Consider the following 56308-nt stretch of genomic DNA (forward strand, 5'->3'; position numbering starts at 1 on the left):
GCGTTCCTGCCCTTCCCGCTGATGCCGGCGTACGGGGCGTCGAAGGCCGGCGTGCACGCGTGGACCGAGGCGCTGCGTCCCCAGCTCGCCGGGACCGGCGTGACCGTCACCGAGCTCGTTCCGCCGGCGGTCGCGACGGCCGGGCAGGAGCGGGTGAACCCGCGGGCGCTGCCGCTGGACGCGTTCCTCGACGAGGTCCTCGCGATCCTGGCCACCGAGCCGACCCCGCAGGAGGTCGTCGTCGAGGCCGCGCAGTACCTGCGGTGGGCCGAGCGGGACGGGACCTACGCGGACCTGCTCCGGGTGCGGTCCGAGCCGCTGTCCCAGCTGCCGGGGCGGTGAGCCCGGGGGGGGGGGGGGCGACGGGCCCTTGGGCGCTGAGCCCGGGGCGCTGGGCCCGGGTGCGCTGGGCCCGGGGCGCGCTGCCGGTGGCGTCAGCCCGCCTGCGTCCGGAGCAGTGCGGCGGCCTCGCGGACGGCCGTCGGCGCACCGGCCAGGTGCCAGTCGTGCCCGTGCGCCCGGACGACCTCGGCCGTCCCGCCGACGCCCTCGACGAGTGCCCGCCCGGGCAGCCAGTCCCACGCGGCGCAGTCGACCTGCACCCACAGGCCGATGCGTCCCGCGGCGACGTCGGCGAGGTCGCACGAGCCGGAGCCGCTCACGCGCAGGGTCGCCGCCGCGGCGAGCAGCGCGAACAGGGGAGCCGTGGCGTCGTCGCGCAGATGTGCGGCGTTGAGGAACGTCGCCACGCTCGCCCGGGCCAGCGGGAGGTCGGCGATGTCGGGCACGACCTGCCCGTCGCACTCGGTCCGGCCGTCGAGCGCGACCCAGGTCTCGTCGGGCAGGTGCCGACGGACGGCACCGGCGGTCAGCACCCCGTCCGTCTCGAGCGCGACGGCGCTGCACCACGCGGGCAGCCCGGCGACGTAGTTCCACGTGCCGTCGATCGGGTCGACGTGCCACCGGCGACCAGAGGTGCCGTCGGCGTGCGCGCCCTCCTCGCCGGTGACGCCGTCGTCCGGACGGTGGTCGGCGAGCATGCGACGCACCAGGTCCTCGGCGGCGCGGTCGGCCGCGGTGACGAGGTCGGCGGCGGACGTCTTCTGCGTCGTCTCCGTCCCCCCGCGGCGCATGGTGGCCGCGAGGTCCGCGGCGTCGGTCACGAGGGCGGTGGCGAGGGTGCGGTCGTCCATCCGGTCACGGTAGCGGGCGTCGGACCGGGCCGGGACCAGCGCTCCGGCGGCGTGTCAGGGCGCGGTCGCCGCGATCGACCGCGCCGCGCGGTCCCGTTCCGGGGCGCTCTCCATCGGCACGTCACGGCAGCACGGGCCCGGGCTGTGTCGGCGTCGGTCGCTACGGTTGTCCGGTGATCATCCGCACCGAGGGTTCCGGCCGTCCGCTCGTCGCGCTGCACGGCTTCGGGCTCGACCACCGCGTGATGCTGCCGCTCGAGCACATGGTGGGCGACGCTCCGTGGCGGCGGGTCTACGTCGACCTGCCGTGGACCGCGGCCGCCCGGCGCGCGGCAGCGGACTCCGGCTCCGCGCGGGTCCCGACCAGCACCCTCGAGGTCGCTCGGGGCGTCGTCGCCGAGCTCCGCGACGCGCTCGGCGACGAGCCGTTCGCGGTGGTCGGCAACTCGTTCGGCGGCATGGTCGCCCGGTACGTCGCGCACGAGCTCCGGGACCAGGTGCTCGGCCTCGCCACCCTCGCCGGCGTCGTCGAGGCCGTGCACGCTGCCCGGACCGTCCCGGAGCGCACCGTCCTGCGCGTCGATCCGTCCGTGCTCGACCGCGCCGGTGACGCCCGCGACGACTTCGTCGCGAACAGCGTCGTGCAGGACGCAGCCACCTTCGACGCCTTCGTCGCGGGGGTGCTGCCCGGCCTCCGGGGTGCCGACCAGGCCGTGCTCGACGCCGTCGCGGAGGACTACGCGCTCCCGGTGGAGCCCGAGGCTGCCCACCCGGAGCCGTTCACCGCGCCGACGCTGCACCTGTTCGGTCGGCAGGACGAGGTCGTCGGGTACGAGGACGGGCTCGCCCTCCGGGACCACTACCCGCGCGGGTCGTTCGTGGTCCTCGACACGGCCGGACACAACGTGCACCTGGAGCAGCCCACGGTCACCGCAGCGCTCGTGCGCGACTGGCTCGCGCGGATGGACGCGACCGCCTGACGGACGGGAGGCACGGTGCGGGCCCGCCACGCGCCTCCCGTCCGACCGTGGTCGGGTGTCGAGCCGGGCGGGACCCGGACTGCGCTCGCCCGCGGTCGGTCAGCTGCCGAGACCGGCCACCAGGTTGATGACGCTCGCGATGACCACCGTGCCGAAGAAGAACGACAGCAGCGCGTGCCGCAGCGTCGCGACGCGGATCGCACTCGACGTGATCGACGTGTCGGACACCTGGTACGTCATGCCGACGGTCACCGCGAAGTAGGCGAAGTCGGAGTAGCGCGGCGGCTCCTGCTGGTTGAAGTCGATCCCGCCGGGCGCGCCGCTGTAGTACAGCTCGGCGTAGCGCAGCGTGAACAGGGTCTGCACGAGCAGCCACGACAGGAAGACGCTCACGACGCCGAGGGCGGCCGCGGCGTCCTGCGCGCTGCCGTGCAGGTCCCGGGCGGTGCTCAGCACGACGAGGATCGCCACGACGCTCGCTGCGGAGGCACCGACGAGCAGCAGGTCCGACACGGTGCGGCGCGGGTCCTCGCGGGCGGCGTGCTGCGCGGTGCGCTCGGCGTCGTCGTCGAGGAGCGGGAACGCCGTCACGACGTAGACCGCGCACGCCGCCGCCCACCCGACCGAGGCCGACCAGCGGGGGCCGACCACGAGGGCGGTGACGACGGCCGCGACCAGGCCGACGACGACCATGAGGACGAGGCGTGTGCGGTACCGCCGGGAGCGGCCGACGTGCGGGGTCGGCATCGGGACCGGAGCCGGCGGGTTCGGGGACGGGGACACGGCTCCACCCTGGCCGCGTCCGCCGTCACGGCACCGTGCAGCGTGCGCCTGCTGCTGAGGGTGCGCCCAGGTCCGGCCCGCGCTGCACGTGGCGCGTGGGCCTGCCGTTCGCCGCTCGCCGTCTGGGGCGTGCCGCCGTGCGCCTGGGCTGGGGAGGGCATGCCGGTGCGTACGGGGGCCGTTCGGATCCCGTCAGGACGCCGGGTCGTGGCCGTCACCGCGGGTACGATCGCACGGGCCGTCCGACGGCCACGCACCGGCACCCGACCGAGGAGGACCGCGATGGCCCTGATCGACAACGGCATCTACGTGGACGGCGTCCGCACCCAGTCCCCGACCGACCTGCGACGGACGTACGACGCCCTCGACGCTGCCGGCGGCGGTGCGATGGCGTGGATCGGGCTCTTCCGGCCGACCGACGCCGAGCTGACCTCGGTGGCCGACGAGTTCGGGCTCCACCCGCTCGCGGTCGAGGACGCCAGCAAGGGGCACCAGCGCGCGAAGCTCGAACGGTACGGCGACACGCTCTTCGTCGTGCTCCGGCCCGCCTGGTACGACCACGACGCCGAGACCGTCGAGTTCGGCGAGGTGCACCTGTTCACCGGCGACGGCTTCGTCGTGACCGTCCGGCACGCCGCGCGACCGAACCTCGCCGACGTGCGGAAGCGGCTCGAGACGGACCCGGAGTGGCTCGGTCGGGGATCCGAGGCCGTGCTGTGCGCCGTGCTCGACGAGGTCGTGGACGGCTACGCCCCGGTCGTCGCCGGGCTGCAGGACGACGTCGACGAGATCGAGGACGACCTGTTCGACGGCGACGTCGACCCGGACTCCTCGAAGCGCATCTACCAGCTGCTCAGCGAGGTGATCGGGTTCCAGCGGGCGATCAGTCCGCTGCCGGGCATGGCCCGCTCGCTCCTGCTCGGGGCCGAGAAGTACGGCACCGACCCCGAGGTGCAGAACCAGCTGCGGAACGTCCTCGACCACGCCATCCGGATCACCGAGCGCGCCGACACGTTCCGCGCCCTGCTCGAGAACGCCCTGACGTTGCACGCGACCCTCGTCACGCAGGAACAGAACGACGCGATGCGCCGGATGACGAGTGCGTCGCTCGCCCAGGGCGAGGAGAGCCGTCGGCTCGCGCAGGCGTCGATGCGGCAGGGCGAGGAGGTCAAGAAGATCTCCTCGTGGGCGGCGATCCTGTTCGCGCCGACCCTGGTCGCGTCGATCTACGGCATGAACTTCGACCACATGCCCGAGCTGCACTGGACGTTCGGGTACCCGTTCGCGATCGTGCTCATGCTCGTGATGGCCGTGGTGCTCTGGGTCGTCTTCAAACGGCGCGGCTGGCTGTGACCCCGCGCCTCCCGTCCGCCGTCCGCGCCGTCAGGCGCGACCGCTGGTCGCGGCCTCCGCCACGGACGCGACCCGGTCGGCCGCGTCGGGGATACCGAAGGACGTGAGCAGGGGGACCCAGAGGGCGCGCAGGCGGTCGACGAGGTCCTCGGTCGTCGTCGGCACCGACGAGGTGACGAGGCCGAACGTCGCCTCGAGGAGCAGCTCCTCGGCGCGGTCCGGCAGTGGTGGGGCGTCCTCGGAGCGAGCGGCGTCGAGCTGCTCGCGGATGAAGTCCACCCACACGAAGCCGCGGGGGACCTCGACGTCGGTGTGCAGGAGCTCGCGGAGCAGTCGGACGGCGCCGCCGGCACCGGGCCGCTCGCGGGTCTCGAGCGCCGTGTCGAGCAGCACCCGGGTCAGACGCTCGACCCCGGCGGGTTCGTCCGAGGCCTCGGCGACCGTGGCGGTCCAGCGGACCTGCTGCTCCTCGATCACGGCGACGGCGAGCGCGTGCTTCGAGGGGAACAGGTGGTACCCGATCGCGGACTTCGGTCGGCCCATCGCCTCGGCGATGCGGGCGAAGCTCGTCGCCTCGTAGCCGTAGCGGGCGAACTGGGCCCCGGCCGCGGCGATGATCGCGTCGCGGGAGGCGGCCATCGCTGCCTGTCGTCGGTTCACGGTGCTCCTGGTCGGTCCCGGGTCGTCGGGTCGACCCGGGACCACTCTAGGAGGCAGTGGACCGTCGGCGTCAGGCGCGGCAGAAGCTCGACCACGCGACGTGCAGGCCCTTGCGCTGCAGGGACCCGAGCCCCGGTTCGACCCGCTGCCGCTCGGTGACGACGGCGTGGGCGCAGCGCGGCTCGGACGCGACGGGCGTCACCGCCGCGAGCCGGTCGACCAGGTCGTCGTCGATCTGCGTGATCTGCGTGCGCACCGCCGTCAGGTCCGGAGCCGTCGTCGGGGCGGACGACGGGTCGTGGGTCCACCGCGTGAACAGGCCGCGCTGCACGAGCTTGCTCGCCGCGATCTGGTCGCGGAGGACCCGCTCCACGAGGTCCGGGTCGACCCCCTCCGCGCGGGCCCGGGCGACGCCGGCGTCGATGACGGCCTGCTCCCGCGTCGGATCGGCGATCGGCTTCCCGCTGAGCCACTTGCTCTCGGCGACGGGCTCGGCGAGCGCCAGTCGGCTGACGACGAGGTCGCCGACGGGCCGAAGCCGATCGGCGTCGGCCTGCGACGTGGTCGCCCCCGCCCGGTTCGCGGTCGCCGTCTGGGTTGCCGGGTCGGCGACGCTCGGCCGGGTCGCGGTCGCGGCGACGGCCGGCGCTGCCGCGGTGAGACCCGAGCCGACCACCGCGGCCACGAGGCCCAGCAGCACGGCGGTGGTCATCGTGGCTCGTCGTCGAGCAGTCGTGGTTCCGTGGTCCATGGGTGTCCTGTCTCCTCCTGGTCGAGGAAGCGGATCGACACCTCGGTGCTCCGGCGTCGGAGCGCCCGACGGAGGGGCTCCACGACGAGTTCCGACCACACGGGGTAGACCTCGACGTGGTCCACCGCGGACGGGCACGAACACGACTCGACCACGGGCACGTCGAGGCCGGGGTAGACCGTGGTGACGCGGTGCAGCACCATGCCGCCGCTCCTTCCTGTCGCCAGACGATCGTCTGACGACAGGAAGGTACAACGCGGGTCGCGCCCGGCGCGATGAGGGTGCGCTCAGCCCTCGGCTACCGCGCTGGGGCGGGCGGCGCGTGGTGCGAGGTGCTCCCGCACAAGCGGAAGCAGCTCGCGCCACGGCGAACCGTGGTGCGAGCTGCTTTCCGTTGTGCGAACCGCGCCGCGACCGCAGCGCGACCGCGACCGCGCGCGACCCCACTCGCGCCCCTACAGCACAGCCTTCGGCACCCGGTGCAGCGTCACGGCCCCGACGGCCGCGAACGGGTGCAGCGGGTCCGGGTCGCCCGAGCCGGTCGGGCCGCCGAGCTTCGAGTCGCCCACGGCGCTCAGCACGGCGTAGGCGTCCTCGGCGGTCCAGCCGTGCTCGTCGACCAGGAACGCGAACGCGTCCTCGTAGCCGCGCCGGACGCTCTCCTGCACCGGGTCGCCGAGTCCGACGAACAGCCACTCCTCGGGGGTCTCGATCCGGGGTGCGCGGAGGGCCGGGCCACCCTTGACCAGGTCGACCGAGACGATCGCGGTGCCCTGGGCCTCGATCGCGACGAAGGACGACTCGCCCTCGGCCATCAGCGCGTGCACGTCGCCGATGGACAGCAGCGCCCCGGGCACCCGGACGGGCAGGTACACGGTGGAGCCGGGCCGGGCCTCGGTGACGTCCATGTTCCCGCCCTCGGCGTACGCGGGCATGATCGTCGAGTTCGTCCCCTCGGCCGGGGCGACCCCGATGCAGCCGATCATCGGCCGGACCGGGAACGCGTGCCGGTCGGTGACCCGCACGACGCCGTCCTCGATCGGGCAGCGGCGGGCGAAGACGCCCTCGGGCATGACGTGCTGGAGCGCGCCGGACCCGGGCAGCGAGACCGACCAGCCGTGCGTGGTGAGCTCGATGTCGTGGATGTGCACCGCGAGGGTGTCGCCGGGTTCAGCACCCTCGACGTGGACTGGGCCGGTCACCGGGTTGATCGGTGCCTGCAGCTGTCCGAGGTCGTGGTGCCGGTCGAGCTCGGCGTACACGGCGTCGGTCGTCTCGAAGCCGATCGTCTCGCCCGTGCCGGGACGGACCCGCAGCACGGGGTCCCGGTCGGCGGCGAAGCCCGGGACGCCCAGGGTGTTCGGCAGGAAGTGGTCGGGGGTCATGCGTGGTCCTTCCCGGTGGTGGTCGATGCGGCGTCCGTGCCGGCGCCGCCCTCGCCGAGCGTCCCCGGCTCCTCCGTGCCGACCTCGGTCGAACGGCCCGTCGCGCGGTAGTACAGGAACACGCCCGCGCCGACGACCAGCCAGACGATGCCGCCGACCTTCGCCTCGACCGCGGCGTTGAGCAGCACGTAGCCGATGACCAGGAAGCCGATCAGCGGTACGACCAGGTGCAGGAGCCAGTTGCGGGACTTCCCCTTCACGACGTGGTGCACGACCACTGACACGTGCAGGAGCATGAAGCCGAACAGTGCACCGAAGTTCACCAGGGACGAGATCGTGTCGATCTGCCCGACGAAGAACAGCACGAGGATCGCGGACAGCACCGAGACCACGATGATCGCGTTCTGCGGGACCTGCCGGCCGTTCAGCTTGTGCAGGAACGCCGGGAGCTGCCGGTCGCGGCTCATCGAGAACAGCAGGCGGCTCGTGGCGGCCTGCGCGGCCATGGCGTTCGCGATGCCCACGGCGAGGACGTTCACGGCGAAGAACGCCGTCGCCCAGCCGCTCGACGACGCCTGCTCGACGATCGTGAAGAAGGCGTTGCCGGCCTCGCTGTCCGAGAACGCGTCGCGTCCCGCGGCGAGCGCCGACGCGAGCCACGTCTGCAGGACGAACAGGAACGCGACGATGACGAGCGCGAGGATCATCGCGAGTCCGGCACCGCCGCGGCGGCCGGTGGACTCCTCGGACAGGGTGGAGATGCCGTCGAAGCCCAGGAAGCTCAGCACCGCGATGGACAGGGCGCTGGCGATGAGCGGGGCGGACACCTTCGACGGGTCCCACACCTGGTCGGTCGAGAACGAGGCGCCGGGCACGGTCCCGCCGGTGAGGGCGACGATCGCGATGACGACGAAGATCGCGACGAACACGAGCTCGATGAGCAGGAAGACGCGGTTCGCCAGCTTGAGCGACGACACCCCGAGCAGGTTGATCACCGTGTTGATCGCGACGAACAGCAGCGCCCAGAGCCAGCGGGGCGTCCCGGGGAAGATCCCGACCATGCTCTCCGCGGCGAACACGTAGAGCAGCGTCGGGACGAGCAGGTAGTCGAGCAGGATCGCCCAGCCGGCGAAGAACCCGGCGGTGGGGTGGATGCCGCGGCCGACGTACGAGAACACGCTGCCGGCGAGGGGGATCGACTTCGCCATCTGCGCGTAGGCCAGGGCGGTGAAGATCATCGCGACGAGGCCGACCAGGTAGACGAGCGGCACCATGCCGCTCGACGCGTTGTAGACGGTGCCGAAGATCGCCCACGGGGCGATCGGCACCATGAAGACCAGCCCGTACACGAGCAGGTCGGTGGTGGACACGGAGCGCTTGAGCTCCTGCTCGTAGCCGTAGGCCTCGAGCTGCTGCTGTGCGGACAGCTCGCTGTGCTGCTGCGACATGGGGTTCCGTTCGGGGAGACGGTGCGTGGTGAGGGGGGAGACGGACGGGAGGCGCGTGGCGGGGTGGTGCCGCACCGCACGTCCGGTGGACCGACGGTCGGGAGGCGCTTGGCGGGGTCGTGCCGCGCCTCCCGTCCGGCGGGTGGTCGCGACCTACCTGGTGGGCTGGTCGTCGTGGGTCGCCGCGAACGCGGCGACGACGCGGCGGAACTCCTCGGGCTGCTCGAGGTGCGTGCAGTGGCTCGCGCCCGGGAAGACGTGCTGGCGGACGTCGGCGATGCGCTCGACGAAGGGCTGCCAGGTGGCAGGGGTGGCCTCGTCGTGCTCACCGGCGACGACGAGGGTGGGCACGGTGATGCGGTCGAGCCGGTCGACGATGGTCCAGTCGCGCATGGTGCCGATGACGTGGAACTCGTTCGGGCCGTTCATGGTGTGGTAGACCGTCGGCTCCTGTTCCATCTGGGTCTCGGAGTCGACGAAGTCCTGCGGCATCGGCACGACACGGCAGACGTGCCGCTCGTAGAAGACCTGGGTCGCGGCGAGGTACTCGGGGTCGTCGACCGTGCCGGCCTGTTCGTGCCGGGTCAGGGCGTCCTGCACGTCCTCCGGCAGCTGCGCGCGGAGCTCGGCGGCCCCGTCGACCCAGAGCTGCATCGACGCAGGGGAGTTGCAGATCATGAGCGACCGGAGGCCGACCGGCCGTCGGACGGCGATCTCGGCGCCGAGCATCCCGCCCCACGACTGCCCGAGGACGTGGTGGTCGCCGAGGCCGAGGTGCTCGACGAGTGCGGCGTACTCGTCGACGAAGAGCTGCGGGACCCACGTGTCGACGGGGGCGTCCGGGCGGTGGGAGCTCCGACCGCAGCCGAACTGGTCGTGGTGGACGACGGTCCGACCGGTCTCGTCGGCCAGGGCCGCGAGGTTCCGGAGGTAGTCGTGTGCCATCCCGGGGCCGCCGTGCAGGACGACGAGGGGCAGCGCTCCCGGCGTGGGGCGGTCGGGCTCGGTGACGCGGTACCACGTGTGGCCGTCCTGGAACGGCATCGTGCCTTCGGTGATGCGGGACATGGAGTGCAGCATGGCCCGGTCAATGGTCCCGTGCAAGACCTTTCCGCGTCCTTTAACGTGGACGAAACGCGAGGAGGAGCCAGTGGTCGCGGAACGCGCTCCGGAGAGCCGGGTCGACGAGGTCGAGGACCGACTGGTCACGGCCGTGGCCGTCGGCGAGTACCTGCCCGGTGCCCGGCTCCCCGCGGAACGTGAGCTCACCGTGCTGCTCGGGGTGGGGCGGGTGACGGTCCGGTCGGCCCTCGCCCGGCTGGTCGACCGCGGGCTGCTCGAGACCCGGCGGGGTCGTGGCGGCGGCACCTTCGTCCGCACCCAGTGGCCGGACTCGTCCTCCGACGCCGTCGGCCGCACCCTGATCGCACGGTGGGCGGGCATCCGCGAGACCACCGACGCGGTCGCGCTCCTGCACGGGGCGCTCGCGACCGCGGCGGCCGAGCGGGTCACCCCGACGACGGCCGAGCGGATCCGGGACCGGCTCGAGGCGTTCCGGACCGCGGCCACCGGGTTCGAGAAGCAGCAGGCCGACGCCGTCCTGCACCGGACGATCATCGACGCGGCGGGCAACGCCGTCCTCGCCGGGACGCTCGCGGGGCTCGAGTCGCAGGTGTCCATCGCGGCACCGGCGCACCTGTGGGGGACGGCCGAGGGCATGGCGGAGATGGAGGACCGGGCGCTCCGCGAGCACGAGGCGCTCGTCGATGCGGTCTGCGCGGGACGTGCGGTCGAGGCGGGGGAGGTCGCCCGGCGGCACGTCGGGATCGACCTCGAGCTGCTCGAGCGGGCGATGCGTCGGACCGGGCAGGTGCCGGCGCACTAGGGTCCCGGCCGGTCGACGTCGCCCGTGCGGTGCCTCCGGGGCGGTTCCGGGCCGGTCGGGGTCAGGGCAGGTCCAGTCTCCCGGGCCGGTCGGGGCCAGGCCGGTCAGGGCGGGGTCGACCCCTCGAGCCGTGCCTCCTCGGCGTCGTAGCCGGCGCGGACCTGGCGGAGCACGAGGTCGTCGATCTCGTCGGCGTCCCGCAGCCGCAGCAACGTGGCCGCCTTGTGCTGCACGAGGGCCAGCTCGAGCGCGACCGCGGAGTCGTGCCGCTGCAGCGCCGGGTGGTCCTCGTCCTCCTCCTCGCGGGCCTGGATCACGTCGAGGTGTGCCTCGTAGTCCTTGCGGATCCGGTCGACGGTGGCGCGGTCGGCCCCGGCCGCGCGGGCGAGCCGGGGGAGTGCCGCGAGGGCCTCCTCGATCGCGGTGCGCTCGGCCAGTCGCCGTTCCTCGCCGACCGACTCGTCCTCCGGCAGGGCGGCACGGCGCAGGACCGCGGGCAGTACGAGCGCCTGACCGACGATCGTGACGACGACGACGCCCGCGGTGACGAACACGATGAGGTTCCGCTCGGGGAACGCGCCGCCGGACTCGAGCGTGCGCGGGACGGCGACCGCCATCGCGAGCGACACGGCACCGCGGAACCCGGCGAACCCGCTGACGAGGCGGTCGCGGCGGCCCTCGCGGGGCTCACCGCCGAACCGCCGCGTCACGAGCCAGACCGTGCCGCCGATCGACCCCTCGAAGGCGAACCGGACGAGCACCAGGACGACCGAGACGGCGAGGACGATGCCGATCCCGCAGAGGACCTCGCCGGCGTCGAGCTCGCGGGCGGCGATCATGGCCTCGATCCCGACGAGCACGAACAGCGCCCCGTTGAGCAGGTAGGTGAGGAAGGACCAGAACGCGCGCACCTGCTGCCGGGTCTCGGCGCGGTCGAGCTTCGGGGCGACCTGGCTCACGACGATGCCGGCCGCCACCACCGCGAGCACCCCGGAGGCACCGATCGCCTCGGCAGCGAGGAACGCGGCGAACGGGACGAGCAGCGTGACCAGGTTCTCGAGCACCACGGTGTCCACACGGCGCAGCACGAGGGTGCCGAGCCAGGCAGCGAGCAGTCCGGCCGCGACGCCGCCGACGTAGGACAGCACGAGCATCCCGGACACGTTCCAGAACGTCAGCTCCTGCGTGCCGACCGTCACCGCGACCGCGATGCCGTACACCACCAGGGTGGTGCCGTCGTTGACGAGGCTCTCGGCCCGGAGCACCGTGACGTTCCGGCGGGGCAGCATCTTGGTCAGCACACCGACCGCGGTGGCGTCGGTCGGGGCGACCGCGGCGCCGAGCACCCACGCGGGTCCCCACGGCAGCCCGAGCAGGTGCAGCAGCGTGGCGACGACCCCGGCCGTCACGACGACCAGCACCGTGCCCATGAGCACGATGCCACGGAGGTTCTTGCGGATCTCGCGCAGCGACGTGGTCAGGCTCTCCCAGTACAGGAGCGCCGGCAGGAAGAGCAGCAGCACGGCCTCGGCGGGGAGCTCGACCCGCGCGAAGGTCGGTACGAACGCGAGCAACGCGCCGATCACGAGCAGCAGCACGGGCGGTGCGACGCGGATGCGGTCGGCCACCGCAGCCGTCACGGCGATCGCCAGGCCGAGGACGACCACCAGTTCAGGACCGAGCACGTGTCTCCTCACGCTGTCGGACGGTGGACCCGTCCGCCGGGCCAGTCAACGCGTGGGACCCTGCGTTCCCTTCCCGATCGGTGCCGGGCGTCCGCTCGACGCGGCGCCGGGTCCGCCCGACCACTCCCGCAGGACCCTGACGAGGGCGGTCCCTCGCAGCGGCGGACCGCTGTGGGGAACCGCCCTCGTCAGGCGTGCCGGGGTGTCGGGCTCAGTCGTGGAACGTCTCGATGGACGCACCGAGCGAGTTGAGGCGCTCCTGCAGCTGCTCGTACCCGCGGGCGATGATTCCGACGTTGCGCAGGACGCTCTCGCCCTTCGCCGCGAGCATCGCCAGCAGGATGACCACCGCGGGGCGCAGGGCCGGCGGGCAGCTCACCTCGGCGCCCGAGAAGTGCGTCGGACCGGTGACGTCGAGCCGGTGCGGGTCACGGAGCGTGACGGTCGCACCGAGGCGGGTCAGGTCGAGCAGGTGGATCGCTCGGCCCTCGTACACCCAGTCGTGCACGAGCGTCGTGCCCTCGGCCATCGCGGCGATGACGACGAAGAACGGCAGGTTGTCGATGTTCAGCCCCGGGAACGGCATCGCGTGGATCTTGTCGATCGGCGCGTGCAGCTCGGACGGGTGCACCGTGATGTCGACGAGGCGGGTGCGGCCGTTGGCGGCGGCGTACTCCTCGCTGACGTCGAAGCGCAGGCCCATCTCGGCGAGGGTCGCGAGCTCGATCTCGAGGAACTCGATCGGCGCACGGGTCACCGTGAGCGTCGAGGACGTCACGATGCCGGCGGTCAGGAGGCTCATCGCCTCGACCGGGTCCTCGCTCGGCCAGTAGTCCACGACCTCGTCGATCCGGCTGCGACCGGTGATCTTCAGCGTGGTGGTCCCGATGCCCTCGACCTGCACCCCGAGCAGCTCGAGGAAGAAGCAGAGGTCCTGCACCATGTAGTTGGGGCTGGCGTTGCGGATCGTCGTCACGCCGTCGCGGGCGGCCGCGGCGAGGATCGCGTTCTCGGTCACGGTGTCGCCACGCTCGGTGAGGACGACCGACGAGGTCGGCACGGCCTGGTTCGCGACGCCGACCTCGTACCAGCCGGATGTCGCCTCGACGTCCACGCCGAACGGCCGGAGCGCGATGAGGTGCGGTTCGACGGTCCGGGTGCCGAGGTCGCAGCCGCCGGCGTAGGGCAGGCGGAACTCGGGGTACCGGCCGCTGAGCGGGCCGAGGAACATGAGGACGCTGCGGGTGCGGCGTGCCGCGTCGGCGTCGATGGCGTCGAGCCGCAGGTCGTCGGGGGCCACGATCTCGAGCACCTCGCCGTCCTCGGACCACGTCACGGTGGCACCGAGGCTGCGGAGCACGTCGATGATGCGGTCGACCTCGACGATCCGGGCGACCCGGTGCAGGCGGGTCACGCCACGGTTCAGGAGCGACGCGCACAGCAGCGCGACGGCGGCGTTCTTGCTCGAGTTCACGGCGATCGAGCCGCTGAGCTTCCGCCCGCCCTGCACGCGCAGGTGCGAGCGCTGCGGGGCGCCGCCGATCGAGACGATCTGCTGGTCGAGCGCCTCGCTGATGCGCGTGAGCATCTCGAGGGACAGGTTCTGGCCGCCCTGCTCGATCCGGTTGATCGCGCTCTGGCTGGTGCCGACGCGTTCGGCGAGCTGGGTCTGGGTCATCGAACGGCCCTTGCGGGCGCCGCGGATGAGGGCGCCGACCTCGCGGAGGGGGGCCGAGGGGGTCGCCGGGGCAGCAGCCTGGTCGGCGGGCGTGACGACGGTGGAGGTGTCGGACATGCGCGCCACGCTAACACGCTCATGAGATAAAGCAGGGCTGCACACGCATCGGACTCGCAGGTTCGGATCGGGAATATCTCGTCCATGAGAAGTTCCACGACGGGTGTCGATCGCCGCCCGGCTGATCGCTAACGTGCCCGGCCGTCCCGCCGATAGGCCTCGGTGCAGCACCACGGACGGAGCTGCATCCCGCCCCACGGACGGCGGCGGGACGATCGAGAACCAGGACGGGCCATGATCGTCGTCACACGACTCAACGGCAGCGCATTCGCTGTCAACCCCGACCTCGTCGAGCGCATCCAGGAGACGCCGGACACGACGCTCATCATGGTCGACGGGGCGAAGTACATCGTCCGCGAGTCCATGGCCGCGGTCATCGACCTCGTCGCCGCGTACCGCGCCCGGATCGTCGGCATGGCCTCCGGTGCCGCCGATCCCGCGCTCCGCGCCACCGACCCCGGGCTCCGCACCGTGACCGGTCCGCAGCCCGTCCTCGCCCCCGTCGCCGCGCTGCCCACCCCGGCCCGCTCGCTGGACGGGGCCCGCTGATGGACATCGCGACCATCGTCGGCATCCTGCTCGCCTTCGGCGCCCTGTTCGGCATGGCGCAGATGGAGCACGTCGAGATGGCGGGGCTCTTCCTCCCCGCCCCGATGCTCCTCGTGTTCGTCGCCACGATCGGCTGCGGCGTCGCGAGCACCACGATGAAGGACGCCATCGCCGCGTTCAAAGCTGTCCCGAAGGCGTTCACCGGCAAGGTCACACCGCCGCAGTCCGTGATCGAGGACGTCGTCGCGCTGGCCGAGACCGCCCGCGCGAACGGTCTGCTCGCGCTCGAGCAGGAGGCCGAGAAGCACGACGACCCGTTCATGAAGAAGGCGCTGCAGAACATCGCGGACGGCACCGACGGCGACGAGCTGCGGATCCTGCTCGAGGACGAGATCGAGTCGAACGCCGCACCGATGCGGAGCGCGAGCGCGTTCTTCATGGGGCTCGGCGGGTTCGCGCCGACCGTCGGCATCATCGGCACCGTCGTCTCGCTCACCCACGTGCTCGCCAACCTCGGCAAGCCGGACGAGCTCGGCCCGCTCATCGCGAGCGCCTTCGTGGCGACGCTCTGGGGCCTCCTCACCGCGAACTTCCTGTGGCTGCCCTTCGGCGGCAAGCTCCGCAAGCTCGCGCAGCTCGAGACCGACCGGCAGACGCTGCTCATGGAGGGGCTCCTCGCCGTGCAGGCCGGCAGCCAGCCCCGCCTGCTCGGCGAGCGCCTGAAGGCCATGGTCCCGCCCGCGGCCCGCCAGGAGCCGACCGGCAAGAACGGCGGGAAGAGCACCGCCGACGTCGACGACCAGCAGCTGGCGGCCTGACGTGAGCGCCAACCCGCGTGGTCGGGGCCGAGGCCGCAAGCGCGGTGGACACGACGAGGCCGAGCACCCCGACGAGCGCTGGATGGCCTCGTACATGGACATGATCACGGTCCTGATGTGCATGTTCCTGGTGCTGTTCGCGATGTCCTCGGTCGACCAGGACAAGTACATCGCCCTGAAGAACTCGCTCGCGACCGGCTTCGGCGAGGTCAAGAGCGGCAAGGTGGACACCGCCTCGGGCACCGTCGTCACGAAGTCCGAGGTGACGAAGGACGGCAAGGGCTACGCGACCGACAAGTCGGACGCCGACCACTCGACCGCGGCGTCGGGGGCGAAGGACACGAACGTCGACCCGGCGTCGACCGCCGTGCCGCCGGTCGCGTCGAAGGCGGACCTCGCGGCCGCACAGCACGAGCTCGACGACCTCAAGGCGATCCAGGCCGCGATCCAGGCGAACCTGCAGCAGTCCGGGCAGACCGCGAACGTGCAGTTCTCGGTCGACGCCCGCGGCCTGACCGTCCGGCTGATCGGCAGCGAGACGTACTTCGGGACGAACAGCGCCGACCTGTCCGACCAGGCCCGCCGCATCATGGACGCGATCGCGCCGGTCCTGTCGACCAGCCAGCACGACGTCAGCGTCGAGGGGCACGCCGACCAGCGGAACTCGACCGCCCCGTACGCGACGAACTGGGAGCTCAGCGCCGCCCGCGCGACCGGGGTGCTCCGGGACCTCGTCGAACGCGGGGGCATGTCGGCTGAGCACGTGCAGAGCGTCGGCTTCGGGTCGAGCCGCCCGCTGGCGAAGGGCGACACCGAGTCCGACCTCGCGCTGAACCGCCGCGTCGACATCGTCGTGCTGTCGAACCAGGACCAGGACGTCAGCGCCCTGATGCCCGCACTCGCCACGGCACAGGACGGAGCACGCCAGGGCTGATCCCGACGAGACACCCTCCGCCTCCCCAGTACGGGGTACAGCGCTACCGGCCGATCCCCAGCGGACCGATAGACGCCCTACGTGACCGAGACCCTGCCCGCGCCCGAGGTGTACGACTTCGCGCGCCCGTCGACGCTCGCCCGCGAGCACGCACGGGTCCTCGAGCTCGCCTTCGAGACCTTCGCGCGGCAGTGGGGCACGCAGTTGACCGCCAAGGTCCGCGCGGTGAGCCAGGTCACGTGCGGCCAGGTGCAGATCCGCACCTACGACGAGTACGCCTCGTCGCTGCCCGCGCTCACCGGCATGGTGCTGCTGCCGATCGCCGGTCTCGTGCCGAAGGGCGTCCTCCAGGTGCCGCTCGACGCCGCGCTGACCTGGGTGTCGCACGCGCTCGGCGCCTCGAAGCCGCTGCCGACCCCGGAGCGCACCTTCACGCCGATCGAGCAAGCCCTCGTCCGCAAGATCGTCGAGGACGCCCTCGACGACCTCCGGTACTCGTTCGGCGGCCTCCTCGCGCACGAGGTCACGACGGGCGGCTTCCAGTTCAACAGCCAGTTCGCCCAGGCCGCCCAGAAGGGCGACCTGATGATCGTCGCCTCGTTCGACATCCGCGTCGGCGACCGCATCGCCCCGGGCACGCTCGCGCTGCCCGCCGAGGCGGTGCTGCCGCAGCTCGGCGAGGACACCGCGAGCGTCACGGCCGCCGACGCGAAGGCCCTCCTCGACGCGCAGCTCGCGGCCGTCCCGGTCGGCGTCGGCCTGCGCTTCGCGCCCGCCACCGTCCTGCCCGCGCAGGTGCTCGGACTCGCCGTCGGCGACGTCCTGCCCCTGCCGCACCCGCAGCACCGTCCCCTCACCATCGCGGTCGACGGCGAACCCGTCGGCACCGCCGCCGTCGGCGCGAACGGCTCGCGACTCGCGGGCATCGTCGTCACGACCACCTCGGAGCAGCACGCATGAGCACGACCACCCTCCACACGACCGCCGCCGAGTCGCTCGCGGCGCAGCTCCCGACGGCGGCTCCCCTCACCGCGACGGCCCAGCCGGGAGGCGCGACCCCCGTCGTCCTCGGAGCGGCGGCCGACGCGGTGGTCGCCTCGTTCGTCGGCGGCCTGTCGGCCGACCTGGCCCTCGTGCTCACCGACCTCGACGCCGTCGTGGCCGCCGGCGGCACCGACGCCGGGATCGTCGACGTGACCGACGTCCTGCGCCCCTCGCTCGAGGCCGCCGCGGCGGTCCTCGGCGTCGGTGTCCTCGGCGACGCCCGCCGCGAGTCGGCCTCGTCGCTGTTCGCCGACCCGGACACGGTCGTGTTCGAGCTGTCGTCGGCCGGCGTCACCGGGGGCTGGTTCGGCATCCGGGTCCGCGAGAACGGCACGGTGTCGGCCCCCGCGGTCGCAGCCGCGACGCCCACCGGCAACCTCGGCCGGATCAACAACGTCGAGATGACCCTGACGGTCGAGATCGGCCGCACCCGGATGTCCGTGCGGGACGTGCTCGGCATGGAGCCCGGAGCGGTCGTGGAGCTCGACCGGAGCGCCGGTGCACCCGCCGACGTCCTGCTGAACGGCCGGCTCATCGCGCACGGCGAGGTCGTCGTCGTCGACCAGGACTACGCGGTGCGCATCACGAAGATCCTCGACGTCGCCGAGAGCGTCTGAGCCCGCCGGTGGACACCCTCGTCATCGTCCTCCGCGTCGCGCTGTCGCTCGGCATCGTGCTCGCCCTCATGTGGGTGCTGCACCGCCGCGTCGCGAAGGGACAGCTCGGCCGGACGAAGGCCCGCGGACGCCGTTCGGCGACCGTCGAGGTCGTCGGCCGCACCGGCATCGGCGGCAAGGCGAGCGTCGTCGTGGTCGACGTCGAGGGGGAGCGGCTCGTGCTCGGCGTCTCGGAGCACGGCGTCGCCCTGCTCACGAGCGGCCAGGCCCCCGCACCCGAGCTCGCGATCGTGACCGGCCCCGTGGTGCTCCCGACCGTGCCCCGCGCGGTCCCGTCCGCACCCGACGCGCCCGCCGCACGCTCCGTGGCCGAGCCGACCACCACCTCCGCCGACCGGTTCCGTGCGGAACTGGAGCAGCACGTCGACCCGGCCACGGTCCTCCCGACCGACGCGGCGGAGCCGCTGCCCATGCGTCCGCGCAACCGCCGTCCCCAGCGCACCGCGCTGCCGACCGCGCAGCAGCTGCAGGGCTCGATCCTGTCGGTGGACACCTGGCGGCAGGCGGCCGCCGCGCTCCGTGACCGGCGGGCCGGGTGACCGCCGCCCGCGCCGGGCGCACCCTCACCGTCGTCCTCCTCGGCACCGCGGTCGTCGCCGGTGTCGTCCTGCTCACCGCGACCGGCGCGCACGCCGCGGGGGTCGTCCAGCCGACCGCGCCCGCGACCCCGACGGCCCCGGCGACCGGCGACTTCAGCGTCAGCGTGAACGGCCCGGACGGTGCGCCGTCGTCGGCGGTCGTGACGCTGCTCGGCATCACGCTGCTCAGCGTCGCGCCGGCCCTGCTGCTCATGATGACGTCGTTCACGAAGATCTTCGTCGTCCTCGCGATGACCCGGAACGCCCTCGCGCTGCAGGGCATCCCGCCGAACCAGGTGCTCGCCGGGCTGGCGCTGTTCCTGTCGTTGTTCGTGATGGCGCCGGTCCTCGGGCACGTCAACGACGACGCCCTCCAGCCCTACCTGGCGGGGCACATCGACTTCGCGAAGGCCGTCGAGCTCGGCACGAAGCCGCTCCGGACGTTCATGCTGCACCAGACCCGCGAGGAGGACGTCGCCCTCATCACCCGCGCGGCCGGCCAGGCGAACCCGAAGGACATGGACGCGGTCCCGATGACCACCGTGATCCCGGCGTTCGTCATCTCCGAGCTGCGGAGCGCGTTCATCATCGGGTTCGTCATCTTCATCCCGTTCCTCGTCATCGACCTCGTCGTCTCCGCTGCGCTCATGTCGATGGGCATGATGATGCTCCCGCCGGTGATGATCTCGCTGCCGTTCAAGATCCTGCTGTTCGTGCTCGTCGACGGGTGGGGGCTCATCATCACGTCGCTCATCCAGAGCTACCAGGTGGTGCACTGATGAACCAGCAGGCCGTCATCGACCTCACGCTGCAGGCGCTCCTCGTCGCGGGCAAGCTCGCCGCACCCGTCCTCGTCACCTCGCTCGTGGTCGGGTTCGCGATCTCGCTGTTCCAGTCCGTGACCCAGATCCAGGAGGTCACGCTGTCGTTCGTGCCGAAGGCCGTCGCCGTCGCGATCGCCCTGGTCGTCTGCGGCAACTGGATGATCGCCGAGATGGTGTCCTTCACGCACGTCGCGTTCGACATGATCCCGAAGCTGCTCGGGACCGGCTGATGGACCTCGTCGTCGACGCGTCCCGGCTCGAGGCCACGATGCTCGCGGGCGTGCGGCTCGTCGCGTTCTTCGTGCTCGCGCCGCCGTTCGCGTACCGGGCCTTCCCCGCGATGGTGAAGGTGATCCTCGGCCTGGCGCTCGCGATCGGGGTGGCACCGCGGGTCGCCGCCGGGTACGTGTCCCTCGACACCGGGGGGTTCCTGCTCGCCCTGCTCACCCAGCTCGTCGTCGGGCTGGCCCTCGGCTTCCTCGTGTACCTCGTCTTCGCGGCGGTGCAGTCCGCCGGCGCGCTCATCGACCTGTTCGGCGGCTTCACCCTCGCGCAGGCGTTCGACCCGCAGTCGCAGGTGAACGGCGCGCAGTTCACCCGCCTGTTCCAGATGGCCTCGCTCGCGCTGCTGTTCGCCAGCGGCGGGTACCAGCTCATCGTCGGCGGGCTCGTGCGGTCGTTCGACGCGGTCCCGCTCGTCGGCGCGGACGGGGCACCGGGGACGCTCGCGCTCGGACCGCTCGCCGGGGTGCTCGTCGCCGCGCTGTCCCAGATGTTCCTCGCGGCGCTGCAGATCGCCGGTCCGCTCGTCGTCGTGCTGTTCCTCGCGGACGTCGGCCTCGGCCTGCTCACCCGGGTCGCACCCGCGCTGAACGCCTTCCAGATGGGCTTCCCGATCAAGATCGGCCTGACCGTCGTGTTCGCCGGCGCCCTGTTCATGGCCCTGCCCGCGGTCGTGTCGTCGCTCACCGGCGACGCGGTCGCGGCCATCACGGGACGGGGGTGAGGCCCGGTGTCCGACAGCGGGGAACGGTCCGAACAGGCCACCCAGAAGCGCATGCGGGAGGTGCACCGGAAGGGGCAGCTCGGCCGGTCGCAGGACCTCGGCGCGTGGACGGGCATCGCGATGGCGGCGCTCGTCATGCCCGCGACGATCGGCAACGCCGCGGCGGCCGGCGAGCAGCAGCTCCGCGCCGTGCAGCACGTCATCGCGGAACCGTCGCTCGCGGTCGCCCGGCAGGCGCTCACCGACGCGCTGGCGTCCCTCTCGGCCACCCTCGGGCCGATGCTCGCGGTCGTCGCGGTCGCGGTCCTCGCCGTCTCGGTCGTGCAGGGCGGCGTGCACGTCCGCCGACTCACCCCGCAGCCCGACCACTTCGACCCGGTCGCCGGGGTCAAGCGTGTGTTCGGCGTCCAGGCGCTCTGGAACGGCGTGAAGGCGCTCCTCAAGACCGCGGTCGTCGGACTCGTCCTGTGGTTCGCGGTGCAGTCGCTCGTCCCCGTGCTCATGTCGAGCGGGTCGCTGCCGCTGTCCTCGGTGCTCGATGCCGCCCGCGAGGGCACCGGCACGCTGCTCCGCGCCGCCGTCGCCGCCGGGCTCGTCCTGGCCGCGCTCGACGTGTTCGTCGTCGTGCGCCGCAACCGCAAGCGCACGATGATGACCAAGCGCGAGGTCAAGGACGAGTCGAAGCACAGCGAGGGCGACCCGCTCGTCAAGTCGCAGCGACGCTCCCGCCAACTCGCGATGAGCAGGAACCGGATGGTCGCCGCGATCGGCGACGCCGACGTCGTGATGACGAACCCGACGCACTACGCGGTCGCGCTCAAGTACGAGCCGGGCCGCTCCGCACCGCGGGTGACAGCCAAGGGCGCCGGGCCGGTCGCGCAGGTGATCCGCGAGCGCGCCGAGCAGGAACGGGTGCCGATCGTCCGCGACGTCCCGCTCACCCGTGCCCTGCACGCCGCGTGCGAGCTCGGGCAGGAGGTGCCCGTCGACCTCTACACGCCCGTCGCCCGGGTCCTGTCCTTCGTGATGGCCCTGAGGACCCGCGGGGCCGCGACCGGCACGCACCAGGCGCCGCGGCCGACCACCCCGGACGAGGTCGCGACCGTCCTCGACCCCACCACGCTCACCGGCGACCTGCGTCCGCGCCGAATCCGCCCGTCCCGTCCCACCGCCGACCCCTCGGCCGACCCGCAGGGAGCTCCCGCATGAACCGCAAGGACACCGTCAAGCTCGCCGTCCCGATCTTCATCGTCGGCATCGTCCTGCTGCTGATCCTGCCGGTGCCGTCGTTCCTGCTCGACGTGCTCATCATCTGCAACATCCTGCTCGCGCTGGTGATCCTGCTCACGACGCTGTTCGTGAAGAAGCCGCTCGACTTCTCGGTGTTCCCGTCCCTGCTGCTCGTCGCGACGCTGTTCCGGCTCGGGCTCAACGTCGCCTCGACGCGGCTCGTGCTCGGCCAAGGGTTCGCGGGCGACGTCATCCAGGCGTTCGGCCACGTCGCGGTGTCCGGGTCGGTCATCATCGGCGCGGTCGTTTTCCTCATCCTCGTCGTCATCCAGTTCGTCGTCGTCACGAAGGGCGCCGAGCGCGTCGCCGAGGTCGGGGCCCGCTTCACCCTCGACGCGATGCCGGGCAAGCAGATGGCGATCGACGCCGACCTCAACGCCGGGCTCGTCACCGACGCCGAGGCGAAGGAGCGCCGCGCGGCGGTCTCCGCCGAGGCGGACTTCTACGGCGCGATGGACGGTGCGTCGAAGTTCGTCAAGGGCGACGCGATCGCGGGCATCCTCATCATCGTCATCAACCTCGTCGGCGGCATCGCGATCGGCATGGTGCAGAACGGGCTGTCCGTCACCGACGCCCTGTCGAAGTACGGCATCCTGACGATCGGCGACGGCCTGGTCACGCAGATCCCGGCCCTGCTCATGGCGGTGTCCACGGGCATGATCGTGACCCGCTCCGGCGCCGAGACCGACATCGGCTCCTCGGCGGCGCAGCAGCTGTCGCAGTCCCGGAACGCGCTCATGATCGCCGGCGTCGCGGCGATCGCGATGGGGTTCATCCCCGGGATGCCGATCGTGCCGTTCCTGCTCATCGGCGCCGGGCTGCTGTTCGCCGGCTGGCGACTCGGGCAGCAGGCGAAGCGGCAGGAGGCCGAGGCCGCGCAGCAGCAGGCCCTCGCGGCCGCCGCACCGTCCGCCGACACCCCCGAGGACCTGCTCGAGCAGATGCGCGTGCACGCCCTCGAGATCCTGCTCGCCCCCGACCTGGTCGACATGGTGTCCGGGTCCTCCGACGACCTGCTCGGCCGGGTCCGCGCGCTCCGCCGCAAGATCGCGGTCGACATGGGCATCGTCGTCCCGCCGGTCCGGACCCGCGACAGCATCGAGCTCCCGCCGTCGACCTACGCCGTGCGCATCGCGGGCGTCGAGGCCGGCCGCGGCACCGCCCCCGCGCGGAGCGTCCTGGCTCTCGGTGACCAGCTCGACGGGCTGCCCGGCACGGTGACCGTCGAGCCGGTGTTCGGGCTCGCCGGCAAGTGGGTGCCGGCCGAGCTCCGCCACGCGGCCGAGATGACCGGCGCGACCGTGATCGACCGCGTCTCGGTGCTCGTCACCCACCTGCAGGCCGTGATCGGCGACAACGCCGCGCGACTGCTCACCCGCGAGGACGTGAAGGTCCTCACCGAGGGCGTCAAGCAGGTCAACCCCGCCGCCGTCGAGGAACTCGTGCCCGGGATGCTCTCGCTCGCCGAGCTCCAGCGTGTGCTGCAGGGCCTCCTCGCCGAGCGGGTCCCGATCAACGACCTCGGCCGCATCTGCGAGGCGCTCACCCTGCGCGCCAAGGTGTCCTCCGACCCGGAGGGGCTCGTCGAGGCCGCCCGCGCCGCTCTCGGGCCCGCCCTGCCGGCACGCCACGCCGAGGACGGCACGCTGCGGGTCATCATGATCGACCCGCTGCTGGAGCAGTCGATGCTCGAGGGGCTCCGGCCGTCCGAGCAGGGCACGCAGATCGTGCTCGACGCACACCGCATCGAGCAGGTCCTCGGGTCCCTCCGCGACGCCGTGCGCTCGGTCGAGGAGCAGGGCCTGTCCGCGGTCCTCGTCTGCGCGCCGCAGCTGCGCCCCGCCGTGCACCGGATGGTGTCGGCGCAGGCGAACGGCCTGCCCGTGCTGTCGTACCAGGAGGCCACCGCCGCGGGCTCCACCATCGAGACCGTGGGGGTGGTCCGTGCCGCCGACCCGATCGCTGCGTAGCGGTCCGACGCTCGAGGCCGTCCGCGACGCCGTCCGCGCCGAGTTCGGCCCGGGCGCCCGGATCGTCTCCGCCGAACGCGTCACCACCCCCGGCATCGGCGGGCTCTTCAAGCGTGCCCACGTCGAGGCCGTCGTCGAGGTGCCCGACCCCGGCACCCCCGTCACCGCCCGCGTCGCGATCGCCGACACCCCCGTCACCCGCGTCGGGATCGCCGCGCTCCTCGCCGAGGCCGACGAGACCGAGGCACGCATCGCCCGCGCCGACGGCACCGCGACGGCACGGGCCGACGCGTTCGCGTCGGTGCTCGACGGCTTCGTCGCGGACGGCATCGCGCCCCGCGCACCGCGCCCGACGGCGGACCCGCCGGAGGCGGGCCGGGTCGACGGGGCCGGGTCGCGCCTCCAGGACGGGTACGACTGGCGTGACGCAGCTGACCTCGCTGACGGACGTGACCGCGGTGACGGTGGTGACCGCCGCGACGGTCGCGACGGTCGGACGGGAGGCGCTGGTGCGGTGGCCGCGTCGGCTGCGGTCGACGGGGTGGTCGGTGCTGCGCTCGTGGGTGCGTCGCTGCCCGCCGTGCGGTCCGCGGACGGCGACCTCGTGCTCCTGGTCGGGCGCGCGGGGGACGTCGACGCGGCTGCCGGGGTCTTCGCGGCCCGGTACGCGCTGCGGGCCACGCCCGCTGCCGACCGACGGTCCGGGATCCTCGCCCGGGCCGACGGGGTGCGGCAGGGGCACGCCCTGCTCGGCGTCGCGGCGTGGGACGACGCGGCGACCGTCGCGGGGCTCGCCCCGGACCAGGTGTGGGTCGTCGTCGACGTGGGCCGCAAGCACGAGGACACCGTCGCGATGGTCGCAGCCGTCGCGTCGCGCACGCCGGTCGCCGGGATCGTCGCGATCGGGGCGGGGGAGACCGCCACGCCGGAGTCGGTGCACCGACTGGGCGTCCCCGTGCTGTCGCTAGGCTGACGGAGTGCTGGTACTCACGCGGAAGGTCGGCGAGCGGATCCTCGTCGGTGACGACGTCGTCATCACGGTCCTCGACAGCCGGGGCGACGGTGTGCGGATCGGCATCGACGCGCCGCGCGGGGTGAAGATCCAGCGCGAGGAGGTCGTCCGCGCCGTCATCGAGGCGAACGCCGAGGCCGCTGCGGCCGCGTCCGGAGCCGGTGCGCCGGGGACGTCGGCGGGTCCCGCGGGTCCGGCCGGTGGCGGGTCGGGTGCTGGTGCCGCTGGCGGGACGGCTGACGACGCCGAGGCGCGACTGCGACGTGCGCTCGGCGCGGATCGTCCCCGCGGCGAGGGCTGAACCCCGCGACGCCGACCTGACGCGTGTCGTCCGGCTGCGGTGCGGGTGCCCGCTGCGCGGTCGCGCCCGCGGTGTGGGTCCCCGCTGCGCGGTGTCGGTGCCCGCGGCGCGGTCGCGCCCGCGGTGTGGGGGCCCGCTCGGCGGCCCCGCACGCGCTCGCGATGCGCGCGGAGCCGGTCCGACGCGCTAGGGCCGGGGCTTCTTCTCCTGCTCGGGGAGTCGTCCCGCCGCCGCCTCGGCCGCGAACCACGCCGCCGCCTCGTCCTGTCGGGCGCGTTCCTCGCCGAGGGCGATCGGCGCGCGGACGTGCTCGGGCGCGTACCCGAACGACTCGATGAGCTGCGGGACGATCGGCACCACGCGGGCGATGAGCCGGTCGACGTAGGCCGAGACCGCCCGAGCGCGCTGGGCGCTCAGCCGACCGTGCACGAGGTACCAGTCGAGGTGCTGCTCGAGCAGGCCGAGCGCGAACAGGTCGCGGAGCCAGACGAGGACCGTCCGGGTGTCGCCGGGCGCCACGGACTCGATCGACTCGGTGAACGCGTCCCACTGCATGAGCTCGGCGTGGGCCTTGGCGGCCTCGATGAGCTCGTGCTGCGACCGGTTGAGCAGCCGCGCCGCCTTCGGCCGGTCCTTGCCCGCCGAGGCGAGTCGCATCCCGATCTCGGTCACCATCGTGTCGACCCGGCCGGCGAGCAGGGCGCGCTGCGTCGACGGGTCCTGCAGGTCGGCGACCGAGGCCGCCATCGAGCCGCGGTCGACCACGGTCTGCCCGAGCCGTCGGATGCCCGAGGCGTCGGCGAGCTTCGAGGCCGCCTGCGCCGCGACGAACTTCGCGGTCGAGGTCGGGTCCTTCGGCGCACGCGCGCGGAAGTCGGTCAGCAGGCGCTTGCCGACGAGCTGCAGCAGGATCGTGTTGTCGCCCTCGAACGTCACGTAGACGTCGAGGTCGGCGCGGAGCCCGGTGAGCCGGTTCTCGGCCAGGAACCCGGCACCACCGCAGGCCTCGCGTGCCTCCTGCAGGGTGTCGAGGGCCGACCACGTGGACATCGACTTGAACGCCGCGGCCTGGGTCTCCAGGTCCTCGCGTCGCTGGGGCGTGTCCTCGCGACCGCTGAACACGTCGTCGAAGGTACGGAGGAGCTTCTCGTGCGCGAAGGACTGCGCGAACACCGTCGCCAGGCGCGGGATGAGCCGGCGCTGGTGCCGACCGTAGTCGAGCAGCACGCCCTCCTCGCCGCCCCCGGTCGGGAACTGCCGGCGTTCGCGCGCGTACGTCAGCGCGATCTGCAGGGCGAGCTTCTGCGCGACGACCGCGGCGCCGTCGAGCGACACACGGCCCTGCACGAGGGTGCCGAGCATGGTGAAGAACCGGCGGCCGGGCGACGCGATCGGCGACGAGTACGTGCCGTCCTCGGCGACGTCGCCGTAGCGGTTCAGCAGGTTCGTGCGCGGGACCCGGACGTGGTCGAAGTGCAGCCGACCGTTGTCGATGCCGTTCAGGCCGCCCTTGACGCCGTCGTCCTCGCCGCCGACACCGGGCAGGAACGCGCCCTCGTCGTCGCGCAGCGGGACGTAGAACGCGTGCACGCCGTGGTCGACCCCGGCGGTGACGAGCTTCGCGAAGACGACCGCGGCCTTGCCGTGCAGTGCGGCGTTGCCGATGTAGTCCTTCCACGCACCCCGGAACGGCGTGTGGATGACGAACTCCTGCGTGTCGGGGTCGTAGACCGCCGTGGTCGCGATGCTCTGCACGTCGGAGCCGTGGCCGGTCTCCGTCATCGCGAAGCAGCCGGGGACGTCGAACCGGATGATCCCGGGCAGGAACTCGCGGTGGTTCCGTTCGGTGCCGAGGTGGTGCACGGCCGAGCCGAAGAGCCCCCACTGCACGCCGGCCTTGATCTGGAGCGACGGGTCGGCGGTGGTCAGCTCCTCGAACGCGGCGAGGTTGCCGCCGTGGTTCTCCTGGCCGCCGAACTCGAGCGGGTAGGGGCGCTGGATGGCCCCGGCGTCGACGAGGATCTGCAGCTGCTCGAGCGCGCGGGCGCGGTGCTCGGCGAGCGGCTGCCCCTCGATCTTGTGCAGCGCGGGGTCCTTCGACAGCCGGCGCGAGATGCGACGGTCCTCGGCCCAGCGCCCGAGCAGGAGCTCGCCGAGGAGCGTCGTGTCGATGCGGACGTCGGTGTCGGTGGCGCCGATCGGGGTGCCCGCTGCCGGGTCGCCCGTGGCGTCGGCGTTCGGGGCCTCGGTGCCGGGGCGTGCGGGTGCGGTGTCGACCATGGTGGGAGCCTTCCTGAACTGCTCTGTCCGTGTTGCAGAACCCACGCTAGGCACCTTCGTCGACAGTCGCCCGGACGCCGTGCCGGTGCACAACCGCGTCCCGCAGGAGCGGGTGGTCGTGGTGGGAACCCTCCAACACACACGGTCCGGGATTGATGAGCGGGCATCGTCGATTTCCGGGCAGGCCCGACCACGGGGGAGACTGAGCGGATGTCTGGAACCACCGCACCACCGAAGCCGAAGCAGGAACGCACGTTCTTCGGGCAGCCGTTCGAGCTGTCCACACCGTTCGCGGTCGAGCTGTGGGAGCGGTTCTCGTTCTACGGGATGCAGGGCATCGTCCTCATCTACATGTACTACTCGCTCACGAAGGGCGGGCTCGGCATCGACCGCGGGCTCGCGACCGGGATGATGGGCGCCTACGGCGGCTCGGTGTACCTGTTCACGATCATCGGGGCCTGGGTCGCCGACCGGTTGGCGGGCGCGGACCGGACACTGTTCGGCAGCGCGGTGATCGTCATGCTCGGCCACGTCGCGCTGGCCCTCGTCCCGGGCGTCGCGGGTGTCGGAGCCGGTCTCGTGCTCATCGCGCTCGGGTCGGGCGGGCTGAAGGCCACCGCGACGACGATCGTCGGCGGGCTCTACTCGCGGGACGACCCGCGGCGTGACGCCGGGTTCTCGCTGTACTACCTCGGCGTCAACCTCGGTGCGTTCGCCGGTCCGCTCCTGACCGGCCTGCTGCAGAGCACGCTCGGCTTCCACTGGGGCTTCGGGCTCGCAGCCGTCGGGATGGCCGCGGGCCTCGTGCAGTACGGCGTCCGGCGCCGCAAGCTGCCCGAGGTCGTCCGCCACGCCACGAACCCCGTCGACCGACGTCGGCTGCCGCTGGTCGCGGGCATCGCCGTCGTGGTGCTCGTCCTCGTCGTCGTGGCGGTGCTCACGGGCCTGCTCACCGTCAGCACCCTGCCGAGCATCGTGGTCGCCGTCGTGGTCGTGGCCACGATCACCTACTTCGTCGTCATCCTGACGAGCGGCATCACGGCCGAGGAACGGTCCCGGGTCCTCGGCTTCATCCCGCTCTTCGTCGCGAGCGCGGTGTTCTGGTCGCTGTACCAGCAGCAGTTCACGGTCGTGACGACCTACGCCGACGAGCGCCTCGACCGGTCGCTGGGGCACTGGACGATGCCCGTCGCGTGGGCGCAGTCGATCAACCCCGTCTTCATCATCCTGCTGTCCGGCGTGTTCGCCGCGGTGTGGACGAAGCTCGGTGACCGGCAGCCGTCCACCCCGGTGAAGTTCGCCCTCGGTACGGGCATCATGGGCCTCGCCTTCCTGCTCTTCCTGCCGTTCGCCGGCACGGGCGAGCACGGCACCCCGCTCGTCGCCCTGGTCGGCATCCTGCTCGTGTTCACGATCGCCGAGCTGTTCCTGTCGCCCGTCGGGCAGTCCATCGCGACGAAGCTCGCGCCGGCACGCTTCCAGACGCAGATGGTCGCGCTGTTCTTCCTGTCGGTGTCGCTCGGCACCGCGGTCACCGGTGTGCTCGCGAAGTACTACGACCCGACGAACGAGGCGCCGTACTTCACGGTACTCGGCCTCGCGGCGGTCGCCGTCGGGGTCGTGCTGCTCCTGTGCACGAAGCCGGTGCTGCGGCTCATGCGCGGCGTGCGGTGACCCTCCGAGCGGTCGCACGGCGCGCGGCGCACAGCGGACGCGACCGCCGTGCGTGGCGGCACGGACCGTGTGCCGCACCGACCCCCACTGCTGCCGTCCGGTAGCCTGGACGCAGTCACCCCGGCCGGTCAGGTGCCGGCCCCGGAACCGAGGAGTCCCCAATGCTCGAAGTCATCGCAGGCGTCATCATCGGCATCGGCGTCCTCGGCGGCGTGGGGATGTGCATGGCGGTCGCCGCCATGATGAAGAGCGGTTCCGAGGAGTACTGAGTCCTCGCGGGCACCGGGCCGAGCGTCCGGGTCCGAGCACGACGGCGCCCCCGTCCGACCACGTGTCGGCGGGGGCGCCGTGCTGTCCGGCGGCGGTGCCGCCCAGACCCGTCCCAGCCCGCCCCGTCCGCCCCGTCCCAGCCCGCCCCGTCCGCCCCGTTGCACCGTTGCCCGGCTGGCATCTCGCGAAAGCGACAGATCCGCGTGGACCATCCGCCACGATCTGTCGCTCTCACGGGTGCGACGGCTGCACGGCTCCGAGATGTGTCGCGTCCGCAGCACACACGACGACCGGTCGGTCAGCGGCCGACGGACCCGCCGTCGGCCGGCTGGGTCAGGGACTCCGCGACGAACGTCCGGGGTCCGGGGTCGGGCGTCGGGGGTCGGGGGTCGTGGGTCGGCCGTCAGGCGTCAGGCGTCAGGCGTGAGCGGCACGAGCTGCCGGGTCAGGACCGTCGCCCGCTCGTAGGGGCCGCGCCCGTCCTCGGTGTAGACCGGTTCGTCGAACGCGACGACCCACGCACGTTGGAGTCCGCCGATCTGGTTCCCGCCCGGTGCGACGACGACACCGACCGGGTCGCCCGCCCAACGCTCCCCGCCGCGGTCGCCGTTCACCACCTGCACGAGCGCGCCGATGCCGACACCGGGCTCGTCGGGACGGGAGGTGGGGGAGCGGCGGCCGAACACCCGCCCACCGTACCGCGGTCGGTACGGAGGCAGCGTCACGACCGTCGCGTCCACCTCCGGCGCGCCGGACAGCCCGACGTCGAGGTTCCGCGACGCGCCGTCGACGGATCGCCGAGGTGTCACGTGCCGGGGTGCGGGGGCGCCCAGGTTCCAGAATTCTGGAACCTGGGCGCCCCGGACGCCCACCTCGGGGCCCCCGGGCGCCCTACCCCCGCGCGATCTCCGTGATCGACGAGTGCCCGGTGTCCGGGTGCTTCCGCATGGACAGCAGTCGCTCCATCGAGGGCTCGAGCGCCGTCACCTTGTCGAGCGGCGCACTCACGACGAGCTGGAAGCCCAGCCGGAGCCAGGCCGTCACCGCACGCCCGGCGAACTCGGAGTCCGCCTTGATGAACGCCTCGTCGAGGAACACCGGGGCGAACCGCGGCCGGGGCCGGGTCTCGTCGCCGAGCTGGTAGCGCAGGGCGGCGCCGACGATGAACGCCACGAGCTCCTGCGTCTCGCCGCCGGACTTGTCGCCGAGCGACGAGTACACGCCCAGGTCGTTGCCGTCGGTGTCGTACCGGACCGCCGTGATCTCCATGTGCCGACGGACGTCGAGCACGGCGTCGCGCTGCGTCGTCCGACCGCGAGGGGCACCGGGCTCGGGGCGGATGACCGCCATGAAGCGCCGGAGTCGGCGGAAGCGGGTCTCGAGCACGTCGTCGGTCAGCTCGGTGTCGACCGAGGCGGACAGGGCACGGAGCTCCCGGCGGAACGCGGTGACGTCCTCGCGGGTGACCCGGCGGATCTGGATCTTCAGCCGGTCCCGGTTCGCACCGAACGGCAGCTCCCGCAGGATCTCGTTGACCGGCTCGAGCCGCTCCTCGATCTCGACGACGGCCCGGTCGAAGGCGCCCGCGAGCGGCACGAGGTCCTCGCCGCTCCACTGCGACAGCCGCCGACGCCACTCGGTGCGGCGGGCGTGCAGGCCGGTCGCGAGGATCTGGTCGAGGATCGCGTGGTAGTCCGGGTACGACGCGACCCCGGTGCCGAGGTTCGGGTCGGGCCAGGCGTCCTGGTACCGCTGGAAGGTCAGCGTGAGGGCGGTCGACGCGGCGGCCGCCCCGTCGAGCGCCTGGGACAGCCGCTCCTCGAGCCGTCGGCGCAGGCGTCGGGTGGCGTCGTCGAAGCCGTCGATGCCGTCGGGGGCGCCGACCTCGTCGAACGCCTCGGCGAGCAGCCGGTCCTGCTCCTCGTCGGGCACCTGCGTCGGGGCCTCCTCGAAGCGCTCGAGGATCTCGGCCGCGGCGTCCTGGCCGTCGACGAGCACGGCGTGGCGCTCGTCGAGCCGGGTCACGCTGAGCCGCGCGGCGGACCGACGGTCCGCGGCCTCGTCGAGCGAGCGACGCAGCCGGGCGACGGACTCGCGCAGCGTGCGGAGCCCGTCGTCGGCGGCGAGCAGCGCCTGGCGTTCGGCGTCGAGCCGCTCGAGCGACGCCTCGACCCCGGCGACGTCGATCGCGTCCCAGGTGGTGTCGACGAGGTGCTGGTGGGCGGCACGGAGCACGTCGAGCGAGGTGAGGTCCTGCGCGACGTCGGTGCGGCGGGCCTCGAGGGTCGCGAGGTCCTGCGCGATCGCCGTCAGCTCCTGCTCGACGGACGCCTTCCGCGCCTCGTTCGTGAAGCCGATGACGTTCGACTGCCGGCGGTCGCCGTGGGCACCGCGTCGGCCGTCGCGCAGCTGACCGGAGGGCGTGACCCGTCGTCCGCCGCCACCGAGCTCGGCGGCCGTGTCGACGCAGCGCGCGTCGATGCGGTCCGACTCGATCCGCTCCCGCACCCAGGTGCTGAAGGGGGAGTCCTTGATCGTGAGCTTGCCGGACACCATCGCGGGGTCGCCGTCGAGGTCGAGGTGCGGGCCGGTCGGGACGCCCTCGAACTGCACACGGACGGGCAGGCGGAGCGCGTCGATGGCCTCGCTGAAGTCGGAGAGCCGGTCCTGGTCGACGAGCAGGGTGCGGGCGAGCGGGGCCAGGACGGACTCGATCGCGGTGCGCCACTGCTCCTCACCGGGGAGCACGTCGAGCAGCTCGGCCACGAAGGGCAGCGACGCGGGGTCGATCCCGGCGGCGCGGGCCATCGCGAGCCGTGCCTCGTGCATCGGCAGCGGCATCGCACCCTGGCGGTGCTCGAGCGACTGCCGCTCCTGGCGGAGGGTCCGCTCGCGGTCGAGGAGCGGGTACTCCTCGCGGGTCAGGGCGTCCCGTCGGGCGTCGAGCTCGGCGCGCCGGTCCGCGACCGCCCCGAGGAACTCCCGGGACGAGCGCTGCGCCGCGGCGAACGCGGTCTCGTCGTCGAGTGTGAGTCCGAGCGGCGCGGTGCGCTCCTCGAAGGTCGTGCGGGTGCGGGCGACCGCGTCGCGTTCCCGGGTTCGCCGCTCGATGCGGTCCTCGAGCTGAGCGAGCGCGTTGCCGCCCTGGTCGCGCAGACGGCCCTCGGCCTCGCGGAGCTCGATCTCGACCGCACCGTGGCGGGCCTCGGTCGCGGCGACGTCGGCGCGCGCGGCGGTGGCCTCACGACGGTTGCGGGCGACCTCGGCGTCGAGCAGCGCGCGCTTCCGCGACGCCGTCCAGTGCGCGAAGGGTGAGACCTCGGCTCCCGTGGCGATCCCGTCGAGGGCACGGGCGGCGGTCGTCGCACGGTCGATCTCGTCGTGCAGCTCGACGATGGGCGCGAGGATGCGGACCTTGCGCTCCTCGGTGTCCATCGCCTCGTACGCCTCGTCGAGCGCCGAGAAGTGCGCGAGCGCACGGTCGGCCGCCTCGTACGTCCCGGGGGTCTCGAGCACGAGCGACTTGTACAGCGCGTCGACGGTCGGCAGGTGCTGGCCGGCCTGGATCCGCGCGAGCAGCCGCATCGCCCGGTTGCCACCACCCGAGTCGCCGATGCCCAGACGGGTCTGCAGCGTGTAGGCGAGCTCCTGGTAGGTGTCCCGCACGACGAGTCCCGGCACGCGGCCGGTCAGCTCGAGGTGGTGGAAGCGCGACGGCACGAACTCCTCGAGCCGCCGCAGGTCGAAGGTGTCGTCGACGGTCGCCATCGTCATCTGGATGTCGCCGACGCCACGCGCCCGCTTCGGCACCACGTACGCCCGCAGCACCGTGAAGCGCCGCTCGTCGTCGTTCCGGAACGTCACCGCGACCGCGCCCCACGTGGTCTGGTCGTCGCCGCGCAGGTTCACGTCGCGCAGCGCGCCGGTCTCGGGGTCGCGGCGGGTGTCGACCTTGCCGCGCAGGTACGTCAGCAGGTTGCGCTGGTCGGCACTGCGCGCCCGCCCCGTGGTCGCGTCGTTCGACGCGCCGTTGAACGGCACGTCGGACGGCATCATCACCGCGAGGTACGCGTCCATGAGCGTCGACTTGCCGGTCCCGGAGGCACCGGAGATGAGCGTCGCCGTGCCGGACAGCTCCACGTGGCGGTGGCCGTGGAAGCCGCCCCAGTTCACGACCTGCATCGACTCGGCGCGCCACTGCGCGACCGTGTCGAAGAGCGCGGGCGTCCCGAGGTCGAGGCCGGACAGGCCGGTGGCGGTGTCGGTCATGCGCTCGGCTCGCCTTCGTCGTCGGTGTCGGTCGGGTCGGCCGGGAGGCCCGGGTCGCCGCCGTCGGTCGGCGCACCACCGTCGGTGGTCGCGCCCTGCAGCCAGCGGTCGAGGTCGCGGAGCTGGTCGAGGGGGAGCAGGACCTCGACGACGCTCGCGACGCGGAAGCGGTCCGGGTCGGTGGTCTTCACCAGGATGCGCGAGGTCACGAGGCGGTCGATCGCCTTCGCGACGCGGGACTCGTCGCGGGTGCGGTCGGTGGTCGGCGGGAGGAAGCCGGCGACGTGCCCGAGGATCTCGGACCGGTCGACCACGACCTGGTCGAGGCCGGGGCGGGCGTCGGCGCGGAGCCGCATGCGCAGGTAGACGAGGACGATCGTCTCCTCGCGCGTGTACGGGACGTCGCGCAGCAGGGTCGGGAAGGTGCGGCGCTGGCTCTCCGAGCGGGCCTGGCGCTTCCACGCGACCTCGCGCACGCGGTCCACGTGCAGCTCGAGGAACAGGTCGTTGCACCGCGAGCGCAGCTGGTGCTCGCCGTCGGTGATCGCGCGCCACTCGTCGGCGTGCGTCCGGGCACTGACGTAGGTGTTGCGGAGCAGTGCCACGAGCGCGCGTCGCTGCGGTTCGTCGAGCCGGCCCTCGTCGCCCTCGAACAGGGCGAAGGTCGTCTGGTCGCGCTCCTCGTCGACGGTGTCGTCCGCGCTGGCCGGGTCGAGGCCGTCGGCGGGACCGGACCGGTCCGCCGGGTCGGCGGGGACCGCGTCGGGGACGTGCGCCGCGTCGCGGTGGTGGGTGTCGCCGTGGTCGGTGACCACCTGGTCGACGGGTGCCGGCGTCGTGTCGCTCACCGTGCCTCCTGGCCGTTGTCGTCGTGCGGGTCGTGGGCCGACGTGCCGGGGAGGGCCGCGGTCGGCATGTGGAAGGTGACCGTCTCGCCGTCGGGACGCACCGTGTGGTGGGCGACCACGTGCGCGGCGGACTCGAAGTCCTCGCGCCCGGTGAGCAGGTGGGCGAGACCGAAGAGCTCGACCGGGCGCCGTTGCTCGGGCGGCAGGGCGTGGAACGCGTCGGCGCTGTCCGGCGCGGCGGAGCGGAGCACGGCGCGCAGCTCGGTGAGGAGCGGACCGCCGTGGCGGCGGAGGCTCTCCACGTCGAGTTCCTCGAAGACGTCGTCGTCCGGTTCCTCGATGGGCGGCGGGACGGCGTCGTCGTCGGGGTCGTGGAAGCGCTCGCGGAGCGTGCCGACCTCGGCGGTCGCGGGCAGCAGGCGGAGGGGGACGCGGTCGCGGGCGGTCCCGCGCTCGATCCAGGCGGCGAGCCCGCGGTTCACCGAACGCAGGACGGCGTCGAGCTCGCGGTCGCGGACGACGTCGTGCGCCACGATCTGGTCGCGGAGCGTGGCGGTGAGCTGCCGGCGCTGGGCGAGGACGTCCTCGATGCCCTGGCGGAGGATCGCGACCGTGTTGCGGAAGGCGCGTCGCTCCCCGGCGCCGAGCGACTCGGCGAAGGGGTGGGCGAGGATCGTGCCGATGTCGTCGCGCAGCCGGAGGAGCAGGCCGTCGTCGCGGAGCAGTTCGAAGGCGCCCTCGAACGCGCGGCCCTCGGGGGTGGCCTGCATGAGGTTGTCGGTGCGCGCGAGGTAGTCGTCGAGGATCTCGCCGATCGGGCGGACCTCCTGCCGGAAGTCCTCGACGATCTCGCGGTGCATCGCCGCCACGGCCTCCTCGACGCGCTTGAAGTCGCTCGGGAGCTGGCGGATGAGGTCCGAGATGTTCGTGTAGCCGTCGCGCATCCGGTCGTCGTCGACCGTCGTGGCCTCCTCGCCGGACAGCAGGCGTTCCCGCTGCGCCTGCAGTTCGGCGATCTGGGCGTCGAGCCGGCGGACCTGTTCCTCGGGGTCCGGCTCGGCGCGGGCGGCCCAGCGGTGCACGGCGTCGACGATCATGGCGAGGCGGCTCTCGCTGATCAGGGCGCGGTCGGCCGAGAGGGCGTCGACGAGGCTCAGTGCCTCGAGCGCGTGGCTCGTCAGCGAGTACTGCTCGTCGCCGTCGGGGGAGTTCGAGCGGACGAGCCACTGCGCCGCGACCCAGTCCCGGCAGAGCGCGCGGCCGTTCGGTCGTGCGTCCGCTTGGTCGCCCTCGGCCTGGTCGCCCGCCGGCACGCGTGCGCCGGTCGCACGCAGGCGCGCGACGTGTTCCTCGACCTGCAGGTGCATCCGGTCGGCGGGGACGTACTGCACGTCGCGGTCGAACACCGTGCGGAAGACCGCGAGCACCGCGGCGCTGGTGGGGCGGGAGACGAGCCGGAGCGTCGGGCGGTCGAGCACGGCGCGGACGCGTGCGAACTCGAGGTCGACGTCGGTCATGCTGCCTCTCGGGTCGTCGGTCGTCGGTCGTCGGGTCGTGGTGGCTCGTGGTTCGCGCGTGTGCGGGCCCGGGCGCTGTCCGGTCCTGACGGAGGGCCGCCAGGGGAAACGAAAAGCCCGGCGCGGTGTGGCGCCGGGCTTCTCGGTGCCGGTGGTGGCCGGCGGGGGTGGGCGATACCAGACTCGAACTGATGACCTCTTCGGTGTGAACGAAGCGCGCTACCAACTGCGCCAATCGCCCCCTGCACTTGCGTGCCAGTCGATAGTAGCGGAAGTCCGGGGCTCCTCCGAACACTGCGCGCAGCCCGGGTGTGGCGCGGGTCTCGGGGGCGGGTTCCCGTCCGTCTGCGTGTCCGCGTTCCCGCCCGCGATGGAGCAGCAACTGTCGGGTCCGCGCTCCCGACCCGACACTTGCTGCTCCATCCCGGGCCCGTGCGGCCCGGCGGGGCGCCCGGGGACAGGGTCGGGAGGGCTGCGATCCGCGTGAAATCGGGGGACACGCCCGGTGAACGGCGAGGATTTTGGCGGAAGCGCCCGGGTTCGTATAGAGTTCTTCTCGTCGCCGCGACAGCGGAGAGACACGGACTGAACGAGACACGCTCTTCGGAGCAACGCCTCGGTCGGGCCGGATTGCGGATGTGGCGCAGTGGTAGCGCATCACCTTGCCAAGGTGAGGGTCGCGAGTTCGAATCTCGTCATCCGCTCGAGTGTGGGAGTCCCCGGACGACCACGACTCACCAGAGAGTATCCCACCGTTCGGGTACTCACGGAGACGTGAACCTCGATGGTGGGGTGGCCGAGAGGCTAGGCAGCGGCCTGCAAAGCCGTCCACGCGGGTTCGAATCCCGTCCCCACCTCCAGCAACACCCTCCAAGACCATGCAGGACTTCGGTCAGCAGGTCTCTGGGCGATTGGCGCAGCGGTAGCGCGCTTCCCTGACACGGAAGAGGTCACTGGTTCGATCCCAGTATCGCCCACAGCAGGAAACCCCCGGATCATCCGATCCGGGGGTTTTCGTGTTCCCGGGTGTTGTTCCGGTTCCCGGGTGTTGTTCCGGCTGAATGCCCGGGCTCCCGGTGTCTCGGCGATCCGTCACGCGTCCCGCGGCCGAGCGCGCGCCGCGGGACGGCGCCGCACGGCCGACCGTCGATCGCCGACCGCCGACCGCCGACCGTCGATCGCCGACCGCCGACCGCCGACCGCCGATCGCCGACCGCCGACCGCCGAGCCGGACGAGCCGGACGAGCTGGACGAGCCGGGCCGGGCCGGGCCGGGCCGCGGGACGGACGGCCCAGCCTCACGGGTTGCAGACCTCGCACCACTCCGGCTCGATCGTCCCGGGGGAGCGCGGCACCACCTCCGTCGCGTCGCACACCGCGCACCCGAGCACGTCGGCGGCCACCCCCGCGGACGCGGTCCCGCACCCCGAGCACCGCAGGCCACGCTCGACCCCGACGCGCCCCCAGCCCGCCGAGCGGCACGCCGGGCACGGCCGCGCCAGCCGCTCGGCCATGCGACGGGACAGGTCGGCGATCACCCGTCGACGGGCCGGGTTCGCGTGGGCCCGCAGGTCCGGACCGATGAGCACGGTGCCGTCGTCGGGCGTCACGTCGGCGACCGCGTCGGCGACCGCCGCCGTGACCGCGGCAGCCGAGGTCAGACCCTTGCGGGCGACGGTCACCCCGTCCCGCCGCCAGACGACGACGGCGCGGGTGTCGGGGAAGCCGAACCGGGCGGCGACGGCGAGCGCGTCCCCGGGGTCGCGGAGTGTGACCGCACCCTGCCCGGGTGCGGGGACGACGGCTTCCTCGGTGAGGACCACCTCGCGATCGTCGTCGAGGAACACCAGCAGCTCGTGGTGGCTGCCGGTCGGCCACGCGCTCGTGTACGTGGCCTCGGACGCGAGCGCGAACCGGTGCCCCGTCAGCGCGATGCCGAGTCGTGCCTTGTCGAGTGCCGCCTGCCGAGGTGTGCGCACCCTGGCGGTCTCGCCCGTGAACGTGCCGAACTGGTCCGTGTCGATGTCCTCCGGTGCCACCACCCGCGCGTCGAGGAGCTCGCGGAAGACCTCGGCGGCCTGGTCCTGCTTGCCGTGCCGGGTCGCGAAGACGACGGTGGCACCACGGTGACGGTCCGCGTCGGTCACTGGAAGTACTGGGAGCGGGACACCCAGGTGTCGGTGATGAACATCACACCGCTCCCGCCCTCGAGCAGTTCGCGGAGCGCCTCGATCAACGGCTCGGCCCGCTCGGCCGGCAGGACCGTGATGGTCATCCCCAGCGCGTCGTGGTCGTTGAACAGGTGCCGCCCGTTGTGCGCTCCCGAGTGGCCGACGCCGGAGACGCCGGCGACGCTGGTGTAGCCGGTCGCACCCGCCGAGGTGATGAGCTCGTGGACCGCGGTGCTCACGTCCGAGGGCGCGATCACCTCGATGCGGATCATCGTGATGAGGTGGTTCATGAGGGGTTCCTCTCGTCGGTGGTGAAGCCGGCGGCGCGGTACCGCTGCCACGGCTGGTGGGGGTCCTGACGGGCGTGGAGGGAGATCCAGCCCCCGTCGAGCAGGGCGCGGAGCGCGTCGGTGGCCGCGACGATCTGCGCGATCCGGTCGAGCGGTGCCTGGATGAGCACGCTGAGCCGGAGGGGCTCGTGCAGCAGTCGACCGCCGACCGCGACCGACTGCCAGGGCAGACCGGTCCGCAGGTCCCCGGTGTGCCCGGCGAGCACCCCGAGGTCGCCGAGCGGGTTGTGCACGGTCTTGTTGCCGGCTCCGTGCCGCTCGGGGTTGATGGTCGAGAAGTAGTACTGCGCGTTGATCCACTGCGCGACGATGAGCGGCGCCGTCATGATGTTCGTCAGGGCACTGCCGTCCGGGTCGGCGGCGGGGTCGTAGTCGTGCAGGAACGTCCGGCGCTCCAGGTCGACGCCGCGGGTGATCGCCCGCGGCGCGATGATGATCGCCGCGTTGTTCGCGAGGCCGAGCTCCGGGTACATCTCGGACCCGTCGGTCGCGCGACGGCGGACCCGGCGCAGCGACGTCCGCTCGCCCGCACCCGGCAGGTCGCGGGCACGCTCGGCCGTCAGCGCGTCGCCGGCCACGGCGGCGGCGGCGAGCAGCCGGTCGACCGTCTCGCGGTGCGTGCCGGGGACCAGGTGCCGGTCGAGCACGGTGAGCCGGTCGGTCGTGGTCTCGTGCTCGGCGGCCACGAACCACGTCGTGTCCGGGATGGACAGACCGCGCTCGGCCAGGCGGCGGCGGACGGCGGGGTCGTTGCAGATCGCGGCGGCGGCACGGGCGTTCGCACCGCCGGGGTTGCCGCCGCAGGCACCGCAGTCGAGCGCGGCCCGGTAGGGGTTGTTGACGGTCTCGGTCCGGTGCCCGGTGAGCACGACCAGCGGCGCGAAGCGGGTCAGGCCGGTCATCCGCAGGGCGGCCTCGGCGGCGACGACCCGGTCGTCCAGGGGGATCTGCTCGCAGACGTCCAGGACGGTGTCCGGCGTCGGGATCCGACCTCCGTCACGGTTCCCGGTGACCGGGCGCACGAGGTCCGCCACGAGCGTGCCCCACCCGGACAGCTCCGCCCACCCGAAGGCCGACGCGGGGGTGCTGGCCACCCGCTTGGTCGTCGACCGGACGGCACCGGCGAGGGCCCGGCGGTCGCGGGCGCGACGGGCTGCCGCGGCGTCGACCGCCTGGTCCGTCACCTCGTACCCGGTGCTGAGCAGGGCGGGGTACTGCTCCCGCGGCTGCTGCCCGAACAGCGACGTGTACCGCAGCGGGACGCCGAAGAACCCGGCGAGGCCGAACGTCCGGACGCCGACGGTCAGCTCGAGGTGCCTGCGGAGGCCCTCGGACCGGGTGTCGATGCAGAACACCATCTGCACGTCGAGGCGCGCCTCCGGTGCCACCGTGTCGGCCGGCCCGCCCCGCGCGATGGTCGCCATCAGTCCGTCGCGGTAGGCCGTCTCCGCCGCGGTCTGCCACACCGTCGTGCGCGTCGCGGGGTCGAGCAGCCGCAGCACCCGGGACACGGCGATGCGTTCGGCCGGCGCAGGTTCGTGCGTCGTGTCGCCCACGCAGAGCCGGAGGGTCCGCTCGACCCAGCCGGCGTCCGGCGCGGCGACCGACACCCTGTCCGCCGCCGGAGCAGCGGCATCGACCGCGGGGACGTCCACCACCGCACCGAGGGCGTGCGTGAGGGCCAACCGGCACGCGACCAGGTCGGTCAACGTGGCGTCTCCGGTGTGCTGGGCCCGCCACGCCAGGTGGCTTGCCCACCCGGGCAGTGCGTGGAGCTGGGCGCCGACCACCGCGGCCCGTGACGCCGCCCCGATCCCGTTCGCCCGCAGGACCTCGGCGATCGCGGCCTCGGCGGTGGTCGGCAGTGCGAGCAGGGTGGTCCGGGCGCGCTTCGGCACGGTCCGGTCGTGCCCGGCCAGTTGCCGGAAGCGGTCGAAGAGCCCGGTACTGGGTGCCGGTGCCCAGACCGGGTCGGCCGAGAACCGCGCGAGGGACTGCGACAGGTACTGGTCGACCGGATCGAGGGCGTCGTCCCGCTCGGGGTCCGAGGCCGACGCGGCGTCGACCGGCGGGTGCAGCAGCGCGGCGACCGCGACGTCGAGTGCGGTGGACCGGCGTCCGGCGAGCTCGAGGTCGTCGGCGGTCGTCAGCGCCGGCAACACCTCGGCGACGGCGGTCCGCAGCGCGCCGAGGTCGACGTCGCCCTGCAGGTACTCGTGCTCCGGACGGGTCGGGGTCTCGCCGGGGACGGTGTGCAGCGCCTGCATCGGTCGGCGCAGGTGTCCCGAGGCGGGGTTGACCGCGATGAACGAGGTGAGCGGCCAGGTCGGGGTGATCGTCCGCGCGGCACCGGCGACGGCGGCGCGGACCTGGGGTGCGGATGGCTGGGTCATGCGGTCTCCTGGACGGGGCTCGTGGACGTCGGGCGGGCGAGGGTGCTGCGACGCATGAGCCGCAGGCGCGGGACGGGCGTGCCGGCGACCCGGGCGACCCAGCCGTAGAGCACGGGGTCGCGGGCGATCGGCAGGTGCGGCAGGAGCGACAGGGCGCCGACGACGAGCAGCGGGACGACGAGCACCCAGCCCGGCAGCGGATCGACGGCGGCGGGCACGTCGGACGACACCAGGGCGTCGAGGGCGTGGACGGCGGCCGTGTACACCGCGCTCGCCACGATCACGAGCGGGACCGCGAGCACCCGCACGCCGACGTGCCCCCCGCGGTTCGTCAGCACGCTGTGGAGCACGAGCGCGGCGGCGACCCACCCGGAGGCGGCGAGCACGGTGCTCGACAGGGTCGCCGGCCCGGTGGACAGCCACGCCGCGGGGACGATGCCGAGGCCCGGCAGGACGGTGGCCACGACCGCGGCGGCCCGGCGCTGCGCGGCCGGGGCGGGATCGGTCACCGGGGTGGCGAGCGCGCGGCGCTTGTCGTCCACCTGCTCGCCGGCCCGCAGGAACAGCCGCGCCTTGTACATGCCGTGGCCGACCAGGTGGAAGACCGCCGCACCCCAGGCGCCGACGCTCAGCGTCACGAGCATCACGCCCATCTGCGCGGTGGTCGAGGCGACGAGCCGTCCCTTCAGGTCGGCGCGCACCAGGTACCCGGCGGAGCCGACGACCATGCTCGCCGCCCCGCACGCCCCGAGCAGGGCGAGCGCGGCCGGGTGGGCGGTGACCATCGGGGCGAAGCGGATCACGAGGAACGCGGCGGCGTTCACCAGCCCGGCGTGCATCACCGCCGAGACGGGCGTCGGCGCGGCGAGCGTGGTCCGGAGCCAGCCGTCCAGCGGGAACTGCGCGGACCGCGAGACGCACGCGACGACCAGGAGCAGGGCGACCACAGCCGCCGACCAGGCCGGGAGGCGCTCGGTCACCGCCGCCAGGCGCGCCCACTCGACGTCGCCCCGCGCCGTCCCGCTGACGGTCACGACGGCCGCCCAGAGCGCCAGGTCGCCGACGGCGAGCTGCCGCAGGGCTCGCGCGACGCCGTCGCGTGCCTGGCGGGACCGTCGGTAGGTCGCGAGCAGGACGATCAGCGCAGCGCCCGCGACGGTCCACGCGACGGCGAACCACAGCACCGACGGCGCGAGCACCAGACCGACGGCCGCGGCGGTGAGCACGTTCACCCACACCACGAACCGGCGCTGCCCGGTGTCTCCGCGCAGGTGCGCCACCGCGAACCGCTGGATCCACACGCTGAGACCAGCGACGAAGACGGCCGCGAGGACGGCGAACCAGGCCGGCCCGGCACCGGTCGTCCACCGGAGGACGACCGAGCCCACGGCGGCCGCGATGCCGACCGAGCCGACTCCGACTGCGAGTGATGCCGCTCGTGCTGGGGGGATCCCGGGGTGTGCCGCCGCTGCGGCACCGACCAGCCACACCAGGGCTGCCACGAACTCGAGGACCATGAGCGTCCCGCCTTTCCGGATTCGGATTACGTGCTAACCATAACCGGACTTCAATGTCGTGTAACGCAGATCACCTGAGAGGGCGTCGAGGTCTACGCTGGGCCCGTGACGCAGTGGACCTTCCTCACCAACCACGCACACGTGCTGTTGTGCGTGGCGGCGAACCCGGACGCGCGCGTGCGGGAGATCGCGCAGACCGTGGGCGTCACCGAGCGGGCGACGCAGCGGATCCTCACCGAGCTCGAGGACGCCGGCTACCTCACGAAGGCGCGCGACGGTCGGCGGAACCGGTACACGCTGAACCCGGACGCGCGGATGCGGCACCCGATGGACCAGGAACACCACATCGGCGAGCTGGTGACCCTGCTCACGGCGCAGCCGGCTGCGCAGGGGCCGGCCGAGTAGTGCGTCCGGGTGGGGATCGCCGCGCCGACGTCGCAGTGTCGGGCGTCCCGTCGTGAGCCGGCTCCGTGCCTGGTGGCGGTCGGTGAACGAGCAGCCCCGACCGAGCGTCTACGACGCCGGACGGGCGACCATCCCGTACCCGCCCCTCGACCGCAGTGAGCTCGCGCGCTTCCACCGGTGCGAGACGTACCTGCTCCGCGAGGTCGTCGATGCCCGCTCCTGGGGTCGGCAGGTGGATGCTCGCGGTGTGCCGTTCCCGACGAACGGCTGGCTCGTCATGCCGGGGCGGGTGTACTCGGCGCTGATGGACGACACCCGCGGCTCCGGGCCCCGTCGACCGGTCATGGACGCCGTCGTCACCTGGCTCGCCGACGCCGGTGCGCTGCAACCGCTGTCGGAACGGATCCGGGACGACATCGCGGCGTCGAACCTCGAGGAGCGCCGACGGGACGGCGTCGGGTACATCGGCGCCGACCAGCCACGTGACTGGGACCACGACACGTGGCAGGTGGATCCCGACCGGATGCTCGAGGTGTACCCGCACCTCGCCGACGCGAACATCGACTGGGAGCGTGCGGCGGCGCCGTGACCGACGGTGTCGCGCCTCCGACGAGGCCGAGGCGACCACCGACCACTCCTCGTCGCCGGAAGCGACGCGCCGCAGCGGGACGGTCTGTCAGGATCGGGGCGGTCGGGGACATTCCTCCCCTGGGCCGTCTCCAACTGCACGCTCACGGACGACTCGGTGACGTCGGAGTACGTCGCGAGCGGGCTCTCCGACGCACACTGAGCCGGACGCCGTCAGCAGCGGCAGTCAGTCCTCGGGCAGCGACCGGACCCAGTCCTCGAACGTCCGCGCGTCGTCCTCGGAGAGGACGGCCGCGGGCGGGACGCCCTCGCCGCCGGCGTGGAGGAACACCGTGCCGTCCGGCAGGTCCGTCGTGACCTCGCCGATGATCGAGTCGGACGAGGCGACGCCGGCGCGGGCCAGGAACATCAGCGGGGCTCCCGGAGCCGAGTCGGCGATCTGCCGCTCGGCGTCGACGAAGGCGGCCAGGTCGGACACCAGGAACGTCGAGGTCGCGCTGCCGGTCCGGACGGAGACCGCGTGCGCGGACCGACGACCGAGGTCGTGCTCGGTCGGGACGGCGGTCACCCCGGAGCCGGTCCACGGCCGGACCTCCGTCGACGCGACCTTGCGGGCGGGACGCGGAGCCGGTCGCTTCGGGAACGCCGCGGTGACCGCGAACGCACCGATCATGACCGCGAAGCCCCACGCCGGCGCGGCGGCGACGTGCAGGCGTGCGAGCAGGACGACCCCGGCGACCCATCCGAGCACCGGCAGGAGCGGGAACCACGCCGACGTGCTGTCGCGTCCGAGACGCCAGGCGACCGCGCCGTAGGCGAGCCCGGCGACCGTGGGCAGCCAGAAGTCGAGCGGGTGCGCGGCGATGATCCCGCGGTGCAGGACGACCGTCGCGACGGCGAGGAGGACGGCGAAGGCCCCGTTGAAGAGCTGCGCGGTGCGGCGCTCGCGCTCGCGCCTGGTGAGCGTGGTCATGTTCCCCCGGTGGTGTGCGGCCGGTCGTGACGGTCCGGCCAGCGGTCAGCGTACGTCGGCGGTGCGCCAGAGCCAGCGAACGCCACGGCCGACCGGCGCGAACACCACGGGGGCGAACAGCAGCGCGGCGACGAGCAACACGAGCAGTGCGAGCAGCGCCGGGAGTGCGAGGGCGACGCCGAGGCTGTCCTGGGGCAGCGCGAGCAGGGCCGGGGTGTACCCGATGCACACCAGGTAGCCGAGTCGGAGCGCCCCGAGGACGGCGAGCAGGATGCCGACCGCCCGTGGCCAGCGGACGGTCCGAGCAGCGACGAGGACCCCGGCGACGGCGACGAGCGCCACGGCGACGAGGAACAGGACCCCGGCGGGGGAGACGAGGACGACACCGCTCGGGTTCGGGAGCTCCCCGCTGAGCGTGCCGAGCGCGATGCCCGCACCGAGGACCATCGTCGGCAGGTCCTTGCGGCGCTGCCCGAGCACGATCGCCACCACGGCCAGCACGGCACCGAGCAGACCGAGCAGGCGGACGGCGGTCGCGGAGACGTCTCCGCCGGCGAGTTCCACGACGGGCGCCACCGCGGTCGCGAGCAGGGCGGCGGTCATGCTCACCGCGGTCGCGCGTGCGGCCGAGCCGTCCCCGCGGGGTCCCGTCTCGCCCGTGCCTGCCGTCTCCGTCATCGCCGTCCCTCCGTCGGTGCCACGACCGTACCGCCCGGGTGGTCGCGGCCGCTGCCCCCACAGCTGCGACCGCGACCAGGCGGGTTCCCCACCTCGACCAGGGTGCTGCAACCGGTCGGCCAGCCGCATCATCCGGAGGGCGGAACGTGCGACGGGCAGTCGTCCGGACCCGACCTCGGCCGGGGCGCGCTCAGGGGTGCCGGACGGGGTGGTAGATCGCGATGGGCGGTGCGGACGGGTCGCCGTCGTCGTGCGCGTCGCCGGTGGCGAGCCAGGTCGTCCCCTCGTGCTCGATCGTCGTCGGCAGGTCGCCGTGGACCAGGATGCGGACCGCGGGCGCGTCGCCGTCGATCAGGTCGACGCCGTGGGCCTCGGTGCCGCCCGGGTTGTCGTGCACGTAGCTCATGGCACCAGTGAACCCGCGGGCCCTGGGAGCGGGGGCCGGTCGGGCCGTTCGCAGCGTTCGGGCTGCCGCGACCGGCCCGGCCGGGTGCGTCCGGCCGCTCGCAGCGTTCGGGTCGCCGCGATCGGCCGGACGGCGGGGTGGGTGGCCCCGGGTGCTGCGCGGGTCTGGCCGACGACGGGCACCGAGGAGACATCCGGAGCCGGAGGCCGTCCGGATTGGTCCCGGTCCGCGCCGTGCGGTTTCCCGCGATCCCGCAGTCCCGTGCCCCGGGATCCCGCACGATCCGGCTCCGGCCGGTGGTCAGCGGCCACGGGACCCCGGGAGGTGCTCGTCCGTCCGGCGGTCCACGGCACCCAGGGTGCGAGCCGGACGCGCGACGCGCCCGGCACCGCGGGGATGCCGGGGTCTGCGGCCGGGCGCGCTAGAGTGGTGTCGTACGCGGATGTGGCGCAGTGGTAGCGCATCACCTTGCCAAGGTGAGGGTCGCGAGTTCGAATCTCGTCATCCGCTCGGACAGAAGGCCCCGGTCACCGACCGGGGCCTTCGTCGTTGCCGGCGCGGATCAGGTCCGCGGTGCCGGGCCCCGGCACCGATCGGGTCCCGGTGCAGATCCGGGCCCCGGCACCGATCGGGTCCCGGTGCAGATCCGGTCCGCGGCGCGGATCAGGCCCCGCCGAACCGTTCCGCGCGGACGTCCGACGTGTCGTGGCCGAGCTCCCCGAGCCACCGCAGCACCTGCTCCACGAACGGGGTCGACCCGCAGACGTAGACCAGGGCGCCGGCCTCGGGCGGGAGCACCGACCCCTCCAGGCGGTCCCGGGTCAGGCGTCCCACGGGCTCGTCCGACCCGTCGGGACCGCGGCGGCTGTACACGTGCGTCACCTCGAGCGGAGCGTCGGCACGGCGGGCGTCGTCGAGCTCGGTGCGGAAGAAGACGTCCTCCGGCGTGCGGGTCGCGTACAGCAGGCGGAACGGCTGCGGGTCGTCGGCCTCGGCGTGCGCGACGATCATCGGCAGCAGCGGGACGAACCCCGACCCGCCCGCGACGAGCTGCACCGGGCGCGCCGAACCCGTGGGACGCCAGACGAACCAGCCACCGAGCGGACCGTGCACGTCGAGGCCGTCGCCGACCTCGATCGCGTCGACGAGGAACGGCGAGACCTCGCCGTCGTCGACCCGGTCCACCGCGAGCGTCACGCGCGTGCCGTCGCCGGAGGACGCGATCGAGTACGACCGCGAGGCCTGGTAGCCGTCCTCGGCCGTGAGGCGGAGGTCGAGGTGCTGACCGGGTTCGTTGCCGGGCCACGTCGGTACGTCGAGGACGAGTCGGCGGGCGTTCGGGGTCTCCGGCGCGACGGACGCGACGGTCGCGGCGTGCCAGGCCGGGCGCCTGCGGGCCGTCGCCGACGGTGCGGCGGCGGGGCGGGCCTCCAGACCGGGTGCCGGCGCGTCGGACGGAACGGCCGCGCTCACCAGTACCGCTCTTCCTTCCACGGGTCACCGTGCATGTGGTAGCCGGCGTCCTCCCAGAAGCCGGGCTGGTCGTCGGCCTGCATGACGATCCCGCTGACCCACTTCGCGCTCTTCCAGAAGTACAGGTGGGGGACCAGCAGACGGGCGGGACCGCCGTGCTCGGGCGTCAGGGGAGCGCCGTCGGCCTCGAACGCGATCCACGCCTTGCCGTGCAGCAGGTCCTCGAGCGGGACGTTCGTCGTGTAGCCGCCGGTGCTGTGGACCATGCAGTACCCGAGGGCGGTGTCGACCTCGGCGAAGAGCCGGTCGAGCGGGACACCCCGCCACGCCATGTCGAGCTTCGTCCAGTGCGTCACGCAGTGGATGTCGACGGTGACGTCCTCGACGCCGAGCGCCCGGACCTCGTCCCACGTCCAGGTGCGCAGGCCGGACTCCGTGCGGATCGAGAAGGTCCAGTCGGCCGGCGCGACGTCGGGGGTGGCACCCGCCGAGAGGACGGGCCAGTCGCCGACCAGGGTCTGCCCCGGAGGGATCCGCGCGTCGTCGCGGTCGTCCCGTCGCCGACCGAAGCCGCGGGTGAACGTCGCCATGGGTGCTCCTTCGTCCGGCCGTCGCTCACGATCATGCCGGGTCGGCGGGCGGGACGCACGGGCGGCGCGGCGGGTCGGGCGCGGCGGGTCGGGCGTGGCGGCTCGGGCGCGGCGGGTCGGGCGCGGCGCGTCGGGCGCGGCGCGTCGGGCGTGGCGGGTCGGACTCCTGCCACTGTCCCAGCCGACGCGTCGGTGGCAGCGCGTAGCCTCGTGCCATGTCCGGGAGCGACGAGCACCCCACCGACCACACCGACGACGACCACGCATCGAACGACGGCCACGCACCGGACGACGCCCACGCCACGGGCGACGTCCACCCCCTGGGCGACCTCCACACCGACCAGGGCCCGATCACCGACCGCGTCCTCGTGGCGGGCGGGCTCGCCGACCTGCCCGAGGTCCGCCGCATCCTCGAGGAGCTGCCCGACTCCGCGTACGGCCAGGTCTTCGTCGAGGTCGCCTTCGCCGACGAGGTCCGGATCCTGCCCGCCCCGCCGCACCTGACCGTGACGTGGCTGGTCCGCAGCGACTGGCCGTCGACCATCACGACGCTGCTGTTCGCCGACCACGGCGAACTGCTCGCCGACGCCGTCACGGCCTGGGCCGCGGAGTGGTGCGTCGTCGGTTCCGAGCCCTACACCGCGGTGTGGATCGGGTGCGTCGACAGCCCCTGGGTCGAGCGTGCCCGGTCGATCGTGCAGATCGACCTCGCCGCCACCGGGCAGCAGGTGCAGGTGGAGTCCGGCGGCTGACCGCTGGTCGCGCCCGTCACGGACGGGACCGGTCGGCCGGGAGGCGCGGCTCGGGGCGACGGGGCCGGTGCGGTCCGCCGACGGGTCGCGGTGTCCCCTGGTGGCCGGGTCGACCGCCGCGGCGACCGGTCCGACGCTGCACACGGCGGCGCGGCCTGCGGTCGCGTGCGGCCCGGCCGGGGCCGGTCAGGCCCCGTGCCTCGCCCCGGCGTCCTCGAAGAACACGTCCGGCGCGTCGACCCGCCGGTCGGTGACCGTCGTCGGGCTCTCCAGGTGGACCGCGCCAGAGGGCAGGATGCCGGCACCGCCGAAGCGCTCCATCACGCGCCACTGGGCGACGACGTCCTCGCCCGCGTGCTCGCTCGGCAGCGCCGACCAGAAGCCGAACCCGCCGACGGCCTCGAGCGCGTCCCGGTCGTAGAGCACGCAGGCCCCGACCCAGGCGACCCGGTACGGCACCCATCCGCCGGGCTCGACGTCGAGGTCGGCCGCGACGTGCGCCGGGTTCGCGGCGTTGTGCAGCGAGAGCCGGTCGAACGCCGGTGTGCCGCGGCGCACGACCTCGGGGACGACGGGCCCGTCCCACCGCTCGAACACCGCCGTCTCGTGCGGGCGCCGGTCGGCCAGGTAGGACAGCCCCTGCACCGCGCTGCCGACGAACCCGCACCCCAGGTCGTGCAGGGCGTCGAGCATCCGGCGGAGGGCGCCCGGTTCGAGCCAGACGTCGTCGTCGAGGTACAGCACCGCGGCGGCCGCGGCGTGGTCGAGCAGGTGCTGCCGGTGCTCTGCCAGGCCACGCCGTTCCGGGTGCGCGAGGAGCGTGACGGGGCGGCCCTGTGCCTCCAGGACGCGGAGCATGGCGGCGACCGCCGGCGCGGTGGCGGCGTCCTGGCCCGCGGACTGGTCGCTGAGGACGAGTCGGAGGGCGACGTCGGTCTGGGCGGCGAGCCCGGCGAGGGTCGTGGCCAGCTCGGCCGGACGACCGACCGTCGGGACGAGGACGTCGACCTCGACCGCGGGACCGTCGGCGGCGGGACGTGCCCAGTCGCCCGACCAGCGGGCGACCGGGAGGGCCGGTGGGGTGGACGTGCCGACGGCGCTCACGGTGCCGGGTCGGGCTCGACCGGTTCGGCGGTCGGGGCGCGGTCGTCGGAGGGACGGTCGACGGGGACCGGCGCGGCGTCTGCCGGCGCTGCGCGGTCGGCCGCCACGCGGCCGGCCGCGTTCGCTGCCGCCGCGGTGTTCGCCGCTGCCTCACGGATGCGTCGGACGACCGCCGTCGTGGAGTGCTCGGGGACGTAGTCGACCATGACGACCTCGCCGCCGTACGCGCGCACGACGTCGGTCTCGCTGAGCATCTCGGGGGAGTAGTCGCCGCCCTTGACGTACACCTCGGGGCGGAGGCGCTCGATGAGCGGGATGGGGGTGTCCGTCGCGAACACCGTTACGAGGTCGACGCAGGCGAGCGCGGCGAGCACGCCCGCGCGGTCCTCGGCCGTGTTGATCGGGCGCTCCGGGCCCTTGAGCCGGCGGACCGAGTCGTCGTCGTTCAGTGCGACGACGAGCAGGTCGCCGAGCTCGCGCGCCTGCCGGAGGTACGTCGTGTGGCCGCGGTGGACCACGTCGAAGCAGCCGTTCGTGAACACCACGCGTCGACCGGCGGCACGGGCGGCGTCCACGGCGAGCGACAGGTCGTCGTGGTCGACCACGGTCGCGGCGGGGGCGGTCACGGACTCGAGCAGGGCGGCGGCCGAGCACACCGAGGTCCCGGCCTCGCGCACGACCACGTCGGCGGCGGCCTGGGCGACCGCGACGGCGTCCCGGAGCGGGGTGTCGACGGCGAGCGCGACGGTCGCGGCGGCGCAGAACGTGTCGCCGGCGCCGGACGCCTGCTGCTCGGAGGCGGGGGTCGCCCGGGTCCGGAACGCCTGCTCGGCGTCCGGCTCGAGCAGGACGGTGCCGTCCCGGTCGAGCGTGACGACGGCGGCGCGCGCGCCGGACCGGGCGAGGACGTCGGCGCGGGCGTCCACGACCTCGGGGACCCGGGCGGCACCGGCGCCGAGTTCCCGGCCGAGCAGGCCCGCGGTCTCGCCGGCGTTCGGCGTCACGAGGTCGGGGTGCAGGGCGGCCCAGCGGGTCAGGTCGTGCGCGTCGACGACCACCGCGTTGGGGCGGTCCCGGTCGAGCACGGGGACGACGTCCGACGGCTCGACGCCCAGGCCGTAGTCGCAGACCACGGCGGCGTCGGCACCGCGGACGGCACGGGCGACCGCCTCGGCGAGCCGTGCGCCGTCCCGGGCGTGCGGGGCCTCGGTGATCTCGTCGACGCGGACGACCACGCGGTCGCCGCCGACCACACGGGTCTTCGTCGTGGTGCGGGCGCCGGGGACCTCCACGAGGAAGGTCGTGTCCACGCCGGCGGCACGGAGCCGCTCGCGCAGCACGCGTCCGGACTCGTCGTCGCCGACGAGTCCGACCATCCGGACGCGGGCGCCGAGGGCGCGGGCGTTGACGGCGGTGTTCGCGGCGCCGCCCGGGACCGCGACGGTCTCGGTGACGCGGACGACGGGTGCGGGGGCCTCGCGGGAGACCCGTTCGGCCTCGCCGACCGTCCACTGGTCGAGGATGCAGTCGCCGACCACGACGACGAGCGGTTCGCGGTCGTCGACGGCGGCGACGAGGTCGCGGACGAGACGGACGTCGGCGGTCATCGGGTCTCCTCGGTGTTCGCTGTGGTGCCGACCCCGGAGCCGGTGGCGACACCGGTGCCGGCGGCGTCGGCGCTGGCGGCGTCGGTGCTGGCGGCGGCATCCGTACCGGCGGTGTCGCCGGTCTCGGCCGCCGCGGTGCTCGGCGTCGTGGTGGCCGGTGTCGTGGCGCCGGTCCCGGCCGCTGCGGTGCTCGTGCTCGTGCTCGTGGTCGTGGTCGTGCTGTCGGAGCGTCGTGCCGGTGCCGCCTCGAGGTGCACGACCGTCGTGGTCGTCATCTCGTCGAGCAGGTGCGGGCCGTACCCGAAGCCGGCGCCCGAGGCACCGCGGGGCTGGGCGCTGCCGCCCGGTGCGCCGCCGAAGACGGCGTTCACCTTCACGGTGCCGACCGGCAGCTCGGCCGCGGCACGCAGCGCGTGGCCGGTGTCGGCGGTCAGGACGGTCGCGGCGAGGCCGTAGCGGTCGGCGGCGGCGAGGCGGAGCCCCTCGTCGAAGGACTCGACGACGCGGACGGGGGCGATCGGCCCGAAGGTCTCCTCGGTCATCACGAGCATGGTGTCCGTGACCCCGGTCAGGACCGTCGCTGGGTAGAACGCTCCCGGACCGCCCGGGACGACCCCGCCGGTCTCGACCGTGGCCCCGGCACGCACGGCGTCGTCGACGTGGGCCTGCACGGTGTGGCGCAGCCGCTCGTCGACGAGCGGGCCGAAGTCGGCGGCCGCCGAGGCGGTGCGGCGCTCGGCCTCGGCGACGAGTGCGGCGACGAAGGGCTCGGCGACCGCGCGGTGCACGTAGACGCGCTCGACGCTCGTGCAGATCTGCCCGGTGTTCGCGAACGCACCGAGGGCGACCTGCGCCGCGGCCCACTCCGGGTCGACGTCGCCGTCCACGACCACGGGGTCGTTGCCGCCGTTCTCGCGGATGACGTGGGCGCGCGTGCGGGTGGCGACCTCGGCGAGGCGGTCGCCCGTCGCGGTCGAACCGACGTGCGCGTACACGTCGATGCCGTCCTGCTCGAGCAGGAGCTCGCCCGTGGTCGCGTCACCGTCGACCCCGACGAGGACGCCCTCGGGGAGCACCTCGGCGAGCAGGGCGTTCAGCCGGGCCATCGTGGCGGGGGAGCGCTCACTGCCCTTGTGCACGACGGTGTTGCCGGTCACGACCGCCGCGCCGAGGATCCCGCACGCCACGGCGACCGGGTCGTTCCACGGGGTCAGGGCGAGCACCACGCCGCGGGGGTGCGGGACCGACCAGTCGGCGGCGCCGAACTGCCCGCGGAGGGCCTCGCCGCGGTGGACCGGCCCGAGCTCGGCGTACTGGACCAGCGTGCCGATGCCGGCGTGCACGCCGCCGAGGGCGTCACCGGGGACCTTGCCGGTCTCGCGCGTGTTGAGGTCGGCGAGTTCCTGGGCGTGCGCACGCAGGTGCTCGGCCGCCGCGTGCAGGAGCGCCCCGCGCTCCGCCGGTGCCGTCCGTGCCCACGCCGGGAACGCCGCACGTGCCCGGGCCACCGCGGTGCGCACCTCGGTCGGCGCGGTGCGGGCGGTGGTCGACGCGACCGCACCCGTGACGGGGTCGGTGACGACGATCGCATCGGCGTCGGTCGCGGTCGTGGACGGTGCAGCGAGGGTCATGGATGTCCTTCGAGTGGCGGGCGGGGAGCCCCACGCTGCTCGGGCCACCCTGGGCGGCCGTCCGGGTGCGCGGTGCTCATCCGCAGAACGCAGGCGCCCCACGACCGTCGTCCGCGGAGCGCACCGGTGGTGGGCGATCCGGCCGTCGCGCGCCCCGTGCCCGCGCAGTCCGACCACGCTCTCGGGACCGCTCCGGTAGAAGAGGATGCGTGCAGCTGATCGGCAACGGTGGAGAACGGTTCGACGACGTCCGGGAGATCGCGGTGCTCCGCGGTGGTGGCCTGGGAGACCTGATGTTCGCGGTCCCCGCACTCGAGGCGTTGGCCGCCGCGTACCCCGAGGCCCGCATCACCCTGCTCGGCACCCCGCTCGCACCGGCGGTCCTGCGCGGACGCACCGACGCGGTGCACGCCTTCGAGGAGCTCCCCGTCGCCCCCGGCGTCCGTGAGTCCGGCGACGGCGCCCCCGACCTCGAGGAGTTCGTCGCCCGGCTGCACGGCCGCTTCGACCTCGCCGTGCAGGTGCACGGCGGCGGGCGCAACTCGAACCCGTTCCTGCTCCGGCTCGGCGCCCGGCACACCGTCGGCACCGCCACCGAGGACGCCGAGGTCCTGGAGCGCTGGGTCCGCTACGTCTACTACCAGCACGAGGTGCTGCGCAGCCTCGAGGTCGCCTCGCTCGCCGGCGCCGCACCGGTGACGCTCGACCCCCGCGTCCGCGTGACGGACGCGGAACGCTCGGCCGTCCGGGAGCGCCTCGGCGTGACGGGCCGGCTCGTCGCGGTGCACCCCGGTGCCACCGACCCGCGGCGACGCTGGAGCCCGGAGCACTTCGCGGCCGTCGTCACCGCCCGGCTCGACGCCGGGGACGACGTGGTGCTCGTCGGCGACGCGTCCGACGTGCCGGCGTCGCAGGCGATCCGCGGCGCGGTCCCCACGGCGCTGCACGACCACCTGCACGACCTCACCGACGCGCTGCCGCTGACCGAGCTGCCCGCGGTGCTCGCCGCCGCCGACGTGCTGGTCGGGGACGACTCGGGACCGCGGCACCTCGCGGTCGCCGTGGGCACCCCGACGGTCGGCGTGTTCTGGTTCGGCAACGTCGTCAACGCGGGCCCGACCGACCGCGGGCGCCACCGCGTCCACCTGTCCTTCGTCACGCGGTGCCCGGTCTGCGGCGTCGACGTCACGCAGGTGGGCTGGACCGCGGAGCGCTGCGAGCACGACCCGTCGTACGTCGACGAGGTCACGCCCGAGGCCGTCCTGGCGGACGTCGCGGACCTGTTGGCCACGACCGGCAGGCCGGTCGCCGTCCCGCGCTGACGCACCACCGGACGGGAGGCGCGGCCCACCCCCGCCGCGCCGGTCCGGCCCGGGCGTCGGTCGCGTCGCCACGCGCGGCCCCGCACGTCGAGGTGCCGAGGACGCGCGTGGCGTGTACGTCGAGGTGTCAGGGGCGGCACGAAGAACGCCCCGAGGTTCCAGGATTCTGGGACCTCGGGGCGCTCTCGGCCCGACCCGGGCGACCTACGGCCAGCTGGGCTCGGTCGCCGGCATGATCGACAGCTCGCGGATCTCGCACCCGGCCGGCTGCGACAGCGCGAACAGGATCGCGTTCGCGACGTACTCCGGCTCGATGAGCTGCGCGTCCGGGCCCGGCTTGTACTGCTCGGTGCGGCCCTCGAAGAACGCCGTGCGCATGCCGGCGGGGATGATGTTCGTCACGCCGATGCGCCCGGCGGTCTCGGCCGCGAGGGCCTGTGAGAACCCGCGGACGCCGAACTTCGACGCCGAGTAGGCGGTGCCGTCGCCGACCCCGCGCAGCGCGAGCGAGGACGAGATCGTCACGACGCGGCCGTGCGTGGCCTCGAGCGCGGGCAGCGCGGCACGCACGACGGCGGCCGTGCCGAGCAGGTTCACGCCGACGATCTGCTCCCAGTCGCCGGAGGTCAGCGCACCGATCGGGGCCGGCTTGTCGATGCCCGCGGCGGTGACCACGGCGTCGAGTCCGTCGTGGCGCTCGGCGGCGGCGCGGACGGCCTGCTCGGTGGCCTCGGTGTCGGTCACGTCGACCGCGACGGCGTCGACGCCCTCGGGGACCGCGTCGACCCGCAGGTCGAGGACGATCGGGGTACCGCCGGCCTCGGTGACGGCGGCGACGACCGCCGCGCCGAGACCCGAGGCGCCGCCGGTGACGAGGACGCGGCCGATGGGGGTGGTGGGGACGGGCATGGACTTCCTTCCGGGAGGTCGTGGTGCGGTCCGTCGGTGGTGCCGGCGGACGGTCGTGGAGGTGGGGACCGGCGGACGGGAGGCGCGTGGCGGCGGTGCGCCGTGCCTCCCGTCCGGTGGGTGGTCGGGTGGGGCGGCGTCAGCCGACCCGCGCGATGGCGGCGGCGAGCCGGGTGGTCGAGCGCCCCGCGTGGTACGGCACCGTGACGACACGACCTCCCCACTCGGCGAGCGTCGCCGCCTCGGGCAGCTCGCTCGCGGCGTAGTCGCCGCCCTTCGCCCAGACGTCGGGGCGGAAGCGGCGGAGCGCCTCGTCGGGGGTGTGCTCGTCGAACACGACCACGGCGTCGACGCAGTCGAGCGCGAGCAGCAGCTCGACCCGGTCGTCCTGCGTCATGATCGGCCGCTCCGGGCCCTTGAGGGCGCGGACCGAGTCGTCGGAGTTGAGGCAGACGACCAGGCAGTCACCGAGCGCGCGCGCCGCGGAGAGCGTGCGCGCGTGTCCGGCGTGCAGGAGGTCGAAGCACCCGCCGGTCGCGACGACCGTGCCGCCGGCGCTGCGGACCTCGTGCACGACCCGCATCGCGTCGCGATCGACGCCGGGGACCGGGACGGGCGCGGGACCGTCGTCGGCGAACAGCGCGGTGACGCCGCCCGCGGCGAGGTACTCCGATGCGGCGAGCACCCCGGCGGCGACGGCGTCGGCGACGTCCGTACCCTCGGCCAGGGCCACCGCGACGCCGGCCGCGAGCCGGTCGCCGGCGCCGCAGGGGTCGCCCGCGGTGACCGACGGGGCGGGGACGAACCGGCTGTCGAGCGCGTGCGCGCCGCCGTCGGCCGAGGGACGCCGGCTCGCGACCAGGGCGCCGCGGTCGCCGAGCGTCACGGCCACGGCGGCGACGTCCCAGGTGGCGACGAGCGCCGCGGCGGCGTCGGTGGCGAAGGGCACGCCCTCGCCGGACAGGTCGGTGAAGCGCCGTGCCTCGCTCGAGTTCGGCGTGACGACCGCGGTGCCGGCGACCGGTGCTGCGCCCTTCGGGTGTGGGTCCCACACGACCGGGGTGTGCTCGGCGACCCGGCCGAGCGCGGCACGCAGGCCGGCGGAGGCGGCGACGCCGCGACCGTAGTCGGCGACGACGATCGCGTCGGCGCCCTCGAGCGCGGCGGTCATCTCCGGGGTGGTGTCCGGGACGGGCGGGGTCGCGCAGCCCTCGTCGATGCGGACGAGGGCGTGGTCGACGACCCGCACGCGGGTCTTCACCGGCGTCGGGGCGCCGGACGGTCCGGCGACGACGTGGACGTCCGGCAGCAGGGCCCGGATCTCGTCGGCGCGGTCGTCGTCGCTCAGGACCGTGACGAGGGTGACGTCGTGGCCGTCCCGGGCGAGCATCGAGGCGACGAGCCCGGCGCCACCGGCACGGCGGTCGTCGGTGCGGACGTCGACGACGGGGACCGGGGCGTCGGGGCTGAGCCGTTCGCTGGTGCCCGAGACGTCGACGTCGAGCAGGGTGTCGCCGACCACGACGACGCGGCGGCGTGTGCCGTGCGTGCCGGCAGTGCCAGCAGTGTCGGCGGTCTCGGTGGCGCGGGGCGTGCCGGCGGTCTCGGCGGTCTCGGTGGCGCGGGGCGTGCCGGCGGTCTCGGCTGCACCCGGTGCGCCG

Annotated in this window: 51 protein-coding genes and 5 tRNA genes (2 of these 56 only partly in view); 26 read left to right on the top strand and 30 right to left on the bottom strand. The window is 73.7% G+C overall.

What is annotated here, in order from left to right; genetic code table 11:
* A protein-coding gene (locus QOL15_RS07915; RefSeq protein WP_305405809.1) for an SDR family oxidoreductase crosses the window boundary here: on the top strand, nt 1-342 show its end. It extends 411 nt beyond the left edge of the window; the window shows 342 of its 753 coding nt (coding positions 412-753); its start codon lies off the left edge, out of view; its stop codon occupies nt 340-342.
* 92 nt (nt 343-434) lie between these two features.
* On the opposite strand, the gene QOL15_RS07920 is transcribed toward QOL15_RS07915, so the two are convergent.
* Entirely contained in the window at nt 435-1193 is a 759-nt protein-coding gene (locus QOL15_RS07920) for an inositol monophosphatase family protein (protein WP_305405810.1), read from the bottom strand.
* Nucleotides 1194-1366: 173 nt separating this feature from the next.
* Here QOL15_RS07920 and QOL15_RS07925 point away from each other — a divergent pair, with 173 nt between their 5' ends.
* Nucleotides 1367-2173 (top strand): alpha/beta fold hydrolase, encoded by an 807-nt coding sequence (locus QOL15_RS07925; RefSeq protein ID WP_071247230.1) that lies wholly within the window; start codon nt 1367-1369, stop codon nt 2171-2173.
* A 99-nt stretch (nt 2174-2272) separates the two neighbouring features.
* Here the strand turns inward: QOL15_RS07925 and QOL15_RS07930 are convergent, their stop codons facing one another.
* Nucleotides 2273-2956, bottom strand: a complete 684-nt coding sequence (locus QOL15_RS07930; protein ID WP_254784113.1) for a DUF1345 domain-containing protein — start codon at nt 2954-2956, stop codon at nt 2273-2275.
* Nucleotides 2957-3238: 282 nt separating this feature from the next.
* Here QOL15_RS07930 and QOL15_RS07935 point away from each other — a divergent pair, with 282 nt between their 5' ends.
* Nucleotides 3239-4309, top strand: coding sequence for a magnesium and cobalt transport protein CorA (locus QOL15_RS07935; RefSeq protein ID WP_071247228.1), 1071 nt, complete (start codon nt 3239-3241; stop codon nt 4307-4309).
* Nucleotides 4310-4339: 30 nt separating this feature from the next.
* On the opposite strand, the gene QOL15_RS07940 is transcribed toward QOL15_RS07935, so the two are convergent.
* From QOL15_RS07940 to QOL15_RS07965, 6 genes are all read right to left on the bottom strand, one after another.
* Nucleotides 4340-4969: a TetR/AcrR family transcriptional regulator gene (locus QOL15_RS07940; protein WP_139197473.1), complete on the bottom strand. Its 630-nt coding sequence runs from the start codon at nt 4967-4969 to the stop codon at nt 4340-4342.
* 70 nt (nt 4970-5039) lie between these two features.
* Nucleotides 5040-5681 (bottom strand): gamma subclass chorismate mutase AroQ, encoded by a 642-nt coding sequence (gene aroQ, locus QOL15_RS07945; RefSeq protein ID WP_071247224.1) that lies wholly within the window; start codon nt 5679-5681, stop codon nt 5040-5042.
* The gene (locus QOL15_RS07950) at nt 5678-5923 is read right to left on the bottom strand and encodes a hypothetical protein (protein WP_071247222.1); all 246 of its coding nucleotides are present in this window, start codon (nt 5921-5923) and stop codon (nt 5678-5680) included. Before QOL15_RS07950 ends, aroQ begins: the two co-directional genes overlap by 4 nt.
* A 252-nt stretch (nt 5924-6175) precedes the next feature.
* Entirely contained in the window at nt 6176-7105 is a 930-nt protein-coding gene (locus tag QOL15_RS07955) for an acetamidase/formamidase family protein (RefSeq protein WP_071247220.1), read from the bottom strand.
* Nucleotides 7102-8553 (bottom strand): APC family permease, encoded by a 1452-nt coding sequence (locus QOL15_RS07960; RefSeq protein ID WP_071247266.1) that lies wholly within the window; start codon nt 8551-8553, stop codon nt 7102-7104. Before QOL15_RS07960 ends, QOL15_RS07955 begins: the two co-directional genes overlap by 4 nt.
* Before the next feature lie 153 nt (nt 8554-8706).
* Nucleotides 8707-9621, bottom strand: coding sequence for a proline iminopeptidase-family hydrolase (locus QOL15_RS07965; protein WP_254784112.1), 915 nt, complete (start codon nt 9619-9621; stop codon nt 8707-8709).
* 82 nt (nt 9622-9703) lie between these two features.
* Here QOL15_RS07965 and QOL15_RS07970 point away from each other — a divergent pair, with 82 nt between their 5' ends.
* Nucleotides 9704-10438, top strand: coding sequence for a FadR/GntR family transcriptional regulator (locus tag QOL15_RS07970; protein ID WP_254784111.1), 735 nt, complete (start codon nt 9704-9706; stop codon nt 10436-10438).
* A 104-nt stretch (nt 10439-10542) separates the two neighbouring features.
* Here QOL15_RS07970 and QOL15_RS07975 read toward each other — a convergent pair whose 3' ends face one another.
* Together QOL15_RS07975 and QOL15_RS07980 are read right to left on the bottom strand one after the other, a co-directional pair.
* Nucleotides 10543-12123, bottom strand: a complete 1581-nt coding sequence (locus QOL15_RS07975) for a Na+/H+ antiporter (protein ID WP_071247214.1) — start codon at nt 12121-12123, stop codon at nt 10543-10545.
* Nucleotides 12124-12334: 211 nt separating this feature from the next.
* Nucleotides 12335-13918 carry a UDP-N-acetylglucosamine 1-carboxyvinyltransferase gene (locus QOL15_RS07980; protein ID WP_254784110.1) on the bottom strand — a complete coding sequence of 528 codons (1584 nt, stop codon included), beginning with the start codon at nt 13916-13918 and terminating at the stop codon, nt 12335-12337.
* A 234-nt stretch (nt 13919-14152) separates the two neighbouring features.
* Between QOL15_RS07980 and QOL15_RS07985 the strand changes: the two genes are divergently transcribed.
* From QOL15_RS07985 to csrA, 13 genes are all read left to right on the top strand, one after another.
* Nucleotides 14153-14467 carry a flagellar FlbD family protein gene (locus QOL15_RS07985; protein WP_071247212.1) on the top strand — a complete coding sequence of 105 codons (315 nt, stop codon included), beginning with the start codon at nt 14153-14155 and terminating at the stop codon, nt 14465-14467.
* Nucleotides 14467-15285: a motility protein A gene (locus QOL15_RS07990; RefSeq protein ID WP_071247209.1), complete on the top strand. Its 819-nt coding sequence runs from the start codon at nt 14467-14469 to the stop codon at nt 15283-15285. The genes QOL15_RS07985 and QOL15_RS07990 overlap by 1 nt, the downstream gene beginning before the upstream one ends.
* Nucleotide 15286: 1 nt before the next feature.
* On the top strand, nt 15287-16219 hold the full coding sequence (locus QOL15_RS07995) for a flagellar motor protein MotB (protein ID WP_071247207.1): 933 nt from the start codon (nt 15287-15289) through the stop codon (nt 16217-16219).
* Nucleotides 16220-16300: 81 nt separating this feature from the next.
* A complete protein-coding gene (locus QOL15_RS08000; protein WP_065962955.1) occupies nt 16301-17179 on the top strand; it encodes a flagellar motor switch protein FliM in 879 nt (292 codons plus the stop codon).
* Nucleotides 17176-17880, top strand: coding sequence for a flagellar motor switch protein FliN (gene fliN / locus QOL15_RS08005; protein WP_071247205.1), 705 nt, complete (start codon nt 17176-17178; stop codon nt 17878-17880). The genes QOL15_RS08000 and fliN overlap by 4 nt, the downstream gene beginning before the upstream one ends.
* Before the next feature lie 8 nt (nt 17881-17888).
* Nucleotides 17889-18479, top strand: a complete 591-nt coding sequence (locus tag QOL15_RS08010; protein ID WP_071247203.1) for a flagellar biosynthetic protein FliO — start codon at nt 17889-17891, stop codon at nt 18477-18479.
* Nucleotides 18476-19297, top strand: a complete 822-nt coding sequence (gene fliP, locus QOL15_RS08015) for a flagellar type III secretion system pore protein FliP (RefSeq protein WP_065962960.1) — start codon at nt 18476-18478, stop codon at nt 19295-19297. The genes QOL15_RS08010 and fliP overlap by 4 nt, the downstream gene beginning before the upstream one ends.
* Entirely contained in the window at nt 19297-19572 is a 276-nt protein-coding gene (locus tag QOL15_RS08020) for a flagellar biosynthetic protein FliQ (RefSeq protein ID WP_071247201.1), read from the top strand. Before fliP ends, QOL15_RS08020 begins: the two co-directional genes overlap by 1 nt.
* Entirely contained in the window at nt 19572-20348 is a 777-nt protein-coding gene (locus QOL15_RS08025) for a flagellar biosynthetic protein FliR (RefSeq protein ID WP_071247199.1), read from the top strand. The genes QOL15_RS08020 and QOL15_RS08025 overlap by 1 nt, the downstream gene beginning before the upstream one ends.
* A gap of 6 nt (nt 20349-20354) precedes the next feature.
* Entirely contained in the window at nt 20355-21557 is a 1203-nt protein-coding gene (locus tag QOL15_RS08030) for a flagellar biosynthesis protein FlhB (RefSeq protein WP_065962967.1), read from the top strand.
* A complete protein-coding gene (locus QOL15_RS08035) occupies nt 21554-23608 on the top strand; it encodes a flagellar biosynthesis protein FlhA (RefSeq protein ID WP_071247197.1) in 2055 nt (684 codons plus the stop codon). Before QOL15_RS08030 ends, QOL15_RS08035 begins: the two co-directional genes overlap by 4 nt.
* A complete protein-coding gene (locus QOL15_RS08040; protein WP_071247195.1) occupies nt 23583-24581 on the top strand; it encodes a hypothetical protein in 999 nt (332 codons plus the stop codon). The genes QOL15_RS08035 and QOL15_RS08040 overlap by 26 nt, the downstream gene beginning before the upstream one ends.
* A 4-nt stretch (nt 24582-24585) precedes the next feature.
* Nucleotides 24586-24921, top strand: a complete 336-nt coding sequence (csrA, locus tag QOL15_RS08045; RefSeq protein WP_253181655.1) for a carbon storage regulator CsrA — start codon at nt 24586-24588, stop codon at nt 24919-24921.
* A 186-nt stretch (nt 24922-25107) separates the two neighbouring features.
* On the opposite strand, the gene QOL15_RS08050 is transcribed toward csrA, so the two are convergent.
* Complete coding sequence (locus QOL15_RS08050; protein WP_071247193.1) at nt 25108-27201, bottom strand: acyl-CoA dehydrogenase; 2094 nt, start codon at nt 27199-27201, stop codon at nt 25108-25110.
* A gap of 210 nt (nt 27202-27411) precedes the next feature.
* Between QOL15_RS08050 and QOL15_RS08055 the strand changes: the two genes are divergently transcribed.
* Nucleotides 27412-28875: a peptide MFS transporter gene (locus QOL15_RS08055; RefSeq protein WP_071247191.1), complete on the top strand. Its 1464-nt coding sequence runs from the start codon at nt 27412-27414 to the stop codon at nt 28873-28875.
* A 680-nt stretch (nt 28876-29555) separates the two neighbouring features.
* Here the strand turns inward: QOL15_RS08055 and QOL15_RS08060 are convergent.
* From QOL15_RS08060 to QOL15_RS08080, 5 genes are all read right to left on the bottom strand, one after another.
* Nucleotides 29556-29831 carry a hypothetical protein gene (locus QOL15_RS08060; RefSeq protein WP_139197471.1) on the bottom strand — a complete coding sequence of 92 codons (276 nt, stop codon included), beginning with the start codon at nt 29829-29831 and terminating at the stop codon, nt 29556-29558.
* 205 nt (nt 29832-30036) lie between these two features.
* The gene (locus QOL15_RS08065; protein ID WP_071247187.1) at nt 30037-33414 is read right to left on the bottom strand and encodes an ATP-binding protein; all 3378 of its coding nucleotides are present in this window, start codon (nt 33412-33414) and stop codon (nt 30037-30039) included.
* Nucleotides 33411-34262 (bottom strand): DUF4194 domain-containing protein, encoded by an 852-nt coding sequence (locus tag QOL15_RS08070; protein ID WP_083393975.1) that lies wholly within the window; start codon nt 34260-34262, stop codon nt 33411-33413. Before QOL15_RS08070 ends, QOL15_RS08065 begins: the two co-directional genes overlap by 4 nt.
* Complete coding sequence (locus QOL15_RS08075) at nt 34259-35779, bottom strand: DUF3375 family protein (protein WP_071247185.1); 1521 nt, start codon at nt 35777-35779, stop codon at nt 34259-34261. Before QOL15_RS08075 ends, QOL15_RS08070 begins: the two co-directional genes overlap by 4 nt.
* A 168-nt stretch (nt 35780-35947) precedes the next feature.
* Nucleotides 35948-36020 (bottom strand) — tRNA-Val (locus QOL15_RS08080).
* A gap of 391 nt (nt 36021-36411) precedes the next feature.
* Between QOL15_RS08080 and QOL15_RS08085 the strand changes: the two genes are divergently transcribed.
* The 3 genes from QOL15_RS08085 to QOL15_RS08095 all read left to right on the top strand — a co-directional run bounded on the left by QOL15_RS08085 (nt 36412) and on the right by QOL15_RS08095 (nt 36756).
* A tRNA-Gly gene (locus tag QOL15_RS08085) sits at nt 36412-36483 on the top strand.
* 82 nt (nt 36484-36565) lie between these two features.
* Nucleotides 36566-36639, top strand: a tRNA-Cys gene (locus QOL15_RS08090).
* Nucleotides 36640-36684: 45 nt separating this feature from the next.
* Nucleotides 36685-36756: transfer RNA gene (locus QOL15_RS08095), tRNA-Val, on the top strand.
* A 320-nt stretch (nt 36757-37076) separates the two neighbouring features.
* Here QOL15_RS08095 and QOL15_RS08100 read toward each other — a convergent pair.
* The 4 genes from QOL15_RS08100 to QOL15_RS08115 are packed head-to-tail and all read right to left on the bottom strand — an operon-like array spanning nt 37077 to nt 42209.
* A complete protein-coding gene (locus QOL15_RS08100) occupies nt 37077-37925 on the bottom strand; it encodes a DUF6671 family protein (protein ID WP_071247180.1) in 849 nt (282 codons plus the stop codon).
* Nucleotides 37922-38239: a DUF190 domain-containing protein gene (locus tag QOL15_RS08105; protein WP_065963965.1), complete on the bottom strand. Its 318-nt coding sequence runs from the start codon at nt 38237-38239 to the stop codon at nt 37922-37924. Before QOL15_RS08105 ends, QOL15_RS08100 begins: the two co-directional genes overlap by 4 nt.
* Nucleotides 38236-40692 (bottom strand): putative inorganic carbon transporter subunit DabA, encoded by a 2457-nt coding sequence (locus tag QOL15_RS08110; RefSeq protein WP_071247179.1) that lies wholly within the window; start codon nt 40690-40692, stop codon nt 38236-38238. Before QOL15_RS08110 ends, QOL15_RS08105 begins: the two co-directional genes overlap by 4 nt.
* Nucleotides 40689-42209 carry a proton-conducting transporter membrane subunit gene (locus QOL15_RS08115; RefSeq protein WP_071247176.1) on the bottom strand — a complete coding sequence of 507 codons (1521 nt, stop codon included), beginning with the start codon at nt 42207-42209 and terminating at the stop codon, nt 40689-40691. The genes QOL15_RS08110 and QOL15_RS08115 overlap by 4 nt, the downstream gene beginning before the upstream one ends.
* 105 nt (nt 42210-42314) lie before the next feature.
* On the opposite strand from QOL15_RS08115, the gene QOL15_RS08120 reads away from it, so the two are divergent.
* On the top strand, nt 42315-42614 hold the full coding sequence (locus QOL15_RS08120) for a winged helix-turn-helix domain-containing protein (protein ID WP_065963973.1): 300 nt from the start codon (nt 42315-42317) through the stop codon (nt 42612-42614).
* 52 nt (nt 42615-42666) lie between these two features.
* Nucleotides 42667-43203, top strand: coding sequence for a hypothetical protein (locus QOL15_RS08125; protein ID WP_071247174.1), 537 nt, complete (start codon nt 42667-42669; stop codon nt 43201-43203).
* A 225-nt stretch (nt 43204-43428) separates the two neighbouring features.
* Here QOL15_RS08125 and QOL15_RS08130 read toward each other — a convergent pair whose 3' ends face one another.
* The 3 genes from QOL15_RS08130 to QOL15_RS08140 all read right to left on the bottom strand — a co-directional run bounded on the left by QOL15_RS08130 (nt 43429) and on the right by QOL15_RS08140 (nt 45259).
* Complete coding sequence (locus tag QOL15_RS08130; protein ID WP_071247172.1) at nt 43429-44175, bottom strand: hypothetical protein; 747 nt, start codon at nt 44173-44175, stop codon at nt 43429-43431.
* A 45-nt stretch (nt 44176-44220) separates the two neighbouring features.
* A complete protein-coding gene (locus tag QOL15_RS08135; RefSeq protein WP_071247170.1) occupies nt 44221-44853 on the bottom strand; it encodes a hypothetical protein in 633 nt (210 codons plus the stop codon).
* A 190-nt stretch (nt 44854-45043) separates the two neighbouring features.
* A complete protein-coding gene (locus tag QOL15_RS08140) occupies nt 45044-45259 on the bottom strand; it encodes a hypothetical protein (RefSeq protein ID WP_065963981.1) in 216 nt (71 codons plus the stop codon).
* A 438-nt stretch (nt 45260-45697) separates the two neighbouring features.
* Here QOL15_RS08140 and QOL15_RS08145 point away from each other — a divergent pair.
* Nucleotides 45698-45769 (top strand) — tRNA-Gly (locus tag QOL15_RS08145).
* Between the two features lie 153 nt (nt 45770-45922).
* Here the strand turns inward: QOL15_RS08145 and QOL15_RS08150 are convergent.
* Complete coding sequence (locus QOL15_RS08150; protein WP_254784109.1) at nt 45923-46732, bottom strand: FAD-binding oxidoreductase; 810 nt, start codon at nt 46730-46732, stop codon at nt 45923-45925.
* A complete protein-coding gene (locus QOL15_RS08155) occupies nt 46729-47322 on the bottom strand; it encodes a molybdopterin-dependent oxidoreductase (protein WP_071247168.1) in 594 nt (197 codons plus the stop codon). Before QOL15_RS08155 ends, QOL15_RS08150 begins: the two co-directional genes overlap by 4 nt.
* 215 nt (nt 47323-47537) lie before the next feature.
* Here QOL15_RS08155 and QOL15_RS08160 point away from each other — a divergent pair, with 215 nt between their 5' ends.
* Nucleotides 47538-48074 (top strand): SIP domain-containing protein, encoded by a 537-nt coding sequence (locus QOL15_RS08160; protein ID WP_071247166.1) that lies wholly within the window; start codon nt 47538-47540, stop codon nt 48072-48074.
* Nucleotides 48075-48260: 186 nt separating this feature from the next.
* Here QOL15_RS08160 and QOL15_RS08165 read toward each other — a convergent pair whose 3' ends face one another.
* From QOL15_RS08165 to QOL15_RS08175, 3 genes are read right to left on the bottom strand one after another with little or no spacing between them, the layout of a single operon-like run.
* A complete protein-coding gene (locus QOL15_RS08165; RefSeq protein WP_071247164.1) occupies nt 48261-49178 on the bottom strand; it encodes a glycosyltransferase family 2 protein in 918 nt (305 codons plus the stop codon).
* Nucleotides 49175-50785 carry a D-glycero-beta-D-manno-heptose 1-phosphate adenylyltransferase gene (gene rfaE2, locus QOL15_RS08170; RefSeq protein WP_139197470.1) on the bottom strand — a complete coding sequence of 537 codons (1611 nt, stop codon included), beginning with the start codon at nt 50783-50785 and terminating at the stop codon, nt 49175-49177. Before rfaE2 ends, QOL15_RS08165 begins: the two co-directional genes overlap by 4 nt.
* Nucleotides 50782-52416, bottom strand: coding sequence for an aldehyde dehydrogenase (locus tag QOL15_RS08175; protein WP_071247162.1), 1635 nt, complete (start codon nt 52414-52416; stop codon nt 50782-50784). The genes rfaE2 and QOL15_RS08175 overlap by 4 nt, the downstream gene beginning before the upstream one ends.
* A 209-nt stretch (nt 52417-52625) precedes the next feature.
* Between QOL15_RS08175 and QOL15_RS08180 the strand changes: the two genes are divergently transcribed.
* The gene (locus tag QOL15_RS08180) at nt 52626-53738 is read left to right on the top strand and encodes a glycosyltransferase family 9 protein (RefSeq protein ID WP_071247160.1); all 1113 of its coding nucleotides are present in this window, start codon (nt 52626-52628) and stop codon (nt 53736-53738) included.
* A gap of 204 nt (nt 53739-53942) precedes the next feature.
* On the opposite strand, the gene QOL15_RS08185 is transcribed toward QOL15_RS08180, so the two are convergent.
* A complete protein-coding gene (locus QOL15_RS08185; RefSeq protein WP_071247158.1) occupies nt 53943-54647 on the bottom strand; it encodes an SDR family oxidoreductase in 705 nt (234 codons plus the stop codon).
* Between the two features lie 139 nt (nt 54648-54786).
* Nucleotides 54787-56308, bottom strand: partial view of a PfkB family carbohydrate kinase gene (locus QOL15_RS08190; RefSeq protein ID WP_305405834.1) — the 3' portion only. 5 nt of this gene lie beyond the right edge of the window; only the last 1522 of its 1527 coding nucleotides appear in the window; its start codon lies off the right edge, out of view — the gene reads right to left on this strand; its stop codon occupies nt 54787-54789.

It is taken from the genome of Curtobacterium sp. MCBA15_012, from assembly GCF_001864935.2.
Taxonomy (GTDB): Bacteria; Actinomycetota; Actinomycetes; order Actinomycetales; family Microbacteriaceae; genus Curtobacterium.

Coding starts and splice junctions, on each gene's coding strand:
- QOL15_RS07920 (WP_305405810.1), bottom strand. CDS start 1,193: ATGGACGACCGCACCCTCGCCACCGCCCTCGTGACCGACGCCGCGGAC.
- QOL15_RS07935 (WP_071247228.1), top strand. CDS start 3,239: ATGGCCCTGATCGACAACGGCATCTACGTGGACGGCGTCCGCACCCAG.
- aroQ (WP_071247224.1), bottom strand. CDS start 5,681: ATGACCACCGCCGTGCTGCTGGGCCTCGTGGCCGCGGTGGTCGGCTCG.
- QOL15_RS07950 (WP_071247222.1), bottom strand. CDS start 5,923: ATGGTGCTGCACCGCGTCACCACGGTCTACCCCGGCCTCGACGTGCCC.
- QOL15_RS07955 (WP_071247220.1), bottom strand. CDS start 7,105: ATGACCCCCGACCACTTCCTGCCGAACACCCTGGGCGTCCCGGGCTTC.
- QOL15_RS07960 (WP_071247266.1), bottom strand. CDS start 8,553: ATGTCGCAGCAGCACAGCGAGCTGTCCGCACAGCAGCAGCTCGAGGCC.
- QOL15_RS07965 (WP_254784112.1), bottom strand. CDS start 9,621: ATGTCCCGCATCACCGAAGGCACGATGCCGTTCCAGGACGGCCACACG.
- QOL15_RS07980 (WP_254784110.1), bottom strand. CDS start 13,918: ATGTCCGACACCTCCACCGTCGTCACGCCCGCCGACCAGGCTGCTGCC.
- QOL15_RS07985 (WP_071247212.1), top strand. CDS start 14,153: ATGATCGTCGTCACACGACTCAACGGCAGCGCATTCGCTGTCAACCCC.
- QOL15_RS07990 (WP_071247209.1), top strand. CDS start 14,467: ATGGACATCGCGACCATCGTCGGCATCCTGCTCGCCTTCGGCGCCCTG.
- fliN (WP_071247205.1), top strand. CDS start 17,176: ATGAGCACGACCACCCTCCACACGACCGCCGCCGAGTCGCTCGCGGCG.
- QOL15_RS08020 (WP_071247201.1), top strand. CDS start 19,297: ATGAACCAGCAGGCCGTCATCGACCTCACGCTGCAGGCGCTCCTCGTC.
- QOL15_RS08025 (WP_071247199.1), top strand. CDS start 19,572: ATGGACCTCGTCGTCGACGCGTCCCGGCTCGAGGCCACGATGCTCGCG.
- QOL15_RS08035 (WP_071247197.1), top strand. CDS start 21,554: ATGAACCGCAAGGACACCGTCAAGCTCGCCGTCCCGATCTTCATCGTC.
- QOL15_RS08050 (WP_071247193.1), bottom strand. CDS start 27,201: ATGGTCGACACCGCACCCGCACGCCCCGGCACCGAGGCCCCGAACGCC.
- QOL15_RS08055 (WP_071247191.1), top strand. CDS start 27,412: ATGTCTGGAACCACCGCACCACCGAAGCCGAAGCAGGAACGCACGTTC.
- QOL15_RS08065 (WP_071247187.1), bottom strand. CDS start 33,414: ATGACCGACACCGCCACCGGCCTGTCCGGCCTCGACCTCGGGACGCCC.
- QOL15_RS08075 (WP_071247185.1), bottom strand. CDS start 35,779: ATGACCGACGTCGACCTCGAGTTCGCACGCGTCCGCGCCGTGCTCGAC.
- QOL15_RS08105 (WP_065963965.1), bottom strand. CDS start 38,239: ATGAACCACCTCATCACGATGATCCGCATCGAGGTGATCGCGCCCTCG.
- QOL15_RS08110 (WP_071247179.1), bottom strand. CDS start 40,692: ATGACCCAGCCATCCGCACCCCAGGTCCGCGCCGCCGTCGCCGGTGCC.
- QOL15_RS08115 (WP_071247176.1), bottom strand. CDS start 42,209: ATGGTCCTCGAGTTCGTGGCAGCCCTGGTGTGGCTGGTCGGTGCCGCA.
- QOL15_RS08130 (WP_071247172.1), bottom strand. CDS start 44,175: ATGACCACGCTCACCAGGCGCGAGCGCGAGCGCCGCACCGCGCAGCTC.
- QOL15_RS08135 (WP_071247170.1), bottom strand. CDS start 44,853: ATGACGGAGACGGCAGGCACGGGCGAGACGGGACCCCGCGGGGACGGC.
- QOL15_RS08140 (WP_065963981.1), bottom strand. CDS start 45,259: ATGAGCTACGTGCACGACAACCCGGGCGGCACCGAGGCCCACGGCGTC.
- QOL15_RS08155 (WP_071247168.1), bottom strand. CDS start 47,322: ATGGCGACGTTCACCCGCGGCTTCGGTCGGCGACGGGACGACCGCGAC.
- QOL15_RS08160 (WP_071247166.1), top strand. CDS start 47,538: ATGTCCGGGAGCGACGAGCACCCCACCGACCACACCGACGACGACCAC.
- rfaE2 (WP_139197470.1), bottom strand. CDS start 50,785: ATGACCGCCGACGTCCGTCTCGTCCGCGACCTCGTCGCCGCCGTCGAC.
- QOL15_RS08175 (WP_071247162.1), bottom strand. CDS start 52,416: ATGACCCTCGCTGCACCGTCCACGACCGCGACCGACGCCGATGCGATC.
- QOL15_RS08185 (WP_071247158.1), bottom strand. CDS start 54,647: ATGCCCGTCCCCACCACCCCCATCGGCCGCGTCCTCGTCACCGGCGGC.